At 54.2% G+C, this 56128-nt stretch carries 57 protein-coding genes and 1 pseudogene (2 of these 58 running past the window's edge); 28 read left to right on the top strand and 30 right to left on the bottom strand.

Going from position 1 to position 56128, the window contains the following annotated elements:
• On the bottom strand, positions 1–33 hold the 5' end (the start) of the coding sequence (pip, locus tag AC0L6A_RS01420) for a prolyl aminopeptidase (protein ID WP_473291713.1). It extends 957 nt beyond the left edge of the window; only the first 33 of its 990 coding nucleotides appear in the window; it begins with the start codon at positions 31–33; its stop codon lies beyond the left edge, outside the window.
• 53 nt (positions 34–86) lie between these two features.
• Here pip and ubiG point away from each other — a divergent pair, with 53 nt between their 5' ends.
• Complete coding sequence (gene ubiG, locus AC0L6A_RS01415; RefSeq protein ID WP_473291712.1) at positions 87–839, top strand: bifunctional 2-polyprenyl-6-hydroxyphenol methylase/3-demethylubiquinol 3-O-methyltransferase UbiG; 753 nt, start codon at positions 87–89, stop codon at positions 837–839.
• Between the two features lies 1 nt (position 840).
• On the opposite strand, the gene AC0L6A_RS01410 is transcribed toward ubiG, so the two are convergent.
• From AC0L6A_RS01410 to AC0L6A_RS01390, 5 genes are read right to left on the bottom strand one after another with little or no spacing between them, the layout of a single operon-like run.
• On the bottom strand, positions 841–1626 hold the full coding sequence (locus tag AC0L6A_RS01410; RefSeq protein ID WP_473291710.1) for a GNAT family N-acetyltransferase: 786 nt from the start codon (positions 1624–1626) through the stop codon (positions 841–843).
• Positions 1623–2069, bottom strand: a complete 447-nt coding sequence (locus AC0L6A_RS01405) for a MarR family winged helix-turn-helix transcriptional regulator (protein ID WP_473291708.1) — start codon at positions 2067–2069, stop codon at positions 1623–1625. Before AC0L6A_RS01405 ends, AC0L6A_RS01410 begins: the two co-directional genes overlap by 4 nt.
• Positions 2069–2887 (bottom strand): carbon-nitrogen hydrolase family protein, encoded by an 819-nt coding sequence (locus tag AC0L6A_RS01400; RefSeq protein WP_473291706.1) that lies wholly within the window; start codon positions 2885–2887, stop codon positions 2069–2071. Before AC0L6A_RS01400 ends, AC0L6A_RS01405 begins: the two co-directional genes overlap by 1 nt.
• 3 nt (positions 2888–2890) lie before the next feature.
• A complete protein-coding gene (grxC, locus tag AC0L6A_RS01395) occupies positions 2891–3148 on the bottom strand; it encodes a glutaredoxin 3 (protein WP_473291704.1) in 258 nt (85 codons plus the stop codon).
• A gap of 49 nt (positions 3149–3197) precedes the next feature.
• A complete protein-coding gene (locus AC0L6A_RS01390) occupies positions 3198–3914 on the bottom strand; it encodes a ComF family protein (RefSeq protein WP_473291703.1) in 717 nt (238 codons plus the stop codon).
• Between the two features lie 30 nt (positions 3915–3944).
• Between AC0L6A_RS01390 and AC0L6A_RS01385 the strand changes: the two are divergent.
• The 5 genes and pseudogenes from AC0L6A_RS01385 (at position 3945) to AC0L6A_RS01365 (ending at position 8974) form a co-directional block, all read left to right on the top strand.
• Positions 3945–4776: pseudogene (locus AC0L6A_RS01385) on the top strand (methyltransferase domain-containing protein).
• A 51-nt stretch (positions 4777–4827) separates the two neighbouring features.
• Entirely contained in the window at positions 4828–5862 is a 1035-nt protein-coding gene (gene hemH / locus AC0L6A_RS01380) for a ferrochelatase (protein WP_473291702.1), read from the top strand.
• 99 nt (positions 5863–5961) lie between these two features.
• Positions 5962–6519, top strand: a complete 558-nt coding sequence (gene hslV / locus AC0L6A_RS01375) for an ATP-dependent protease subunit HslV (RefSeq protein WP_473291701.1) — start codon at positions 5962–5964, stop codon at positions 6517–6519.
• Positions 6516–7823 (top strand): ATP-dependent protease ATPase subunit HslU, encoded by a 1308-nt coding sequence (hslU, locus tag AC0L6A_RS01370; protein WP_473291699.1) that lies wholly within the window; start codon positions 6516–6518, stop codon positions 7821–7823. The genes hslV and hslU overlap by 4 nt, the downstream gene beginning before the upstream one ends.
• A gap of 59 nt (positions 7824–7882) precedes the next feature.
• Positions 7883–8974 (top strand): alpha/beta hydrolase, encoded by a 1092-nt coding sequence (locus AC0L6A_RS01365; protein ID WP_473291698.1) that lies wholly within the window; start codon positions 7883–7885, stop codon positions 8972–8974.
• On the opposite strand, the gene AC0L6A_RS01360 is transcribed toward AC0L6A_RS01365, so the two are convergent.
• From AC0L6A_RS01360 to AC0L6A_RS01350, 3 genes are read right to left on the bottom strand one after another with little or no spacing between them, the layout of a single operon-like run.
• Positions 8971–9576, bottom strand: a complete 606-nt coding sequence (locus AC0L6A_RS01360; RefSeq protein WP_473291696.1) for a Smr/MutS family protein — start codon at positions 9574–9576, stop codon at positions 8971–8973. The genes AC0L6A_RS01365 and AC0L6A_RS01360 overlap by 4 nt on opposite strands.
• A gap of 1 nt (position 9577) precedes the next feature.
• A complete protein-coding gene (mltA, locus tag AC0L6A_RS01355) occupies positions 9578–10609 on the bottom strand; it encodes a murein transglycosylase A (protein ID WP_473291695.1) in 1032 nt (343 codons plus the stop codon).
• Positions 10609–11268: a Tim44/TimA family putative adaptor protein gene (locus AC0L6A_RS01350; RefSeq protein WP_473291694.1), complete on the bottom strand. Its 660-nt coding sequence runs from the start codon at positions 11266–11268 to the stop codon at positions 10609–10611. The genes mltA and AC0L6A_RS01350 overlap by 1 nt, the downstream gene beginning before the upstream one ends.
• Before the next feature lie 105 nt (positions 11269–11373).
• Here AC0L6A_RS01350 and AC0L6A_RS01345 point away from each other — a divergent pair, with 105 nt between their 5' ends.
• A complete protein-coding gene (locus AC0L6A_RS01345; RefSeq protein WP_473291693.1) occupies positions 11374–11868 on the top strand; it encodes an FxsA family protein in 495 nt (164 codons plus the stop codon).
• Here AC0L6A_RS01345 and idi read toward each other — a convergent pair.
• Entirely contained in the window at positions 11848–12369 is a 522-nt protein-coding gene (idi, locus tag AC0L6A_RS01340; RefSeq protein WP_473291692.1) for an isopentenyl-diphosphate delta-isomerase, read from the bottom strand. The genes AC0L6A_RS01345 and idi overlap by 21 nt on opposite strands.
• 103 nt (positions 12370–12472) lie before the next feature.
• On the opposite strand from idi, the gene secB reads away from it, so the two are divergent.
• The gene (gene secB, locus AC0L6A_RS01335; RefSeq protein ID WP_473291691.1) at positions 12473–12964 is read left to right on the top strand and encodes a protein-export chaperone SecB; all 492 of its coding nucleotides are present in this window, start codon (positions 12473–12475) and stop codon (positions 12962–12964) included.
• 12 nt (positions 12965–12976) lie between these two features.
• On the opposite strand, the gene dnaQ is transcribed toward secB, so the two are convergent.
• Genes dnaQ through AC0L6A_RS01315 form a run of 4 tightly spaced genes read right to left on the bottom strand, consistent with a single transcriptional unit; the run spans position 12977 to position 15741 of the window.
• Entirely contained in the window at positions 12977–13708 is a 732-nt protein-coding gene (gene dnaQ / locus AC0L6A_RS01330; RefSeq protein ID WP_473291690.1) for a DNA polymerase III subunit epsilon, read from the bottom strand.
• The gene (gene coaE / locus AC0L6A_RS01325; RefSeq protein ID WP_473291689.1) at positions 13701–14300 is read right to left on the bottom strand and encodes a dephospho-CoA kinase; all 600 of its coding nucleotides are present in this window, start codon (positions 14298–14300) and stop codon (positions 13701–13703) included. Before coaE ends, dnaQ begins: the two co-directional genes overlap by 8 nt.
• The gene (locus AC0L6A_RS01320) at positions 14297–15145 is read right to left on the bottom strand and encodes a shikimate dehydrogenase (RefSeq protein ID WP_473291688.1); all 849 of its coding nucleotides are present in this window, start codon (positions 15143–15145) and stop codon (positions 14297–14299) included. The genes coaE and AC0L6A_RS01320 overlap by 4 nt, the downstream gene beginning before the upstream one ends.
• Positions 15142–15741 (bottom strand): Maf family protein, encoded by a 600-nt coding sequence (locus AC0L6A_RS01315; RefSeq protein WP_473291687.1) that lies wholly within the window; start codon positions 15739–15741, stop codon positions 15142–15144. The genes AC0L6A_RS01320 and AC0L6A_RS01315 overlap by 4 nt, the downstream gene beginning before the upstream one ends.
• A 392-nt stretch (positions 15742–16133) precedes the next feature.
• Between AC0L6A_RS01315 and AC0L6A_RS01310 the strand changes: the two genes are divergently transcribed.
• The 7 genes from AC0L6A_RS01310 (at position 16134) to AC0L6A_RS01280 (ending at position 23496) form a co-directional block, all read left to right on the top strand.
• A complete protein-coding gene (locus tag AC0L6A_RS01310) occupies positions 16134–16583 on the top strand; it encodes a CopD family protein (protein WP_473291686.1) in 450 nt (149 codons plus the stop codon).
• Positions 16584–16708: 125 nt separating this feature from the next.
• The gene (gene rho / locus AC0L6A_RS01305; protein WP_473291685.1) at positions 16709–17980 is read left to right on the top strand and encodes a transcription termination factor Rho; all 1272 of its coding nucleotides are present in this window, start codon (positions 16709–16711) and stop codon (positions 17978–17980) included.
• A 28-nt stretch (positions 17981–18008) separates the two neighbouring features.
• Positions 18009–19298 (top strand): tRNA uridine-5-carboxymethylaminomethyl(34) synthesis GTPase MnmE, encoded by a 1290-nt coding sequence (gene mnmE / locus AC0L6A_RS01300; protein WP_473291684.1) that lies wholly within the window; start codon positions 18009–18011, stop codon positions 19296–19298.
• A gap of 18 nt (positions 19299–19316) precedes the next feature.
• The gene (gene mnmG / locus AC0L6A_RS01295; RefSeq protein ID WP_473293339.1) at positions 19317–21194 is read left to right on the top strand and encodes a tRNA uridine-5-carboxymethylaminomethyl(34) synthesis enzyme MnmG; all 1878 of its coding nucleotides are present in this window, start codon (positions 19317–19319) and stop codon (positions 21192–21194) included.
• A complete protein-coding gene (gene rsmG, locus AC0L6A_RS01290) occupies positions 21191–21811 on the top strand; it encodes a 16S rRNA (guanine(527)-N(7))-methyltransferase RsmG (RefSeq protein WP_473291683.1) in 621 nt (206 codons plus the stop codon). Before mnmG ends, rsmG begins: the two co-directional genes overlap by 4 nt.
• On the top strand, positions 21804–22595 hold the full coding sequence (locus AC0L6A_RS01285; protein WP_473291682.1) for a ParA family protein: 792 nt from the start codon (positions 21804–21806) through the stop codon (positions 22593–22595). Before rsmG ends, AC0L6A_RS01285 begins: the two co-directional genes overlap by 8 nt.
• Before the next feature lie 13 nt (positions 22596–22608).
• The gene (locus tag AC0L6A_RS01280; RefSeq protein ID WP_473291681.1) at positions 22609–23496 is read left to right on the top strand and encodes a ParB/RepB/Spo0J family partition protein; all 888 of its coding nucleotides are present in this window, start codon (positions 22609–22611) and stop codon (positions 23494–23496) included.
• A gap of 3 nt (positions 23497–23499) precedes the next feature.
• Here AC0L6A_RS01280 and hemW read toward each other — a convergent pair whose 3' ends face one another.
• The 3 genes from hemW to rph are packed head-to-tail and all read right to left on the bottom strand — an operon-like array spanning position 23500 to position 25968.
• Positions 23500–24657: a radical SAM family heme chaperone HemW gene (gene hemW, locus AC0L6A_RS01275; protein WP_473291680.1), complete on the bottom strand. Its 1158-nt coding sequence runs from the start codon at positions 24655–24657 to the stop codon at positions 23500–23502.
• Entirely contained in the window at positions 24650–25258 is a 609-nt protein-coding gene (gene rdgB / locus AC0L6A_RS01270) for an RdgB/HAM1 family non-canonical purine NTP pyrophosphatase (protein WP_473291678.1), read from the bottom strand. Before rdgB ends, hemW begins: the two co-directional genes overlap by 8 nt.
• Positions 25258–25968 (bottom strand): ribonuclease PH, encoded by a 711-nt coding sequence (gene rph, locus AC0L6A_RS01265; RefSeq protein WP_246934190.1) that lies wholly within the window; start codon positions 25966–25968, stop codon positions 25258–25260. Before rph ends, rdgB begins: the two co-directional genes overlap by 1 nt.
• A 71-nt stretch (positions 25969–26039) precedes the next feature.
• Between rph and hrcA the strand changes: the two genes are divergently transcribed.
• Complete coding sequence (hrcA, locus tag AC0L6A_RS01260) at positions 26040–27101, top strand: heat-inducible transcriptional repressor HrcA (RefSeq protein WP_473291677.1); 1062 nt, start codon at positions 26040–26042, stop codon at positions 27099–27101.
• Between the two features lie 23 nt (positions 27102–27124).
• Positions 27125–27685 carry a nucleotide exchange factor GrpE gene (locus AC0L6A_RS01255; RefSeq protein WP_473291676.1) on the top strand — a complete coding sequence of 187 codons (561 nt, stop codon included), beginning with the start codon at positions 27125–27127 and terminating at the stop codon, positions 27683–27685.
• A gap of 48 nt (positions 27686–27733) precedes the next feature.
• On the opposite strand, the gene mutS is transcribed toward AC0L6A_RS01255, so the two are convergent.
• Together mutS and galE are read right to left on the bottom strand one after the other, a co-directional pair.
• The gene (gene mutS / locus AC0L6A_RS01250) at positions 27734–30355 is read right to left on the bottom strand and encodes a DNA mismatch repair protein MutS (protein WP_473293337.1); all 2622 of its coding nucleotides are present in this window, start codon (positions 30353–30355) and stop codon (positions 27734–27736) included.
• Positions 30356–30450: 95 nt separating this feature from the next.
• Positions 30451–31461, bottom strand: a complete 1011-nt coding sequence (galE, locus tag AC0L6A_RS01245) for a UDP-glucose 4-epimerase GalE (RefSeq protein WP_473291675.1) — start codon at positions 31459–31461, stop codon at positions 30451–30453.
• A 230-nt stretch (positions 31462–31691) separates the two neighbouring features.
• On the opposite strand from galE, the gene AC0L6A_RS01240 reads away from it, so the two are divergent.
• Together AC0L6A_RS01240 and AC0L6A_RS01235 are read left to right on the top strand one after the other, a co-directional pair.
• The gene (locus AC0L6A_RS01240; protein WP_473293335.1) at positions 31692–33953 is read left to right on the top strand and encodes an NADP-dependent malic enzyme; all 2262 of its coding nucleotides are present in this window, start codon (positions 31692–31694) and stop codon (positions 33951–33953) included.
• A gap of 42 nt (positions 33954–33995) precedes the next feature.
• Entirely contained in the window at positions 33996–34856 is an 861-nt protein-coding gene (locus AC0L6A_RS01235; protein WP_473291674.1) for a COG3904 family protein, read from the top strand.
• A 53-nt stretch (positions 34857–34909) separates the two neighbouring features.
• On the opposite strand, the gene AC0L6A_RS01230 is transcribed toward AC0L6A_RS01235, so the two are convergent.
• From AC0L6A_RS01230 to AC0L6A_RS01220, 3 genes are all read right to left on the bottom strand, one after another.
• Entirely contained in the window at positions 34910–37126 is a 2217-nt protein-coding gene (locus tag AC0L6A_RS01230) for an NADP-dependent isocitrate dehydrogenase (RefSeq protein WP_473291673.1), read from the bottom strand.
• Between the two features lie 42 nt (positions 37127–37168).
• Positions 37169–38023, bottom strand: coding sequence for a GNAT family N-acetyltransferase (locus AC0L6A_RS01225; RefSeq protein WP_473291672.1), 855 nt, complete (start codon positions 38021–38023; stop codon positions 37169–37171).
• Between the two features lie 63 nt (positions 38024–38086).
• Positions 38087–39103 (bottom strand): isocitrate/isopropylmalate dehydrogenase family protein, encoded by a 1017-nt coding sequence (locus AC0L6A_RS01220; protein WP_473291671.1) that lies wholly within the window; start codon positions 39101–39103, stop codon positions 38087–38089.
• A gap of 174 nt (positions 39104–39277) precedes the next feature.
• On the opposite strand from AC0L6A_RS01220, the gene AC0L6A_RS01215 reads away from it, so the two are divergent.
• The gene (locus AC0L6A_RS01215) at positions 39278–40150 is read left to right on the top strand and encodes a ribokinase (protein WP_473291670.1); all 873 of its coding nucleotides are present in this window, start codon (positions 39278–39280) and stop codon (positions 40148–40150) included.
• 7 nt (positions 40151–40157) lie between these two features.
• On the opposite strand, the gene AC0L6A_RS01210 is transcribed toward AC0L6A_RS01215, so the two are convergent.
• Both AC0L6A_RS01210 and AC0L6A_RS01205 read right to left on the bottom strand, forming a co-directional pair.
• Complete coding sequence (locus tag AC0L6A_RS01210) at positions 40158–40445, bottom strand: SCP2 sterol-binding domain-containing protein (protein WP_473291668.1); 288 nt, start codon at positions 40443–40445, stop codon at positions 40158–40160.
• 75 nt (positions 40446–40520) lie between these two features.
• Positions 40521–41768, bottom strand: coding sequence for an argininosuccinate synthase (locus AC0L6A_RS01205; RefSeq protein WP_473291667.1), 1248 nt, complete (start codon positions 41766–41768; stop codon positions 40521–40523).
• A gap of 287 nt (positions 41769–42055) precedes the next feature.
• On the opposite strand from AC0L6A_RS01205, the gene ilvA reads away from it, so the two are divergent.
• Positions 42056–43303, top strand: coding sequence for a threonine ammonia-lyase IlvA (gene ilvA / locus AC0L6A_RS01200; RefSeq protein WP_473291666.1), 1248 nt, complete (start codon positions 42056–42058; stop codon positions 43301–43303).
• 4 nt (positions 43304–43307) lie between these two features.
• Here ilvA and AC0L6A_RS01195 read toward each other — a convergent pair whose 3' ends face one another.
• Positions 43308–43622 (bottom strand): Hpt domain-containing protein, encoded by a 315-nt coding sequence (locus AC0L6A_RS01195; RefSeq protein ID WP_473291665.1) that lies wholly within the window; start codon positions 43620–43622, stop codon positions 43308–43310.
• 247 nt (positions 43623–43869) lie between these two features.
• Between AC0L6A_RS01195 and AC0L6A_RS01190 the strand changes: the two genes are divergently transcribed.
• Positions 43870–45075 carry a PP2C family protein-serine/threonine phosphatase gene (locus AC0L6A_RS01190; protein ID WP_473293334.1) on the top strand — a complete coding sequence of 402 codons (1206 nt, stop codon included), beginning with the start codon at positions 43870–43872 and terminating at the stop codon, positions 45073–45075.
• Here AC0L6A_RS01190 and AC0L6A_RS01185 read toward each other — a convergent pair.
• Complete coding sequence (locus tag AC0L6A_RS01185) at positions 45057–45500, bottom strand: NUDIX hydrolase (RefSeq protein WP_473291664.1); 444 nt, start codon at positions 45498–45500, stop codon at positions 45057–45059. The genes AC0L6A_RS01190 and AC0L6A_RS01185 overlap by 19 nt on opposite strands.
• Before the next feature lie 111 nt (positions 45501–45611).
• Between AC0L6A_RS01185 and hslO the strand changes: the two genes are divergently transcribed.
• The 5 genes from hslO to AC0L6A_RS01160 all read left to right on the top strand — a co-directional run bounded on the left by hslO (position 45612) and on the right by AC0L6A_RS01160 (position 50118).
• A complete protein-coding gene (gene hslO / locus AC0L6A_RS01180; RefSeq protein WP_473291662.1) occupies positions 45612–46574 on the top strand; it encodes an Hsp33 family molecular chaperone HslO in 963 nt (320 codons plus the stop codon).
• Entirely contained in the window at positions 46558–47163 is a 606-nt protein-coding gene (locus AC0L6A_RS01175) for a CoA pyrophosphatase (protein ID WP_473291661.1), read from the top strand. The genes hslO and AC0L6A_RS01175 overlap by 17 nt, the downstream gene beginning before the upstream one ends.
• Entirely contained in the window at positions 47160–48305 is a 1146-nt protein-coding gene (locus AC0L6A_RS01170; RefSeq protein ID WP_473291660.1) for a CCA tRNA nucleotidyltransferase, read from the top strand. Before AC0L6A_RS01175 ends, AC0L6A_RS01170 begins: the two co-directional genes overlap by 4 nt.
• Entirely contained in the window at positions 48302–49525 is a 1224-nt protein-coding gene (locus AC0L6A_RS01165) for a class I SAM-dependent RNA methyltransferase (protein WP_473291658.1), read from the top strand. Before AC0L6A_RS01170 ends, AC0L6A_RS01165 begins: the two co-directional genes overlap by 4 nt.
• A 98-nt stretch (positions 49526–49623) precedes the next feature.
• Positions 49624–50118, top strand: a complete 495-nt coding sequence (locus AC0L6A_RS01160; RefSeq protein ID WP_473291657.1) for a L,D-transpeptidase family protein — start codon at positions 49624–49626, stop codon at positions 50116–50118.
• Between the two features lie 51 nt (positions 50119–50169).
• On the opposite strand, the gene dalA is transcribed toward AC0L6A_RS01160, so the two are convergent.
• The gene (gene dalA / locus AC0L6A_RS01155; RefSeq protein WP_473291656.1) at positions 50170–50664 is read right to left on the bottom strand and encodes a divisome-associated lipoprotein DalA; all 495 of its coding nucleotides are present in this window, start codon (positions 50662–50664) and stop codon (positions 50170–50172) included.
• A gap of 170 nt (positions 50665–50834) precedes the next feature.
• On the opposite strand from dalA, the gene AC0L6A_RS01150 reads away from it, so the two are divergent.
• Complete coding sequence (locus AC0L6A_RS01150; RefSeq protein WP_473291655.1) at positions 50835–51437, top strand: L,D-transpeptidase; 603 nt, start codon at positions 50835–50837, stop codon at positions 51435–51437.
• Between the two features lie 66 nt (positions 51438–51503).
• Here AC0L6A_RS01150 and trxA read toward each other — a convergent pair whose 3' ends face one another.
• From trxA to addB, 3 genes are all read right to left on the bottom strand, one after another.
• The gene (gene trxA, locus AC0L6A_RS01145; RefSeq protein WP_473291654.1) at positions 51504–51824 is read right to left on the bottom strand and encodes a thioredoxin; all 321 of its coding nucleotides are present in this window, start codon (positions 51822–51824) and stop codon (positions 51504–51506) included.
• Positions 51825–51970: 146 nt separating this feature from the next.
• A complete protein-coding gene (gene addA, locus AC0L6A_RS01140) occupies positions 51971–55339 on the bottom strand; it encodes a double-strand break repair helicase AddA (RefSeq protein ID WP_473291653.1) in 3369 nt (1122 codons plus the stop codon).
• On the bottom strand, positions 55336–56128 hold the 3' end of the coding sequence (addB, locus tag AC0L6A_RS01135; protein ID WP_473291652.1) for a double-strand break repair protein AddB. 2153 nt of this gene lie beyond the right edge of the window; the window shows 793 of its 2946 coding nt (coding positions 2154–2946); its start codon lies off the right edge, out of view — the gene reads right to left on this strand; it ends in the stop codon at positions 55336–55338. Before addB ends, addA begins: the two co-directional genes overlap by 4 nt.

Genomic DNA, 56128 nt, shown 5'->3' with positions numbered 1-56128 from the left:
GGCTGCGCTGTTTTTTCCTGCGGCCTTATCCATAATCTCTCTATATAGTGACCGTGACGCGCCTGCCATCAGAAAGAAGGTTCCCGATGACCGCCGAGACCCAGACCACCGTTGACCCAGCCGAGGTTGCCAAATTCGAAGCCATGGCGGCCGAATGGTGGGACCCTACAGGCAAGTTCAAACCACTTCATATGATGAACCCAGTTCGGCTGGATTATATCACAAATCAGATCGCCGCCGAGTTTGGGCGTGATCTAAACGATGTCGAGCCCTTTAAGGGGCTGCGCTTGCTGGACATCGGCTGTGGTGGTGGATTGTTGTCAGAACCGATGGCGCGGCTTGGGGCCACCGTTATCGGCGCGGATGCGGCGGCGGGAAACATTCCAGTTGCGCAAGTCCACGCGGAACAGATGGGGCTGAACATTGACTACCGCAATTGCACCGCTGAAAGTCTTGCGGGCGCTGGCGAACAATTTGACGTCGTACTGAATATGGAAGTTGTCGAACACGTGTCCGACCCTCTGGCCTATCTGACTGCATGCCAACAGCTTTTAAAGCCGGGCGGTTTGATGGTGGCGTCGACCATCAACAGAAACCCAAAAAGCTTCATGGTCGCCATTGTTGGTGCTGAACATGTAATGCGCTGGCTTCCCAAAGGCACACATGAGTGGGGGAAGTTCATTACCCCGGATGAGCTTGTCGATCTGATCGCAACTGCTGGCTTGAACGTGGTCGACCGCATGGGCATGGTCTTTAATCCCATCGCTTGGAGCTGGTCTTTGTCATCACAAGACTTGTCAGTGAATTACGCGATCACGTCGGTAAAGCCTCAGGCCTGACCTAATCCAGGGGCGGGCGATAAACGCTTACGATGGTTTCGGCCAACTCGAACCCAGCGCGCCGATATAACCGCCCCGCATCACTATCCGCCTGAGCAACAATCACCGGCTGAGCGTCCGGGGCACGCCCGCGTGCCCAATCAAGACTTGCGCAGAGAAGCGCCGAGCATATGCCGCGTCGGCGATATGACTCATGCGTTTGTACGGACTGATATCGGATCAAATCGTCGTCGTTAAAGATTCCCATGTCACCAGCAAGCGTGTCACCATCGAAAGCGCCAAACCACTGACCCAACCCTTTCACAATTTGCTCTTTCCGAGCAGTGGTTTTGTTCGTCAGATAGGTGTCTAACCCGGCCTCAGGCACATTATCTTTCAGCAAGTCGGCGCGTCCGATGGCTTCGCTCTGATGCCAATCAGATGCTGACACCAAAGGCCGGATGTTGATCCCTTCCGGAGCTTCAGCGCGCTTCAAATCCTGCCGCAATGCAAGCACATCGCCTTCTTCCATGCGCAACCCGGTTTGTTCAAACACGTCCTTCACGGACTGGATGCTTAGGTTCGGGATGTCCCAACCTATGCAGATGTGCTTGGCCTTTGGAATATCCGCGTGGAACTGTGCGATCAGATCGTCCGCTGATTTCGGAGGGTCGTAGAATACAACACGATTGCCAAACCAGTAATTGGGCTCTTCTGGCGTGCGTTGAACAAATCGGTCCTCATACCTCTGAATCTCGGTCTGACCGTCCTGAACCATAAGGTCGGTTGCAAATTCCAGCGACTTCATTCGACGTCGCTTAGGATTTTCCGCATCTCACGCAACACTGGCAGCACATTACGGACGTTATCAGCCCCGATCTGCTTCACCATGTTCGAGATGATCGGCGTGATCGCCGCCAGCGCTGCATCTCTCGCAGCCTTACCGGACGGTGAAATTGTTACGAATTTGCGCCGCGCGTCATCCCAGTCAGGACGAATATGCACGTGTCCCGCCCATTCCAGCTTGTTCAGCGTATTTGTCATCGCGCCGCGTGTGACATGGAAAGACTTTGCCAGTTGCGCAGGGCTTTTTTCCTCGCCCACACGGGCCAGATGGTTCAGCACCGAAAAATGGCTTAGCTCCATGCCTTTTGGCAGCGCCTTTGACAGGCGGTTTCGTGCCAGCTGATCAGCCATAAACATCTCGCTGAACAGGGCGACTGACAGGGTTTCGGCAGAGCTTTCGGACATCAGGGGCCTTTGAATTCTCGATCATGCGATAAGGATGGGACGCGTTGGCGCGACCTTCCCACGTCTGCAAGGTCAAGATCAACCATTGTGATGCCCGGTGCGACGCCCGCGTCGGCCAAAACTTCCCCCCACGGCGACACAACCAATGAGTGGCCATAAGTCGCGCGTCTCGGGCTGTGCTGTCCGCACATTGCAGGGGCCAGAATGAACACGCCGTTCTCAATCGCCCGCGCCCGCAGCAAGCTTTCCCAATGTGCAGCCCCCGTCACGGGTGAAAATGCGGCGGGCACTGTGATAATTTGCGCACCCGATTTGGCCAAGGTGCGATAAAGATGCGGAAAGCGCATGTCGTAGCAGATGGTCATGCCGATGGGACAGAACTCGGTCTCGGCAACGACAGCTCGATCACCGGGGCGATAGCCCGCGCTTTCACGATAGCTTTCAGTCGCATCGATCTGAACGTCAAACATGTGGATTTTATCATAGCGCGCGACGATATCGCCAAGCGGAGATATCATGAAGGACCGGTTCGCAAACCGCCCGTCGGGATCATCCGTCTTAAGGGCAAGCGAACCAATCAAAAGCCAAATGCCCAGCGCGTGCGCCTCAAACCGCAGGGCGGCAAGTGTCGGGTCATCTACTTCGTGATGAAGAACTTTGTCTTGGTGGCTGCGACTGGTGGAGATGATGTTCGACACTTCTGGTGTCAAAACAAACTCAGCCCCGTCCGTTGCAGCCTGCCGTACCAATTCGCGCAGAGGGCCAAGGTTTGCGGCCGGATCGTCCCCGGCCGTAAACTGGATCAGCGCGACGCGCATGGCCTAACCCGCCAGCAGCGGATCAAGTTTTCCGCCGCGTTCCAGATCAAACAGATCATCGCTCCCACCCACATGGATTTCGCCGATAAAAATCTGTGGCACAGTGTGGCGGCCATTGGCGCGCGACATCATCTCTTGCTTCTTGGCGGGCTTCATCATCACGTCGATTTCGTCAAACGCGATATCTTTGCTTTTCAGCAGGCGTTTGGCCGCGTGGCAATAACCGCAAAGCGGGGATGTATAAATCGTGACCGGTTGCATTGAACTTTCCCTTCCGTGCCGCTCTGCCTGTGTGCAGAACTATAGGCAACTAGGCGTCTCGTGCAACGCGCGCAAGGGATAGAACCCGAACCGAGGCCGCACCTGCAATCACAGCTGCGTGTGCGGCTGCGTGGAACGTTGCGCCTGATGTCATGACATCATCCAGCAGCAAAACATCTTTCCCCACTAGGTTTGCACCATGTTTGGGATGTGGCGTGATCGCCTGATCCATGTTCAGGAACCGATCATCCGCGCTCATCCCGTCATGCATGGCCGTACGGCGCGTTCGGATCAATGCTTGCGGTGCGTGGTTCAATCCTGACACCTGCGCTAGGGCGCGTCCAAGCTCGGCCGATTGGTTGTATCGCCGCTTTAGGCGGCGGGTCCAATGTATTGGGATTGGCACGATCACCATATCATCGCGCAGAATGTCCTTTGCTGCATTGGCAAGCCAGGGGGCGAAGCTGCGCGCAAGTTCGGGCCGGTCGCCATGCTTCAAGGCCAGAACCATGCGACGCGCATTCCCGCGATACAACAAAGCGGACCGCCCTTGCGCCCAAGGCCGATCCCGCGACATGCAAGCATCGCAGTGAACAAGCGTTCCATCGTCCTCACCGGGCAAGGGTTCCCCGCAAAGATCGCAAGAAAGACCGCCAATAAATGGCGTATCGGCCCAGCAACTTGCACAGAGACCAAAATCCAAATCCGTCGGCGCATCACAGCTGACGCATTGCGGTGGATAGATTAGATGCAGCGCTGATTGCATTTTCGCCCTTTCCAACTATGGTCCGCGCCCATGAGATTGCCTGACGACACGCCCCCGAAACTGACCGATCGCCGCCAGCTTGTGCAAAACCGCCGGCGCGCGCGCGCGGACGGTATGTTTCTGCAAGAACTAGCAGCGGATGAGGTGAAGGATCGACTGACAGAGGTTAACAGAACGTTTACCAAGCCAGCGATTGTCACAGGTTTTCCGCAAGTGTGGTCCGAAACCTTCCCAGATGCAGTGATCGTACCTGACGATGAGATTCTGTCGCTTGAGCCTGGTGCGCATGATCTTGTGATCCATGGCTTGTCACTGCATTGGGCAAATGACCCGGTCGGGCAGATCATCCAAAGCCGGCGCGCGTTGATCAACGACGGAATGTTCATGGGCGTGATGTTTGGTGGGCAGAACTCTGTCTGAACTTCGCGCCGTGATGACAGAGGTCGAAATCGCCCGCACAGGTGGCCTGTCCCCGCGCGTCCTACCGATGGGAGAGATCCGCGACCTTGGCGCACTTATGCAACGCGCTGGCCTTGCGTTGCCTGTGGCCGATAGCGCGCTTCGCCAAGTAACCTATGCCGATGCCTTCGGTTTGATGCGCGATCTGCGCTTGATGGGAGAGCGGAATGCACTGGATCAGAGACTTGTTTCACCACAATCTCGCGCCTTCTTCCGTGAGGTGTGTGATCGCTACGCAGAACACTTCCCGACCGAAGGTGGTCGCATCACCGCCAGCTTCGAAATGATCTTCCTGACCGGCTGGGCCCCTGACGAAAGCCAGCAAAAACCCCTCCGCCCCGGTTCAGCATCTGCCCGTCTGGCCGATGCGCTGGGCACGGATGAGACCAAATTGTCCAATTGACCTGAAAAATATTCCCTTTAAGTGATCTGAGACGCGAACAAGGACGTAGCCATGATTATGCAAAAGCCAACGGATCATCCAAAACTTCCCGCCCGTAAAGTCGGTGTACTGTTCGCCAACCTCGGCACGCCTGATGGTTACGACTATTGGTCCATGCGCCGTTACCTGAGCGAGTTTTTGTCGGACAAGCGCGTGATTGATTACCCGGCATGGAAATGGCAGCCGCTTTTGCAGACCATCATCCTGACCAAACGCCCCTTTTCTTCGGGTGAGGCGTACAAGTCGATCTGGAACGAAGATCAGGGCGAAAGCCCGTTGATGACAATCACAAAAGCGCAAATCACCAAACTTAAAGCCGCATTCGAAGCCCAATACGGGGCCGAAGTCATGGTTGATTTCTGTATGCGTTACGGCAACCCTTCAACCAAATTGAAAGTGGAGGAGATGGTGGCCGCAGGCTGTGATCGCATCCTGTTCTTCCCGCTTTATCCGCAATACGCAGGCGCCACGATGGGCACCGCAAACGACCAATTCTTCCGCGCCTTGATGGAAGAAACATGGCAACCCGCCGCACGCACAATAGAACCTTACTTCGACGATCCTGCCTATATAGACGCTTTGGCGCAGTCGGTCGAAAAGGGCTATTCGGCGCTGGAGACTCGCCCAGATCTTCTGGTCGTATCCTATCACGGCATGCCTGAACGGTATTTGAAACAGGGCGATCCCTATCACTGCCAATGCCAAAAAGGCACGCGTCTGCTGAAAGAGCGTTTGGGGTGGGATGAAAGCGATATCACCACAACTTTCCAGTCGGTCTTTGGGCCCGAGGAGTGGTTAAAACCCTACACTGTGAAAGAAGTCGCGCGCCTTGCTGAAACCGGCAAAAAGAATATCGCTGTAATCGCACCTGCATTCTCGGCCGACTGCATCGAAACTCTGGAAGAAATCCAAGAGGAAATACAGGAAGCCTTTGTCGAGGCGGGTGGTGAAAGCTTCACCTATATTCCATGCCTGAATGACGATGATGCCCATATCGAAGCATTGATGGGCGTTGCCAAGCGCAATTTAGGTGGCTGGCTGGACTAAACCGCCTCAGTTTTAATAAGAACCAACACTTCGCACGGGCCCAAGCTTGTGCGCCGTCGCGCTCGTGTCCATATATGATGAAACGATTTTGGAGGCGATATGGCGGATACGGAATTTCCCGGCTGGCATGGCACGACGATTATTGGCGTGCGTAAAGGTGGTAAGGTTGTGATTGCAGGGGACGGCCAAGTCAGCCTTGGCCAAACCGTAATCAAAGGCACTGCACGCAAAGTGCGTAGATTGTCACCAGGTGGGTTTGACGTCGTGGCGGGGTTCGCAGGATCAACTGCAGATGCCTTTACCCTGCTTGAACGATTGGAAACCAAGCTTGAGGCCACACCTGGTCAATTGGCGCGTGCTTCGGTCGAGCTGGCCAAAGACTGGCGCACCGACAAATATCTGCAAAAGCTGGAAGCAATGTTGATCGTCACCGACGGCAAGGATTTGTTCGTGATCACTGGTGCGGGCGACGTGCTGGAGCCTGAACATGATGTGGCGGCTATTGGATCTGGTGGCAATTTCGCATTGGCCGCCGCGCGTGGCTTGATGGACAACGATCTGGATGCCGAAGGCGTAGCGCGCAAAGCCATGGCGATTGCCGCTGACATTTGTGTCTATACCAATGGAAACCTGACGGTTGAGGAGATCAGCCAATGACCGACCTGACCCCCCGCGAAATTGTCAGCGAGCTGGATCGCTTCATCATTGGGCAAAGCGACGCGAAACGCGCTGTGGCTGTGGCACTACGTAATCGCTGGCGCCGTAAACAGCTGGCGGATGATTTGCGTGATGAGGTGTATCCGAAGAACATCTTGATGATCGGACCCACCGGCGTTGGAAAAACTGAAATCAGCCGCCGTTTGGCCAAACTGGCCCGCGCACCGTTTCTGAAAGTCGAAGCCACCAAATTCACCGAAGTCGGCTATGTCGGTCGTGACGTGGAACAGATCGTGCGTGATCTGGTCGACGCCGCCATCAACCAAACCCGCGAACATATGCGCGAAGACGTGAAGGCCCGCGCCGAACAAGCCGCCGAAGATCGCGTGATTGAAGCCATAGCAGGTGAAGATGCCCGCGACGCAACGCGAGAAATGTTCCGCAAAAAGCTGCGTACCGGAGAGCTGGACGATCACGAGATCGAGTTAGAGATCGCGGACAGTTCGAACCCGATGCAGATGCTCGATGTGCCGGGACAACCGGGGCAGGGCATGGGAATGCTGAACCTTGGCGACATGTTCGGCAAAGCCTTCGGCGGTCGTACGGTGAAAAAGAAGATGACTGTGCGCGACAGCTATGGGGTTCTGATCTCGGACGAGGCGGACAAGCTATTGGATGACGAAACAGTCACCAAATCTGCGCTGGAAGCTGTTGAACAGAATGGCATCGTCTTTTTGGATGAGATCGACAAAGTCTGCGCCCGCACCGAAAATCGCGGCGGTGATGTCAGCCGCGAAGGTGTGCAGCGTGATCTGCTGCCGCTCATCGAAGGCACCACCGTTTCCACCAAACATGGCGCAGTAAAAACAGACCACATCCTGTTCATCGCCTCGGGCGCGTTTCATGTCTCGAAGCCCTCGGATTTGCTGCCTGAACTTCAGGGTCGTCTTCCGATCCGCGTCGAGTTACGCGCGCTGACCGAAGAAGATTTCGTGCGCATCCTGACCGAGACCGACAACGCCCTGACCCGCCAATACACGGCATTGATGGGCACCGAAGATGTAACGGTTGAGTTCACCGAAAATGGCATTGCGGCCCTTGCCAAGATCGCGGCCGAGGTCAATCAGAGCGTCGAAAACATCGGGGCGCGGCGGCTTTACACAGTTCTTGAACGTGTGTTCGAAGAGCTTAGCTTTACCGCCCCAGACCGCGGTGGCGAATCTGTAGTTGTGGACAAGGCGTTTGTGGATACCCACCTTGGCGCGCTTCTGACATCGACCGATGTAAGCCGCTACGTGCTTTGATGGACTAGGCATAGGCGGTTTCCTCGGCTATCCAGTGGATTAGTCCGAGGAGGCTGCCTTTGCGATTTCTAGCGTTTTTCTTTGTTTTCTTTATTGCAGCTTGTGCACCGCGCGGCACAATCGTCTTCCATCCTGGCGCCAGCGAAGTGGGCGAGCTGCAAAATATCTTTGTCGCCTCGACCCGCGAGCAAGATGAAAACGGTGCGCCAACCAGAAACCGTGGTGGTGAGCTTCTTTTCGGGCAAGTTGGCGTATCCATTCCAAAGACCCGCGAGCCCGGAGAAATCAACTGGCCGGGTCGCGAAACACCTGATCCAGCTAAACACTTCCTTGTCGACAACTACGAACAGTTTGCAGACCAACGATCATTCCAAAATGCTATGTCGCACGATGTCCGTTCTCGGCGTGGCGAGGGGCGTACGGCTGCCGTATTTGTGCACGGTTTCAACAACCGCTTTTCGGAAGGCCTGTACCGTTTTGCGCAGTTGAACGAAGACTTAGACCTTCCATTCCTGCCCGTTCATTACTCGTGGCCCAGCGCCGGACACCCCTTGGGATATGGCTATGATCGCGATTCCATGCTTTTCGCGCGCGATGGGCTTGAGACGACACTGCGTTCCGTTTCGAATTCTGGTGTAGACGAAGTTTTGCTGGTCGGTCATTCGATGGGTGCCCTTTTGGCAATGGAATCATTGCGGCAGATGGCCATTGCCGATGGCCAGAAAGGGCTGAACAAGATCGGTGGCGTTGTTTTGATTTCCCCCGATATCGATCTAGATTTGTTCCGGCAGCAGGCCAAGCGGATCGGAGAACTTCCCCAGCCTTTCGTTATATTCACGTCGTCTCGTGACCGGGCTTTGCAACTATCTGCACACCTCATGGGTCAGAACACGCGCCTTGGCAACAACACAGATGTTGCGGAACTGGCAAATCTGAATGTGACGCTTGTAGACCTTTCCGCGTTCAGCGATGGGCTGGCCGATCACAGCGTTGCCTTTGCTTCGCCCGCGTTTCTGAGGTTGATCAACAGCATTCCAAACCTGTCTACCGCAATTAGCAACAGTCCGACGGTTCGCCCGGGGTTGCTGCCGGGGACCGTGTTGGTTGTTCAGAATGCAACGCGATTGGTGATCCCGAACACGTCTCCTTAACGACGCCGGCGCAAATAGACATAGTAGGCACCTTGCCCGCCATGCTTCAGATGCGCTTCAGTGATTTGAAGCACGTGTTGGCGAAGGGGGGCGGTGTGCAGCCAATGCGGAACTTGGTGGCGCAGAACTCCGTGACGCACGGGGATGGGACCGCCTTCATCTTTGTGTTTTCCCTTTCCGGTAATCACCAAGACCAGCCTGCGATCTGCATCAGCTGCGCTTAGAATAAACCGGGTTAAGATCGGATGCGCCTGCGCGATTGTCATACCGTGAAGGTCAATACGCCCTTCTGGTGAAATACGCCCTTTTTTCATCTTACCGAAAGTTTTGCGATCCATTGCAACGGGGTTTGCTGCAATGCGGTCGCTCATACTTGGGGCAAGATCATGCGGGTTGGGCCGCGCCGACGCGCGCTCACCCAATCGGAATTTGGGGTGTTCGACTTTGATGGGTTTGGGGCGAATTTGCCGCGGGTTTGACACCTCGGAAGGTTCTTCCATCGGTGCGTTGGGTTTTTCCGGGCGAAGTCTTGTGGTGCTTTCGGCCACCTTTTTCCACAGCGATTTATCATCATCGCTGAGCGTCTTGGGCCGTTTCACCATATTACTGGTCCTCGGGCAAAAGCGCGTAGGCACGCTGGATTGGCAAAAGCAAAAACATACGTCCCTGATCCTTGATTTGACCGGCCAACTTACCTGCCAAATCACCTGTCCCCCAGAATATGTCAGCCCGCTGTGCACCCTTCACGCGCGACCCGGTATCTTGCGCAACCATCAAGCGCCGGAAGGGCTCAGCCCCGTCCTTTTCCAGCCAAACCGGAGAACCAAGCGGCGTGTATTTTGGATCAACCGCCACTGATCGGTGTGCGGTGATCGAGCGGTTCATCGCCCCAAGCGGACCTTTGTTTGCAGATACCGCCCCAATTTTCCGAAAGAAAACATAGGAGGGATTCGACATCAAAAGATCATGCCCAGCTTCCGGATTGCGCTTTACCCAGCTTCGGATCACCGCCTGCGAGACCTGATGTTCATTGTAGACACCGCGCCGCACAAGTTCCTTGCCCAATGACCGAAAACTATGGCCATTCGATCCGCCATATCCCAGACGAATACTGCCCCCATCTGGCAGCCGGATCCGCCCGGACCCTTGAATTTGAAGGAATTGAAGGTCAACCGGATCTGCCACCCACGCGATCTCAAGTCCGCGACCCTTAAGGGCGCCACCTTCTTCAATGCTACGTCGGGGCATCCATCTTTGTCCGCTCGTTACCTCGGACGGTTTTGCATAGACCGGGTATCGATAAGTCGCGGTCTCATACCGCGAGCCTCTAAGCTCTGGTTCGTAATACGCAGTGAAAAGCGGGGTTGCGCCGTCTTCGATCAACAAAGGGCGGAAGAAGATTTCAAAAAACGCTTTTCCGTCGCTTTGAGTCTGCGCCAGCGCGCATATCGATTTCCATTGAGGGTCATCCAGATCCCGGCAGGTGTCCAGAAATACGCGCAGCGCGTCTTGGTGGTTGTCATCATGCCAACCATCCAGCTCATCAAACGGCACAAGAGTAATGCGCGCCTCATCCAGGCCCGCATGGGCAGGCATGGCCAAAAGGGCCAGCGCTACTGCTAGCCCCCGAAACATCAGCCACCCGTGGCGACGAGATGCCAATTGGGGTTGTCCGACCCCATGACACGCGCGAAGGTCCAGATATCCTTCTGGCGCTTAATTTCATTGGGGTTGCCTTCGATGATGTCACCGCCTTTGTCGCGTACAACCGAAGTTAGCTCTCCGACAAACTTGACTGCGATCTCTCCCTCACGCGTTGTGGTGTCAAAATTCGCTCCGTCCAGCTTTAGCTCGCGAACGCCAATGAATTTTGCATCAACAGACAGACCTTGAGCATCCCGGCTTTCAACAACGCTGGCGAAGGTTTCGTAAACATCATCCGATAGGAAGGGTTTGATGCTGGCCATGTCGCCCGCTTCGAATCCCATCAAGATCATTTCATATGCACCGCGCGCACCGCCAAGGAATTCAGTGACATTAAACTCTGGCTCGGCAGCCTTCATCGCAGCAAGCGCTAGCGCGGTTGGGCTGTTTTCTTCGGCATGGTCCAAGATATCGCTGTCCAGCCCACCCTCGATCACCTCAAGGTTTCTGGGGCCAAGGCGCCGATCATCTTGGCGCGGCACAGCTGGCTTCTCAAACCCCTCGCGCGTACCCAGCACATCACGCAGACGCAAAATCAAAAACAGGGCAATGCCACCAAGGACAAGAAGCTGGATCAGGGAATTGCTCATGGATACCTCATTTTAAGCGCTAACTAGAAACGCGTTCATCGGTGACATATGTAGGTGCAGTGCCGGGCCAAGTCCACCGGTGTCACGAAAAGGAGATCATTTGCCATGTGGCTTTTTGCATTGTTCATCGCCGTTCCTCTGATCGAGATCGCCTTGTTCATCCAAATTGGTGGTGCAATCGGGTTGTGGCCAACCCTTGCTATCGTAGTCGTAACTGCTGTTGTGGGTACTCAATTGATGCGCGCGCAGGGGGCTTTGGCCATGTCTCAACTGCGTGACAGCTTTGGCCAACTAAACGACCCGACCGAACCGTTGGCACATGGTGCCATGATCCTGTTTTCAGGTGCACTTTTGCTTACACCCGGTTTCTTCACCGATTTCGTGGGGTTTGCGTTGCTTATCCCCGCTGTTCGCCGCGCGGTCTTCAAATGGGCGCGTTCGCGCGTTCAGGTTCAAAGCTTCACCATGGGTGAACAACAAGCGCGCCAAAAGCCGCGGCAGGATGAAGATGTGATCGACGGGGATTTCACGGATGTGACACCTGAAAAGCGTCCAACCCATACCGGGGTTGAGGGGCCATCAGGCTGGACCAAACACTGATTCAGAATGCTTCGTCATGTAGATCTGAAGCCATGGTGTGAAAAGCTCGGGTTGTGCTGCGATCTTAGCCTCTAACGCAGCGCGATCCAGCCAATCAACGGCCTGAACCTCTTCTGGGTTCAAATCCAGATCAGGCGTTGCTTCGCAGTGGATGACAAACAGGTCGACGACTTCGTGCTCAATCAATCCACCACCTACATCGGCACTGTATTCAAGGTTCTCGACCCAGATCGGATCAACGCCCTGGATCCCCAATTCTTCATCAAGTCGACGAATGGCGCAGTCGCGTGGGTCCTCTTCCCAATGTGGATGGGTGCAGCACGTGTTCGCCCACAGATTTGGCGTATGATATTTATCCGCCGCCCGCTGCTGGATCAGTACCTTTCCATCGCAGATCAGAAACACCGACACAGCCTTATGTCGCAAGCCCTTCACGTGGGCTTCCAGTTTTTCAACAGGTGTAAGGGTGCCGTCCACCCATGTCGGAATCATCGTCTTCATAGGGCGCTGATAGCGATTATTTTCCATAGGTAAAACCCTTTGTTGAGGGTCCCTGCCCAACCTGATAAGGACGTTCCGACAGATTTTCCCGAAGGAGAAGACCATGGCCGACGAAGCCGTAGAACAAAAGATTCCCGTCCCGCCCAAGATGCAGGTGTTGGGGCAGTTCATCCGTGACATGTCGTTTGAAAACATTTTGGCGCAAAAGGGCGTTCAAGGTGAAGTTCAGCCCGACATCAGCGTTGAAGTTGCATTGGACGCCAAGACACGTCCCGTTGACCACCAATACGAGGTGATCACGAAATACACGATCGGGTCGAAGAACAAAGCGACCGGTGATCAACTGTTCCTGATGGAACTGGAGTATTCGGGCATTTTCCACGTGGAGAACGTTCCAGAAGAGCAAATTCACCCGTTCCTGATGATCGAATGCCCGCGCATGTTGTTCCCATTCGTGCGTCGCATCGTGTCTGATATCACCCGTGACGGTGGCTTCCCGCCGCTGAATCTGGACACAGTAGATTTCCTTGCCTTGTATCGTCAGGAAATCGAACGCCGTACTGCGGCTGAAAAGGCAGACGCCCCAATCAGCTAAAGAACCTAGAAGTTACTGAAACTTCTTCCAAATTGCGCCGTCGCCCAGCTTTTCCACAAAAGCATCATGGGCGGCGGTTTCTTTTTCAGAAAGGCGCATAGGCAAAGGTTCCGGACGAGGGCGCGGGCGCCAATCTTCATTTGAACCACCTGTACCGGAAGAGGCCTGATTCCCTGCCAGAACAAGGTCAGGCTGCCGCCCGCCGATAAGTTCAAGATAGACTTCGGCCAGGATTTCACTGTCCAAAAGCGCGCCGTGCAACGTCCGCGATGAGTTATCGATCGAATACCGGCGGCAAAGTGCATCCAGCGAAGCGGGCGCGCCGGGAAACTTACTGCGCGCCATGGCCAACGTATCCACTGCACGTTCCCAAGGGATCTGCGGCAAACCCATCCATTTCAGCTCTGCGTTCAGAAACTTCATATCAAAGCTGGCATTGTGAATGACCAGTTTGGCATCGCCAATGAAATCCAGAAATGCCTGTCCCACATGTTTGAAAATTGGCTTGTCTCTAAGAACAATTTCGCCTTTTTCAGCGGGGCGGGGGCTGTTCAGCAGGTCCGGTCCAATTCCGTGCACACCAAAGGCTTCGTCTGGCATGCCGCGTTCCGGGTTTATGTACTGATGATAGGTTTCACCTGTCGGCATGTGGTTGAACAGCTCAAGACACCCGATTTCCACGATCCGATCGCCACTTTGCGGATCAAATCCTGTGGTTTCCGTATCAAGTACAATTTCACGCATCGGCCAGACGTTCCTTTACATGGTCAATCACTTCTTGCACCGCGATCTGTGCGCCGTCCATCGTGACCGTTGGAATAATCACATCCGCACGGGCGCGTTTGTCAGCATCTGGCACCTGTTTTGCCAAAATGGTGTCGAATTGCGCTTCGGTCATTGTCCCGCGTGCAAGAACGCGTTCGCGCTGAATCTTAGCCGACGCAGAAACGACCGCGACCAAATCTACATGCTCATGCGCGCCGATCTCAAACAATAGCGGCATATCCAAAAGTACAATTGGCGCTGAGGTATTTGCCAAGAATGCAGCGCGATCTTCGGCCACCAACGGATGTACGACTAGTTCCAGTTTTTTTAGGGCGTCAGCGTCTTCTGACATCCAAACTTTCAGAACGTCTCGGTTCACTGCATTATCGACGATTGCACTTGGGCAGAGCGCGCGAATTGGTTCAACTGCGGCCCCTCCGACATCATAAATGCGATGAACCGCAGCGTCTGCGTCCCAAACGGGAACACCTGCTTCGGCAAACATTTTGGCCGTCGTGGATTTGCCCATCCCGATCGAGCCGGTCAATCCGATAATAAAAGGCCCGCTCATACCCTTAAAACCGCGTGGCGCAGAGCATCATCCACCTGTGGACGCATGCCAAACCAGCGCTCAAAGCCCGGAACGGCCTGGTGTAGCAACATCCCAAACCCATCAACCACGTGACAACCTGCGGCCTCGGCCTGTTTAAGAAAATCAGTTTTCAGCGGCGCATAGACCAGATCATTTACGACCGCCCCGCGTTTCAACCCATCCAAGGGCACCCGGAATTCTGGCTTGCCGGTCATGCCCAGCGACGACGTGTTCACCACCGTCACCGCATCATCAAGCATGTTTCCAGCTTTTACCCAGTCATACACCACGATCCGAGCCCCAAATTCAGCCCGAAGAGCATCAGCGCGGGCGCGGGTTCGGTTGGACAGGCGGATTTCGGGAACACCAAGTTCGATCAGCGACGCCAGAATGGCGCGTGCCGCACCTCCCGCGCCAAAAACAGCAGCTGGTCCAGTTTCTGGCGCCCAGTCCGGCGCAGATTGGCGCAGGTTTTGTGTAAATCCGTAGCCATCCGTATTATCAGCATGGATTTTGCCATCTTCGCGGAAAATCAGTGTGTTTGCGGCCCCAATCAGCGCCGCGCGATCAGTAACGATGTCGGCCAACTTCAACACGGCTTCTTTGTGAGGAATGGTGACATTCAGTCCAACAAACCCAGCCTTTGGCAGAGTACGAATGATCGTTTCCAGATCATCCAGTTCTACCCGCATTGGAATATAATGACCTGGAATACCCATCGTGCGCAGCCAATGGCCATGCAACCTTGGGGACAAAGAGTGCTCGATCGGGTTACCAATGACGCCCGCTAGCGGAATTCTTGTAGGTTTTTGTGTGTCGCTCATATCTCAAGATCTCCTCGCACTATCAGGTATGACAAAAGCTCGGTCAGGGGCAAACCCAAGACGTTAAAATAATCGCCATCTACTTTGGCAAAAAGGCGAACACCTTCTTCTTCCAGCTTATAGGCGCCAACAGAATGACGAATGCTTTCCCAGTTCCGGTCTACATAGTCTTCGATGTAATCTGTTGATAAATCTCGCATTTTAAGGCGCACAAGGCCGACATGACGCCAAATAGGTTTGCCATCTTCATAAAGGACAGCAGCGGATAACAGCCGATGAACTTTACCAGACATCGCTGCAAGCTGAGCGCGCGCGTCATCAGGGTCTTTTGGCTTGGACAACACCTTCTGATCCAGCTCGGCCACCTGATCACAGCCGAGTACCAGTTGCCCTGGATATTTCTCGCTGATTTTGCGGGCTTTAAACTCTGCCAGCGCATCAGCAAGATCACGAGGGCTCGTCCCCTCAGCTTCAAGCGAGGCGCGGATCATCTCTTCATCAATGCGGGCAGGGATCACGTCAAAGTCGATCGCTGCATTGCGAAGAAGATCGGCGCGGATTTGCGAGGCAGACGCCAAGATCAGGGAAGCGGTCATATGATAACCCTGTGGAAAAACTCTGTGTAAACCTGTTCTGGAATCAGCAGATAACTCGGCCTTGCCGGAACAGTGGGATAAGTCAGACCTTTACTAAGATGAAATTCACATTTCTTCCACTGTTGGTTTTTTTGAAAAGTGCCGGTGTACAAATCCCTTTGTCGGAGTTTCATCCCTTGAGTTATCCCCAACCTGAAATTCGCCGATCATCTAAGAAATATGAACATTCAGAATCCATCCAGATTCCTGAACTTCACTTATCCACCTGTGAACAATTTGCGGGATAGATCAATAATCCCCATTATCCACAGGTCCATACAACAACATCATCTTTCTTTCTTCTTTATTTATTTTATGAAGGTCGAAACGGATCACCGTAAAAAGGGCTAAGAATGAGTGAATTTCTATCTGACGCGTATTTCTGGACGAAATCCCTTCATATCGTATCTGTGATCGCTTGGATGGCGGGTTTGTTCTATTTGCCACGCCTGTTTGTTTATCACGTTGAAGTCGTGGGATCAGGCAATGAAACGGATGAATTGTTTCAAACAATGGAACGTCGGCTTTTGAAAGCCATCATGAACCCGGCAATGATCAGCAGCTGGATTTTCGGCCTATGCCTTGTTTTTACACCTGGTGTGGTCGATTGGGCATTGATCTGGCCTTGGGCCAAAGGAATATCAATTCTTGCCATGACATGGTTTCACATGTGGCTTGGGGCGCGGCGTAAGGATTTCATGTCGGGCGCGAATACGCTGACCGGGCGTCGATATCGCATGATGAACGAAGTGCCGACGCTTTTGATGATCGTCATCGTCTTCTCGGTTGTATTCAAATACTGAGTTTGTTGACTCAAAGATCACCAGCGCCTATGTCTCCTGCCAAGCAGGCCGTCCGGCCATGTGTTTTTCCCAACCTGACATAGACCGCGTGCAAACGCCGTCATGATCTATTTCCGAGCATTTCCATGTCTGAAAACCGTCTGAACCTATCTGATCTGAAAGCCAAAAGCCCGAAAGAGCTGGTGAGCATCGCCGAAGAGCTTGAGATCGAAAACGCCTCGACCATGCGTAAAGGCGAGATGATGTTCTCGATCCTGCGTGAACGTGCTGATGATGAATGGATCATTGGTGGGGATGGAGTCCTGGAAGTATTGCAAGATGGCTTTGGCTTTTTGCGCTCGCCCGAGGCGAACTATCTAGCCGGTCCTGATGACATCTATGTCTCGCCCGACATGATCCGCCAGTATTCGCTACGCACAGGGGACACAGTGGAAGCTGTCATTCAGGCACCCGGCGAAAACGAAAACTATTTTGCCATCACCAAAGTCGAGCGGATTAACTTCGCGGATCCTGAAGATGCCAAGCACAAGGTTGCGTTCGATAACCTGACCCCACTTTATCCTGATGAACGTCTGAAGATGGAGATCGAAGATCCTACCGTCAAAGACCGTTCAGCCCGCGTGATCGATCTTGTGGCCCCAATCGGGAAAGGCCAGCGTTCGCTAATCGTGGCACCCCCGCGCACGGGTAAGACGGTAATCCTGCAAAACATCGCCCACTCGATCGCAGAGAACCACCCAGAGTGCTATCTGATCGTTCTGCTGATCGATGAACGCCCGGAAGAAGTTACGGACATGCAGCGGTCCGTAAAAGGCGAGGTTGTATCCTCGACCTTCGATGAACCGGCCACCCGCCACGTTGCTGTATCCGAGATGGTGATTGAAAAGGCCAAGCGCCTTGTTGAACACAAGCGTGATGTTGTGATCTTGCTGGATTCGATCACGCGTCTGGGCCGTGCGTTCAACACGACTGTGCCGTCCTCGGGTAAGGTTCTGACCGGTGGTGTGGATGCAAACGCCCTGCAACGCCCCAAGCGCTTCTTTGGTGCTGCACGGAACATCGAAGAGGGTGGATCGTTGACCATCATCGCAACTGCGCTGATTGAAACCGGTTCGCGTATGGACGAAGTGATCTTCGAAGAATTCAAAGGCACGGGTAACAGCGAGATCGTTCTGGATCGAAAGATTGCTGACAAACGCGTGTTCCCGGCCATCGACATTATGAAATCCGGTACACGGAAAGAGGATCTGTTGGTCGATGCAAAAGACCTTCAGAAAACCTATGTTCTGCGTCGAATTCTGAACCCAATGGGCACGACAGATGCAATTGAGTTCTTGCTTTCGAAGTTGAAACAGACCAAGTCGAATACCGAATTCTTCGACTCCATGAACACATAAAATGTAACTATAACAATAGGTTAGTCCTATGGACACGATCTATGCTCTTGCCAGTGCCCGCGGTAAAGCGGGCGTCGCGGTGGTCCGGATTTCCGGGCCACATGCGTTTTCGGCTGCTCGCGTCTTGACGGGTGATTTGCCTGCGCCACGTCGTGCCGGTCTGCGACGGCTGGTAAACTCAGATGACATGTTGTTGGACGAAGCCTTGGTACTTTTGTTCGAGGCCGGATCAAGCTTCACAGGCGAAGATGTGGTCGAACTTCAGCTTCATGGGTCCACCGCTGTGGTACGTGCCGTCCTTGCTGTGCTGTCGAAGCAAGAAGGTCTACGCCCAGCGGAACCTGGGGAATTTACGCGACGGGCTTTGGAAAACGAATGTCTCGATCTGGCACAGGTTGAGGGGCTAGCGGACCTTCTGGATGCTGAGACTGAGGCGCAGCGCAAACAAGCCGTAGGGGTTCTATCCGGCGCGTTGGGGGATCTGGCAGGATCGTGGCGTACGGACCTAATCCGTGCAGCGGCGCTTTTGGAAGCGACGATTGATTTTGCCGATGAAGACGTGCCCGTAGATGTCTCGCCCGAGGTGAACAGCCTGATTGATACAACGTTGACCAGTCTGGAGCGCGAGACCGCAGGCACGCGTATCGCTGAACGCATTCGCGACGGATTTGAGGTTGCTATCGTCGGCCGACCTAACGCGGGAAAATCAACGCTTCTGAACGCTCTGGCTGGGCGTGAGGCGGCGATAACGTCAGACGTGGCCGGGACGACCCGCGATGTCATTGAAGTCCATATGGAGCTTGCCGGGTTGCCTGTGACCGTTCTGGATACCGCTGGCGTTCGTGACACCGAAGATCGGGTTGAAGCCATCGGTGTGGCCCGTGCGCGTGAACGGGCGCAAGCCGCGGATTTGCGTGTTTTCTTGCTTGATGGGATGGATGATCAACCAGCTTTGACACCAATGAACGACGATGTCGTTGTGTATGGCAAAGCCGATTTGGGTGCCTCAGGGGACCTTGTGGTATCGGGGAGAACCGGCCAGGGGATCGATCTTTTGGTTAAGAAGATCTCGACCATACTGGAAACTCGCGTTCAGGGCGCTGGTATCGCCACGCGTGAACGTCATCGCATTGCGATGGAAACGGCGCTCTTTTCTTTGGAGGATGCGCGAATCGAGGTACAACACGGCCCCGAGCGCGCTGAATTTGCCGCAGAAGAGATTAGAACGGCCATTCGAGCCCTTGATAGTCTTGTCGGCCATGTCGATGTAGAGCATCTGCTTGACGAAATATTCTCAAGCTTCTGCTTAGGTAAATAGCGTGTGCGTAGTGATGGAGTGTTTCACGTGAAACATCTGGATTTCGATGTGATTGTAGTAGGTGGCGGGCACGCAGGTGCGGACGCTGCCCACGCCGCTGCGCGTATGGGCGCAAAAACGGCTTTAATCACGTTGCGCAAGGAAGATTTGGGCGTCATGTCCTGTAATCCTGCCATTGGCGGCCTTGGGAAAGGTCATTTGGTTCGCGAAATTGATGCGCTGGATGGCTTGATGGGGCGCGTCGCAGATCAGGCCGGAATTCAGTTTCGCCTGCTGAATCGGCGTAAAGGCCCTGCTGTACAAGGGCCACGCGCACAAGCCGATCGCGCGATTTATCGTAAAGCCATGTCTTACGAGATCTTATCGACCGAAGGTTTGACCTTAGTTGAAGGCGAAACCACCGACCTTCTGATGGAAGGAAACAGGGCAAGCGGAGTGGTTTTGGAAGACGGATCGCAGCTGTATTCCAGCGCTGTTGTGTTGACCACGGGCACTTTTCTTCGCGGCATTATCCATATTGGGGATCAACAAAAACAGGGCGGTCGCATGGGTGATCGGCCATCTGTTCGCCTGGCCGAGCGCATTGATTCCTTTGGGCTTCCCTTGGGAAGGCTGAAAACAGGGACACCTCCGCGCCTAAACGGAAAGACTATCAACTGGGACATTCTAGGATCTCAGCCCGGCGATGATGATCCCACGATGTTTTCGTTCATGAACAAAGCGCCCACCGCGCGTCAGATTTCGTGCGGGATCACACATACGAATTCGAAGACTCATGACATCATTCGCGCAAATCTTGATCGTTCCGCCATGTATGGTGGGCAAATTGACGGGGTAGGCCCGCGATATTGTCCCTCGATTGAAGACAAGATTGTGCGGTTTGCAGACAAGGAAAGCCACCAGATATTCCTTGAACCCGAAAGCCTGAGTGATGACACGGTGTATCCGAACGGGATCAGTACGTCATTACCTATCGATGTTCAGGAAGATTATGTAAAGTCAATCGAAGGCCTTGAAAACGTTGAGATTCTACAACCCGGTTATGCGATTGAATATGACTATGTAGATCCGCGCGCCTTGACCGAGACGCTCACCCTGCGGGATGTGCCCGGCCTTTATCTGGCAGGACAGATTAACGGGACAACGGGATACGAAGAAGCCGCTGCTCAAGGGCTGGTCGCTGGGACTAACGCGGCGCTTGCGGCAAAGGGCAGGGAGCCCGTGATCTTTTCACGCTCTAATTCCTATATCGGCGTTATGATTGACGACTTGATCACCCGCGGAGTTACTGAGCCATACCGCATGTTTACGTCGCGTGCTGAGTATCGACTTTCTTTGCGTGCAGACAATGCGGATCAGCGGTTAACGCCGACTGGAATCGATCTGGGCTTGGTTAAGGAAACGCGGAAAACAGCCTTTGAAGCCAAACAAGAAGCGTTGGCGAACGTGAAAGAGCGGTTAACGCAGGCAACGTACACCCCACAAGATCTTGTGGGTATTGAAGTTAAAGTACGTATGGATGGTGTCCGACGCTCAGCATATGAGCTTCTTGCCTTTCCAGATATGAGTTTTGACAAGTTAACGAAGCTTGATCCAAGCCTTTCCGAAATAGATAAAGAGGTTCAGCTTCAAGTCGCCCGGGACGCACTTTATGCAAACTACATTGATCGCCAGCAGAAAGACGTTGATGCCCTGAAACGGGATGAAGCACAGATTATTCCCGAAGGCTTTGAATACAAAGGGCTTAGCGGGCTTTCGAACGAGCTTGCATCCAAGCTTCAGGCGGCGCGACCTCGTACACTGGCTCATGCAGGGCGGGTTGAAGGGATGACCCCCGCGGCTTTGACACTGCTTTTGTCGAAGATTCGCCAGTATGAACGGAAGCGCAGTGCATGAATCATGCTGAATTTTTGCGTCACGTCGATGTTTCACGTGAAACATTCGACCGTTTCGAGGCCTATGTCGCCCTTCTTAAGAAATGGAACCCTGCGATCAATTTGGTCGCACCAAGCACGCTTTCTGAGATTTGGACACGCCATATCCTGGATTCTGCCCAAATATTCGAAATTCGCCCTGAAGGCAGCAAAAACTGGTGTGATTTAGGGTCAGGTGGTGGCCTTCCGGCCGTTGTCATCGCGATCATGGCCAGAGAAAGCGCGCCCGAACTTAAAGTTACCTGTATTGAAAGCGACACGCGAAAAGCGACTTTCCTGCGTACAGCCGCACGCGAGCTTGAGCTACCCCTTACTGTGGTGGCTGAGCGGGTCGAAAAAGCGAACCCGCAGAAAGCAGATGTACTGTCCGCGCGAGCTTTGGCATCCTTGGGCAGCTTGTGCGGTTTTGCCAAGATGCACCTGAAAACGGGCGGCGTTGCTATTTTTCCCAAAGGCGAAAACTATCGCCGGGAAATACAGGAAGCTCTTGAAAACTGGACGTTTCAGCTTGATACATATCCAAGCAAGACTCATCCAAGCGCCTTTATTCTGAAGATCGGAGAAATCTCACGTGTCTGACTCATTCCAAGAACGCGGGCCGAAGATTATCGCCATCACCAATCAAAAAGGTGGTGTTGGAAAGACAACTTCAACGATCAATCTTGGGGCAGCACTGGCTGAGGCCGGAAAAAGTGTTTTGCTAATCGATCTTGATCCGCAGGGGAATGCCTCGACTGGATTGGGGGTTTCGCCGGATGATCGCGACATAAGCACCTATGACCTTCTGTTAGAAGAAGCGTCGATTCTAGAGGTGGTTCAGGAAACGCAGATCAAGAATCTGCTTATCTCACCCGCTACAACGGACCTTTCATCGGCCGATATTGAGCTGGTTTCGAACGAAAGGCGCAGCCACCTTCTGCGCGATTCATTACGAGATGTTGCGTTAGCAAAGCTGAATCTAGACTATATCTTGATTGATTGCCCACCATCTTTGAATCTTTTGACAGTGAATGCCCTGGTTGCGGCGGACAGTGTTTTGATCCCGTTGCAAAGTGAATTCTTTGCGCTTGAAGGTTTGTCGCAACTTTTGCTGACCGTCCGTGAAATTCGGCAGGCGGCTAACCCCAACCTCAGAATCGAGGGTATTGTGCTGACCATGTATGACAAGCGTAACAACTTGTCCCGACAGGTCGAGGCGGATGCACGCGAAAACCTTGGTGAACTGGTGTTCAAAACCGTAATTCCGCGCAATGTGCGGGTCAGCGAGGCGCCCTCTTTCGCGCTTCCTGTGTTGATGTATGATCCGACGTCCAAGGGCAGCCAGGCCTATCGTGATCTGGCAAAAGAGCTAATTAGAAGATAGTCGGAGGCGCATTATGAGCAAATCACAGAAGAATCGCGGTTTGGGTCGCGGATTGTCAGCGCTGATGGCTGATGTTGTCGTTGAAGAACCGACAAAAGAAGCATCCTCAGAATCGCGGCGCGCGGACATGATGGTGCCGATCGAAAAGATTTCGCCCAACCCGGAACAGCCACGGCGCACCTTCACGCAAGAACAGCTGGATGATCTTGCTGCGTCTATCAAAGAGAAAGGCGTCATTCAGCCGCTCATTGTACGCCCAAAGCCCCAAGCTGACGGCGAGTTTGAGATCGTCGCCGGCGAACGTCGCTGGCGCGCGTCGCAAATGGCAAAATTACACCAAGTCCCTGTAGTCATTAGAGAATATAGTGATACTGAGGCACTGGAAGTTGCCATTATTGAGAACATTCAGCGCGCGGATCTGAATGCGATTGAAGAAGCAGCAGGTTATCGTGACCTGATGGATCGCTTCGGTCATACACAGGAAAAAGTGTCCGAGGCTTTGGGCAAAAGCCGCAGTCATATCGCGAACCTTCTTCGCCTTTTGAACCTTCCAGAGGATGTTCAAGGCTTTGTTCGTGATGGCAAGCTATCGGCTGGGCACGCACGGACGTTGGTCACAGCGGAAAACCCATCCGCTTTGGCGCGTGAGATCATCAGCAAAGGCCTATCTGTTCGCGCCGCCGAGAAGCTGGCGAAGGGGCCGGGACCGTCTAAGCCGCGTCAGATAAGCACGAAGTCTGAAAAAGATGCTGATACCAAGGCTCTTGAATCGGATTTGTCCGCTGCCACTGGCATGAAGGTTCAGATCGATCATAAGGCCGGGGGTGAAGCGGGCACGGTTACCGTTCGCTACCAAAATTTGGATCAGCTGGATGATATCTGCGGAAAACTGTCCAGCTAAGTGTTAGTCAGCCAGCAATTCACGCAAAATCCCATTTAACACAGGGCGGCCATCTTCGGTCGCCCGAAGTGTATTCCCATCAAGGTCAATCAAAGCCATCTCTAGTAAGTCTTTGATTTTGCTTTGATTTAGAGCTGATTCATGGATTGAACTAAGGCGATCAAGATCGATCCCCTCAGCCGTGCGCAGTCCCATCAAAAGAAACTCTGTTGCCCATTCATCGGCTGGAATTTTGTCACGCAAGCTTTCCCCGCCGCCAATCGACGCTGCGTTCAGCCATTCATTGGGGGAAAGGGCGGTTTCTGTGGCGTATCGCGTCCCATTTAGGGTGATGCGACCGTGCGCGCCGGGACCGATGCCCAGCCAGTCGCCAGAGCGCCAGTAAATAAGGTTATGGCGGCTTTCATCGCCGATTTGGGCATGATTAGAGACTTCGTAGGCCGGAATCCCAGCCTCGCGCGTGATGCGTTGAGTCAGGAAATACATGTCCGTTGCCTGCTCGTCTAAAGGCAACCCCTTTAACTTGCCGGCCTCATGACGTGCTCCGAAAGCCGTTCCGGGTTCAATCGTGAGCTGGTAAAGCGACATGTGCGCTGGGTTATAACTGATTGCCTCGCGCAGTTCAGCCTCCCACGCATCCAAACTTTGGTCTTGCCGTGCGTAGATCAGATCGAAATTAACACGATCAAACACTGATTTGGCCAGTGTTAGAGCCTGTTTTGCCTCTTCCACGCTGTGAAGACGGCCAAGTTTGCGAAGATCATCTTCGTTCAACGCCTGGATACCCATCGAGACGCGATTTACACCACCATCTTTGTAGCCACGGAAGTTCTGCATTTCGATCGAACTTGGGTTAGCTTCAAGCGTGATCTCAATGTCATTGGAAAATGTCCAATGCTGGCGCGCTTCTTCGATGATTGCGGCCACGGTTTCCGGGTCCATCAGGCTGGGAGTGCCGCCGCCGAAATAGATGCTGTCCAGCACGCGGCCCTGAGTTTCAGCGCCACAGCGTCGAAGTTCGGCTAAATAGGCATCTTTCCATGCGGTTTGGTCAATCGACGCCGACACATGACTGTTGAAGTCGCAATAAGGGCATTTTGATGCGCAGAAGGGCCAGTGCACATAAAGGCCGAAGCCCCCGATTTGCCAATTCTCAGGCAAAGGCGCCCTTCACCAGCTTGGCAAACGCATCGGCGCGGTGGCTCATCTGGTGCTTCTTGTCTGGGTCCATTTCGCCGAATGTGATGTCAAATCCTTCGGGCACAAAAATCGGGTCATAACCAAAACCCAGATCCCCACGCATAGGCCAAGTCAAAGACCCATCAACTTTGCCCTCGAAAAGCTCGTCGTGACCGTCGGGCCATGCAAGGCAAAGCGTGCAGCAAAAGCGGGCGGTACGGGGGTAAGGGGCGTTCTTTTCTTCCAAAAGCGACCAGGTTTTTCCCATCGCCATTGGAAAATCACGGCCATTGGGGGTCTCAGCCCAATCGGCCGTATAAACGCCGGGCGCTCCGCCCAAAGCGTCGACCATAATGCCACTGTCATCGGACAGGGCGGGCAGGCCGCTTTCTTTTGCAGCAAAATGCGCCTTGATTCGGGCGTTTCCAGCAAAGTTATCTTCTGTTTCTTCTGGTTCCGGGAGGCCAAGTTCGCCTGCCGAGGTGACCTGAATGCCAAACGGGGCAAGAAGCGCAGAGATTTCGCGCAGCTTGCCCGCGTTATGCGTGGCGATCACCAGATTCTTACCGTCGAAACGACGCATTACGACGTTGCCTCGATCTGTGCGGCGACCAATTCGTTAACACCTTTATCTGCAAGGTCCATCAGCTGGTTCATTTGATCACGGGTAAAGGTAGATCCTTCAGCCGACATTTGAACTTCGATCAGTTTCGGACCGCACAGAACAAAGTTGCCATCAACGCCTGCTTCGCTGTCCTCTGGGTAATCCAGATCTAGCACTGGCTGACCCGCGTAAACTCCGCATGAAACAGCTGCGACGGGATCCATCAGTGGATCCGTGGTAACATCGCCAGCTTTCAGCAGTTTGTTCACAGCAAGGCGCAGCGCAACCCAACCGCCGGTGATTGCAGCACAGCGTGTGCCGCCATCGGCTTGAATGACATCACAATCAACTGTGATCTGGCGCTCGCCCAGTCCAACTAGATCAACACCGGCGCGCAAGCTGCGCCCGATCAGGCGTTGAATCTCGACAGTGCGGCCGCCTTGTTTGCCGGCAGCCGCTTCGCGACGCATGCGTGATCCGGTGGACCGCGGCAGCATTCCGTATTCTGCAGTTACCCAACCCTTGCCAGAGTTGCGCAGAAATGGGGGTACGCGTTCTTCCAAAGACGCGGTACACAGAACGTGTGTATCACCGACGCGGATCATGCAGGATCCTTCTGCGTGTTTTGTTACCCCGGTCTCGATTGAAATCGGGCGCATTTGATCTAAATTCCGACCAGAGGGACGCATGGCTTCTTCCTTTGTTTCCGCTTTTAAAGCGTGATAGCCATGGGTCTGGCAAAAAGGCAAGGCGTAAGCTGATGGCAGATGGCCCTGAATTGATGGAAGATATGAACGATCGCTCGCGCGAGGTGTTCCGCTGTATCGTTGAAAGCTATCTTGAAACGGGCGTGCCGGTTGGGTCGCGCAGCCTTACCCGCAGCTTGACTGAAAGCGTCAGCGCGGCAACCATTCGTAATGTTATGCAGGACTTAGAGTTCATGGGGCTGTTGAACAGCCCGCATGTGTCTGCAGGTCGTATCCCCACCGAACTTGGCTTGCGAATGTTTGTTGATGGGCTGTTAGAGGTTTCGGATCTGACGAAAGACGACCGTCAGAAAATCGACGCCACAGTGGGTGGCGAAAGCAATATCAGTTCGATGATGGACCGTGTGGGCGCTGCACTGTCGGGGATAACTGCCGGGGCAAGTCTTGTTCTAACCCCCAAGCACGAAGCCCCGATTAAACATATCGAATTCGTATCACTTGGCCCGGACCGCGCCCTTGCAGTGCTGGTTTTCGCTGATGGCCATGTCGAGAACCGTGTTTTTGAACCGCCCGTAGGACAAACGCCAAGCTCTATGCGAGAGGCCGCGAATTTTCTGAATTCATTGGCAGAAGGGCGCACGATATCAGAGCTTCAGGGGATCGTTTCAAAGGAAATCACCCATCGCCGGCAAGAACTGGACACACTTGCGCAAGTGTTGATCGAAAGTGGCGCCGCGATTTGGGAGAATGAAGGCCAGCCGTATGAGCGTTTGATCGTGCGTGGCCGCTCGAATCTTTTGACCGAGGACGCTGAAGAAGTCGATTTGGACAAAATCCGCACGCTGTTTGATGACCTTGAACGCAAGCGAGATATCGCAGATTTCCTTGATCTGGCCGATCAGGGCGAGGGTGTGCGCATTTTTATTGGCTCAGAGAACAAACTTTTCTCACTTTCGGGTTCCTCTTTGGTGGTTTCACCTTATATGAACGCTGATCGAAAGATTATTGGTGCTGTCGGGGTGATTGGTCCGACACGGCTGAACTATGGGCGGATTGTTCCAATTGTGGACTATACAGCCCAGCTGATTGGCAAGATGATCTCGGATCGTGGATAAACGCCGAGGATAGAGGCAAAGATATGACGGACGCGAAGACCGAACACGCAGAGGAACTGGAACCGGGCATCGACAAACTGATGACCGAGGAAGTGACCGTGGACGACGAAGTAAGTCTTGAGGATCAGCTGGTCGCGTTGCGCGCCGAGCGTGACGAGATGAAAGATCGTTTCATGCGTGCGCTGGCAGATGCGGAAAACACCCGCAAACGTGGCGAACGTGATCGCCGTGAGGCCGAGAACTACGGCGGCTCAAAGTTGGCGCGCGATATGCTTCCGGTTTACGACAATATGAAACGCGCGCTTGAGGCTTCAAGCGAAGCCGGCGAAGCGGACAAAGCGCTGCTGGAAGGCGTTCAGCTTACGATGCGCGCGCTTCTTGGCATTTTCGACAAGCACGGCATTCATCTTATGGCCCCTGAAGTGGGTGATGAATTTGACCCTGAAGTGCATGAGGCCATGTTCGAGGCCCCTGTGCCCGGCACCAAGGCTGGCGATATCATTCAGGTAATGGCCGAAGGCTTCATGTTGCACGATCGCCTTCTGCGCCCAGCACAAGTTGGCGTGTCTTCGTCACCAAAGTAAGCTGCTTACAGGCAAAAGATTAAAGCGCCCTCGGATTTCCGGGGGCGTTTACTTTTCTGCTGCCAAATCTTTCAGCTCGTAAAGCAAGTTAAGCGCTTCGATTGGCTTAAGGTCGTCAGGGTGAATATCTTTTAGCGCACGCTCAAGATCACTGTTGCCCGAAGCTTTGGCTGGTGCCGGTTCTGCAATGGCAGAGAAAAGCGGAAGATCATCAATCACGGCCTTTTGGCCGGAATCCTCACGCTCTCCTTTTTCCAATGCTTCAAGAACAATATTTGCACGGGCAACGACGCTATCAGGAAGCCCCGCAAGTTTCGCGACTTGAACACCATAAGACCGATCCGCGGCGCCCTTACGAACTTCGTGCAAGAAGATCACCTCGCCTTCCCATTCTTTTACGGCGATGGTCGCGTTTTCGACCCCATCCAGCTTGTCGGATAGCTGGGTCATCTCGTGATAATGGGTGGCAAACAAAGCGCGGGATTTGTTGACGTCGTGAAGGTGTTCCAGAGTGGCCCAGGCAATCGAAAGCCCGTCATAAGTCGCAGTGCCGCGCCCGATCTCATCCAAAATGACAAGCGCGCGGTCATCTGCTTGGTTCAGAATGGCAGCAGTTTCGACCATTTCGACCATAAAGGTCGACCGCCCACGCGCCAGATCGTCCGAAGCACCCACGCGGCTGAACAACTGCGATACCAATCCTATATGGGCGGATTTTGCGGGAACAAAGCTGCCGGCTTGGGCCAATAGCGCTATCAATGCGTTCTGGCGCAAGAAGGTCGACTTACCGGCCATGTTCGGACCGGTTAAAAGCCAGACATCGGCAGGTTTTTCTCCGTCCGCAAGGTCGCAGTCGTTGGCAACGAAGGCCTCGCCAGACTTGCGCAGGGCTGCTTCGACCACGGGATGGCGCCCGGCTTCCACGTGGAACAATCGGCTGTCATCGACCTTGGGTGCGGACCAGTTTTCGGATCGGGCGAAGTCAGCAAAGCCAGTCGCTACATCAATCTCTGACAAGGCGCGCGCGGTGTCTGAGATTTGGGCTACCTTGTCCAAAATTGCGCCTGTTAAGGTGGAATAGAGACGCTTTTCAATCTCAAGTGCTCTGTTTCCTGCATTCAGGATCTTGGTTTCCATATCGCTAAGCGCGACGGTGGTGAAGCGAACCGCATTGGCTGTGGTTTGCCTGTGAATATAGGTTTCCGACAGTGGCGCGTTCAGCATCTTTTCGGCATGTGTCGCCGTAGTTTCAATAAAATAACCCAGCACGTTGTTGTGCTTGATCTTAAGCGTGCTTATTCCGGTGTGTTCCGCATATTGCGCTTGCATTGTTGCAATGACACTGCGCCCCTCGTCACGAAGCTGCCGGGCTTCGTCCAGTTCTTCATCATAACCCGGCGCGATATAACCCCCGTCGCGGGCCAAAAGTGGGGGTTCTGCCACAAGCGCCTGATCAAGAAGCTCGATCAGATCATCATGGCCGCGCAGATTGGCCGAGGCTTCAGCCAATTTTGACGGAAGATCTGACTGTGAAAGGCTATCTGCAAGATCGCTGGCGGCGGCAAGCCCGTTACGGATAGCCCCAAGATCCCGCGGACCACCGCGTTCCAAGCCAAGGCGCGATAGCGCACGGTCGATGTCTGGAACGCTGCGCATAAACTCGCGCGTATTCTCGCATATTAGTCTCTGTTCAACCAGAAAACGGACCGCATCCAGCCGCGCATTGATCTCGGGCAGGGTCCGCGACGGGCTTGAAACCCGCCGTTCCAGCAATCGCCCACCACCCGAAGTTATGGTGCGGTCTATAACTGACAAAAGCGATCCATCGCGTCCGCCTGACAAGCTGTGGGTCAGTTCAAGATTTCGGCGCGTGGCGGCGTCAATCTGCATCGTGCCATGCGCCTGCTCCTTCACAGGTGCGCGCAGCAGGGGCAGTTTGCCTTTCTGTGTGATGTCCAAGTATTCGACAATCGCGCCCATCGCGCCCAGTTCGGCCCGCGAAAAATTGCCAAAAGCGTCTAGGGAACCAACCTTATACAGGTCAAGCAGCCGTTTTTCAGCCCCCGTGCTGTCAAAGGCAGCTCGCCCAACCTCTGTCGGGGAAGCGCCGGATTCAGTCACTATTTCGGCGTAATCCGGATACCCGGCCTCGGACATAACAACTTCGCGGGGGGCAAGTCGGGCAAGCTCTGGACCCAGCCGAACAGGCGGACATGGCATCACGCGAAATGCTCCGGTCGAGATATCAACCCACGCCAGGGCACCTTCGCCGCGAACTTCGTTGAAGGCTGCAAGAAAATTGTGACGGCGGGCGTCTAGCAGGCTTTCTTCTGTCAAAGTCCCAGGGGTGACCAATCGTACAACATTGCGTTTTACGACGGACTTCGCGCCACGCTTTTTGGCTTCGGCCGGACTTTCCATCTGTTCACATACCGCAACACGGAAACCTTTGCGGATAAGCGTCAAAAGATATCCTTCGGCAGCATGGAACGGCACGCCACACATGGGGATGTCTTCGCCAAGATGCTTGCCGCGTTTGGTTAGCGCAATATCCAGCGCTTCGGCCGCTGCAACGGCATCATCGAAGAAAAGCTCGTAAAAATCGCCCATGCGATAGAACAGAAGGGCGTCTTGATAGCCCTCTTTGATCTCAAGAAACTGCGCCATCATTGGCGTGATCTTGGCTGGTTTATCGCTCACCTGCTGCCCCCCGGCGAATTGCTTTGCGACAGACTAGGACGTCATGCGCCGGGGTGAAAGAGGGGTCAGGTGTTTTTGCGGCGCGAGACCCAATTCCAGCTGGATTGGCACATCTCATCCAGACCACGTTCGGCTTCGAAGCCCAGAATTTCCCGGGCCTTTGATGGATCACCATAGACGCTGGCAACATCACCCGTGCGCCGCGGGGACATTTGGTAAGGAAGCTCTTTGCCCGAGGCTTTTTCGTAGGCGCGCAACATGTCCATCACCGAATACCCAGTACCGGTACCCAGATTTACGGTGTGACTTTCGTTGGTTTCTAGCAAAGCACCAACTGATTGAACGTGCCCGCGGGCCAAATCCATTACGTGGATATAGTCGCGAACACCGGTTCCATCGGGTGTGTCGTAGTCATCGCCGAAAACCGAAAGCTTCTCAAGCTCGCCAGTTGCGACCTTTGCAATATACGGCATCAGATTGTTCGGAATGTCGTTGGGATCTTCCCCGATCAGTCCTGTTTCATGCGCGCCGGCGGGATTGAAGTACCGAAGAATGCCGAACGCCCAGCGATCATCGGCGGCGGCGATCTGCTCCAGTGACTCTTCGCAGACAAGTTTCGTGTAACCGTATGGATTGTTAAAGCTGCGCTTTGCCGTTTCAGGAACGGGCAACTGGTCGGGCTGGCCGTAAACCGTGGCTGAAGATGAAAAGACCAGACGGAATACGCCGGCGGCCTTCATCACATTCAGAAGTGTGTACAGGCCCGAGATGTTGGTGGTTAGATAATCCAGCGGTTTCTCGGTGCTTTCACCAACGGCTTTCAACGCGGCAAAGTGGATCACGGCGTCGAATTTGTGCTCTGCAAAGACACGCGTCATAAACGCTTCGTCCAGCACATCGCCGTCTACGAGGACCACATTTTCGTTGCTGATCACCTCGAGCCGGTCAGGCACATCCCGCTGCGCGTTCGAGAAGTTGTCCAAAATGACAACCTCGTACCCAGCTTTGGTAAGCTCAACGAATGTATGCGACCCAATGAAGCCCGCACCGCCGGTAAGAAGGATTTTTTGTGCCACGTGACGCCTCCAAATCTAATGGCTCACATATAGGCTGGATCGCCCCGAAAGGCACGAGGGAATGATTTACAGCCACTGAATTTCGAATGTTACCGCACACAGACTTCGGATTTCCAAGAATTACCGAAAAACACGGCTTTAGGACATAATAATATCCGAATAGCGGTTGAGGACCGGTTTTTACCCCTGTAAGGGTTGGACTTCGAATGAAGACGACAAAGGCCCGAAAAATGCCCAAAGCTAAGATCACAGACGAAGAGGCGCTTGCCTATCATATTGACCCGACACCGGGCAAATTCGAGGTCACGCCATCCGTCCCGATGACCACGCAGCGCGATCTGTCTTTGGCTTATTCGCCGGGCGTTGCTGTTCCTTGTGAGGCGATCGCCGAGAACCCGCAAACGGCTTATGACTATACCAACAAGGGCAATCTTGTGGCGGTGATCTCTAACGGGACTGCGGTTTTGGGATTGGGTAACCTAGGCGCGCTCGCTTCAAAGCCAGTGATGGAAGGTAAGGCCGTTCTGTTCAAGCGGTTCGCAGATGTGAACTCGATCGATATCGAGCTGGACACCGAAGACCCCGAGGCTTTCATTAACGCGGTCAAGCTGATGGGCCCGACATTTGGCGGCATCAATCTTGAAGACATCAAAGCGCCCGAGTGTTTCATCATCGAGCAACGTCTTAAGGAAGAGATGAACATTCCTGTTTTCCATGACGACCAGCATGGGACAGCGGTGATTTGTGCAGCGGGCTTGATGAATGCGTTGCGCTTGTCGGGCAAGAAAATCGAAGAATGCCGGATCGTTTTGAATGGCGCCGGTGCTGCGGGCATCGCCTGCATCGAGCTGATCAAGGCCATGGGTGCACAGCATGACAACTGCATCGTTTGTGACACCAAGGGCGTGATTTATCAGGGTCGTACCGAAGGCATGAACCAGTGGAAATCTGCCCACGCTGCCAACACTGAGCTGCGCACGCTGGAAGAGGCGATGGATGGTGCAGATGTATTCCTTGGCGTTTCGGTCAAAGGCGCCGTGACGCAAGACATGGTTGCTTCGATGGCGGACAATCCTGTGATCTTCGCGATGGCGAACCCAGATCCAGAAATCACTCCGGAAGAAGCCCACGAAGTGCGCAATGACGCGATTGTTGCGACGGGTCGCTCGGACTACCCGAACCAAGTGAACAACGTGTTGGGCTTCCCGTATCTGTTCCGTGGCGCCTTGGACATCAACGCGCGTGCCATCAATGACGAAATGAAGATCGCCTGCGCACGCGCTTTGGCTGAACTGGCGCGTGAAGATGTCCCCGATGAAGTGGCGATGGCTTACGGCAAGAAGCTGACTTTTGGTCGTGATTACATCATCCCGACACCATTCGACCCGCGCCTGATCCATGTGATCCCGCCAGCGGTTGCGAAAGCGGGAATGGACACCGGTGTTGCGCGCCGTCCGATCATCGACATTGATGGGTATGAGCAAAGCCTGAAAGCGCGGATGGATCCGACAGCTTCGATCCTGCGCGGGATCACTGCGCGGGCACGTAAAAACCAGGCGTCTATGGTGTTTGCCGAAGGCGACAACCCGCAGGTTCTGCGCGCCGCCGTTCAGTATCAACGAAACGGCTATGGTCGTGCGCTGATTATTGGCCGTGAAGAAGATGTGAAACAAAAGCTCGAGGCGGAAGGACTGGCCGATGCTGTGCGCGAACTGCGCGTGGTGAATGCCGCCAACACCGAGCATTTGGAGACCTACAAAGACTTCCTATACGAGCGCCTTCAGCGTCAGGGTTTTGACCGTCACGACATTCACCGTCTAGCGGCACGTGATCGTCACGTTTTTGCATCGCTGATGCTGGCACACGGTCATTGCGATGGTTTGATCACTGGGGCCACACGCAAATCGGCCTATGTTTTGGACCGTATCAATCATGTGTTTGATGCGCGCGCCAGCGACGGCGCCGTGGGCGTCACGGCTGTTTTGCACAAGGGTCGCATCGTTCTGGTGGCCGATACCTTGGTGCATGAATGGCCTGAAACCGAAGATCTGGCCAATATCGCTGAACGTGCCGCTGCCGTTGCGCGCGGTTTGGGACTTGAGCCGCGTGTGGCATTTGTCAGCTTCTCGACCTTCGGATATCCGGTGTCGGAACGCGCCTCGAAACTGCATGAAGCGCCGGCCATTCTGGAAGCACGCGGTGTGGATTTCGAATTCGAAGGCGAAATGACCGCAGATGTGGCATTGAACCCAGACGTTATGGCGCAGTATCCATTCTGTCGCCTGTCTGGCCCGGCCAACATTCTTGTGGTTCCAGCGCGTCACTCGGCGTCGATCTCGGTTAAGATGATGCAGGAACTTGCGGGTGCTACTGTGATTGGTCCGATCTTGTCGGGCATTGATCAGCCAATCCAGATTTGCTCGACCAACTCGACCTCGAACGACATTCTAAACATGGCGATGTTGGCAGCGACCCGTTTGGGCAAAAAGTAAGCGTGAATTGACCTGATTGCATGGCGGGGTCTAGGCTTTGCCATGCGATATATTCAGACCCATTGGCGTGGTGAGCAGCCACCAATTCAAAGCTTCTGGGTCAATGCCGTTGGACTACGGCTTTTCATCATTGCGACGTTTCTTGGCCTGACCAAGTTCGCCCCACTTCCCATTGCACCGGTTGTTGCCTTGTTTGCAGCCGATTTGCTTTTGCTGATCTGGCAGGCCACCGGGTTTTTTAGATCAGTAGAGAAACAAGGCACCGCGCTGGGCGCTCAACTTCCGATATGGGGGGGATTGCTGGGATTGGTGGTTGCCGTGTTCATGATGCTTTCGCTGTGGTGGGGCCTGTGGCTTGCGACCGATGTGATCATCGAACAGGAAAGCTATTCTGAAAGACGCGCCCGTGAACATGCGCAACAATACGCGTTGTATGTAACCTCTTCTGGAACCGACATTCATTTGGAAGGCACGATCACGGGCGGAGTGACCAAGGCATTCCGGGCGATGCTTGAAACCCACCCGGATATTCAAACGCTTCACTTGAACAGCGCAGGCGGCAATATTTTCGAGGCCCGTGGATTAGTGAAATTGGTTGAGACCCGCGCGCTGGATACCAATGCTATCGATGAATGCAGCTCGGCCTGTACCTTAGTGTTCATGGCGGGGGCCGCCAGAACCGCGACGCTGGATACAGTAATCGGGTTTCACGGCTACACATTGGAAAGCACGATCAATCTTGCGCTGTTCGATGTGGAAGCGGAAGAAAAGCGGGATCGGACCTTTTTGTCAGATCGTGGCCTTCCTTCGTGGTTTTTGGATCAGGCATTTGCGACGCGACCGCCCGAGCTTTGGACCCCAAGCCGAGAAGAGCTTTTACGCGCAGGCGTTCTGACCAAATAGAAAATGCCCCGCGGCTTTGACCACGGGGCATCTATTCTTTTAGAAGTCAGCGTTTAGCCGATGATTGCGTTCAGTGTGGCTGAGGGGCGCATCACTTTTGCTTTCATTTCGACCGACGGGCGGAAGTATCCGCCGATGTCAGCGGCCGGTCCTTGGGCAGCGGCCAGTTCAGACAGGATCGTAGCTTCGCCATCGGCCAGAGCTTTTGCGACGGGCGCAAACTCAGCCGCCAGACCGGCGTCATCCGACTGAGCAGCCAGAGCATCAGCCCAATACCGTGCGAACCAGTAGTGGCTGTCACGGTTGTCAGGCTGACCAACTTTGCGCGAAGGAGAGTTGTTGTTGTCCAAAATGCCTTGTGTAGCGGCTTCTGCAGCAGCGCCCAGAACGCCAGCTTTGGCGTTGCCTTTGACGTCAGCCAAGAAGTTCAAGCTTTCACCCAGCGCGCAGAACTCACCCATCGAATCCCAACGCAGGTGGTTTTCTTCAACCAGCTGCTGAACGTGCTTCGGAGCGGACCCACCAGCGCCAGTTTCAAACAGACCGCCGCCCTTCATCAGCTTCACGATCGACAGCATCTTGGCCGAGGTTCCCAGCTCCAAGATCGGGAACAGGTCGGTCAGATAGTCACGCAGCACGTTGCCGGTGATGGCGATGCTATCGTTGCCAGCGGTGATGGTCTTCAGCGACTGAGCCGTTGCTTCACGCGGGGCCATGATCTGGAACAGGTCGGCTTTGCCGGCCGCCTCCAATGCGGGCGTCACGTATTTGATCAGCTCGGCATCGTGGCCGCGGTTTGCGTCCAGCCAGAAGATGGATTCCGAACCCGTCAGGCGCTGACGGTCCAAGGCGAGCTCGATCCAGTTTTCGATCGGGGCTTTCTTCACGGTGCAGGACCGCCAGATATCTCCGGCCTCAACTTCGTGGCTGTGCAGCGTGTCGCCATTGGCGGTTACGATGCGGATCGAGCCATCTGCAGGTGCTTCGAATGTGGTCGGGTGCGAGCCGTATTCTTCAGCCTTCTGCGCCATCAAACCAACATTGGCCACCGAACCCGCGGTGGTTACGTCCAAAGCACCATTGGCTTTGAAGAAGTTGATGCTTTCGTCATAGATCGTGGCATAGCAACGATCTGGGATCACGCAGTTGGTGTCGCCTTTGTTGCCGTCAGCGTCCCAGCCTTTACCGCCTGCGCGGATCACGGCGGGCATCGACGCGTCGATGATCACATCGGATGGTACGTGCAGGTTGGTGATGCCTTTATCGCTGTCGACCATATACATGCCGGGGCGGTCCAGCGCGGCGATCTCTGCTTTGATCTCGGCAGCATTATCCATACCGTCGATTGCGGCCAGAACGTCACCCAGACCGGAATTCGGAGAGCCACCAGCGGCGGCGATGGCTTCACCGTGCTTATCCCAAACCGGGCCAAGCCATGCTTTTACAGCGTGGCCGAAAATGATCGGGTCCGACACTTTCATCATGGTCGCTTTCATATGAAGCGAAAACATGGTGCCGTCTTTTTTGGTGTCTTCGATGGCGTCAGCAAGGAACGCGCTCAGCGCTTTGGCCGACATAAACGTCGCATCCGCGATGGTGCCTTCTTCCAACGGCCAGCCGTCTTTCAGAACAGTGGTCGATCCATCTTTGCCGACGAACTCAATTGTTGCGTCACCAGCCTGAGCGGCGGTGATGGTGGCCGAAACTTCGTTGGCATAGAAGTCGTTGCCAGGCATCGAGGACACTTTGGTCTTCGAGGACGATTCCCAAGCACCCATCGAATGAGGGTTGTTCTGGGCGAAGTTTTTAACGGCACGGGCCGAACGGCGATCCGAGTTACCTTCACGCAGAACCGGATTTACAGCCGAGCCTTTGATCGCGTCGTAACGCGCGCGGATGGCTTTATCTTCGTCGGACTGGGGGTCTTCAGGGTAGCTGGGCAAGTTGTAGCCCTGCGCCTGAAGCTCTTCGATGGCAGCCACCAGCTGCGGCACCGAGGCCGAGATGTTCGGAAGTTTGATGACGTTTGCATCCGGCGTTTTCACCAACTCACCCAGTGCGGCCAGATCGTCCGACTGACGTTGTTCGTCGGTCAGGTTGTCCGGGAAGGTCGCGATGATGCGGCCTGCCAGCGAAATGTCAGGCGTTCCAACGGTAATACCTGCGGCGGAAACGAACTTGCGAACGATAGGAAGAAACGAGGCCGAGGCCAGCTCGGGCGCTTCGTCTACAATGGTATACAGTATGTCTGCTTGCGATTTATCGGTCATTTTAGAACACCTCATTTTTTCGCGGAGAACTTCGCCAAAGGGTCAATGCCCTGAACGGCGAAAGGTGGGATTTCCCCTTTTCCATACACAAGATCGGCACGAAAAAAAAGGGACTTGGGGTGAAGACTTGCCAAAATCGCCTATGATTGCGCAAGCAGAGGCATGATCTGCTTCTTCAACAGATAGTGCGATGCAATTTGCCGCCCATTCAGGACCATTGAAAAGACACCGTAAGGATTTGGAGCGCGGTCCCGCAGAATCCTGCGCGCTGGTGATTTCAGAAACGTTGAAAGGGATAACAGCCTCTGTTGCGGCCTCTTTTGCGTGTTGGACCGCGTCCTCAAGATAAGGACATTGAGCAGAATGCAGTACGGTTAGGCCGTTACCCAAAGCCTTGGCTTTCTCGTCCCAACGACCAGCAAGACGGGGCATTGAGGCGCCTTTGTCAAATGGCAAGGCCATAAGCGAATACCCGGGCGGGGTGGCTTCAACCTCATGGTATCCGCGTGCTTCAAGAATGGGTCGATCAACGATCCAGTTTCCCGTGCTCGTTAATGCAGCGATGCCATGAAACCCGTTTTCGCGGGCATAGGTTTCGGCGTCGTCCAGTAAGGCTTTGGCGTGACCTTTGCCTTTGCTTTTGCCGACGACCCACAGGCAGTGAATAACCATGAAGTCGCTTGCGTTTTCGACACCGCGCCATGCGAAATCACCGGGTGAGAATTCGATAAACCCGCGTTCGCCATTATCCAGAAGCCGCATTTGCAGCCCCTCATCAAAACGGTCTGACAGCCACGCGCGCTTTCGCTTCCAAGCCGAGCTTTTGCGAGCGGACATTTTGCAAAAGAAGCCGTGCTTCTCGACGGTGTCATTGGTGATGGTGATCAGGTTTGTCATGCGAGCCTCCAATTCCGAAGGCTCGCACATCTAATGTGACACGTCTTTGCGACGCATCAAACCTTACAGGCGATCCATAATCGCTTCGGCGATCGACATAGTGTTGCCAGTGCCGCCAAGATCCGGGGTTACACGGTCTTTGGCCTGAACGGTCTCGATCACAGCTTTCTTTAGGCGCTGGGCGTCGTCGGTTTTGCCAACATGTTCCAGCATCAGACCCGCAGCCATCAAAAAGGCGCAGGGGTTGGCCTTCTGTTGTCCGGCGATGTCCGGGGCCGAGCCATGCACAGCTTCAAAAATCGCAGCGTCTTCGCCGATGTTGGCGCCCGGTGCCAAGCCCAAACCGCCGACCAGACCAGCAGCGAGGTCAGACAGGATGTCGCCAAACAGGTTGGTTGTGACGATGACGTCGAATGAATCGGGATACATAACCATCTGCATGGCGCAGGCATCAACGATGCGCTCATCGCATTCGACGCGGCCTTCATATTCTTTGGCCACATCGCGGGCTTCTTCCAAAAACATGCCTGACAGCAGCTTCAGGATGTTGGCCTTGTGAACGATGGTGACTTTCTTGCGACCATTTGCCAGCGCATATTCGAACGCCGCCCGTGTGATCCGGCGTGCACCTTCTTTGGTGTTATACCCGGTCGAGAAGACTTTGCCCTCGGGGTCGCCGTTATGCTCCATATAGCCTTCGTCCGAGATGTAGTACCCTTCCAGGTTCTCGCGGAAGATCACCATATCGATGTTGTCGTAACGTCCGTCGGCTTTGATCGTTTTGGTCGGGCGCACGTTTGCGTACAGGTTGAACGCCTGACGCAGTTGCAAGTTGATCGACTTGAAGCCACCACCCACGGGCGTGGTCAACGGACCTTTAAGTGCCAGCTTGGTTTTGCCAATGCTTTCCAGCGTGGCTTCTGGCAGCGGTGTTCCGGTTGCATCAAATGCAGACATACCGGCCTGCTGAACATCCCATTCAAATGGGCTGCCCATGTGATCAAGGATTGCAGTGACGGCTTCGGTGATTTCGGGGCCAATCCCGTCGCCGGGAATAAGAGTGGCTTGGATCTTTGTCATGGTCGTCTCCATGCTAATGAGCGTATTGATGGCTCGTATAAACTGTATACAATGGAATACAATAGCAAAGTTCCATTCAAAAAGGTGAATAAAACAAGGCTCTTCCCCGTTACTTTAGGCTGCCCTTGCACCACGCCGCAAGCGCGTTAACTTGAGCTGGCAAGGAGACGCCCTGTGACCATCTTTAACTTCGGTTCGATCAACATCGACAATTTCTATCGTGTGCCGCATATGCCGGCCCCGGGCGAAACGCTTTCAGCGGATGAGCATTCAGTCGGTCTTGGTGGCAAAGGGGCAAACCAGTCGGTGGCCGTTGCCCGCGCTGGCTCAAATATCCGCCACATCGGCGCCGTTGGACCAGAGGGAGCTTGGTGCGTCGAGGCGTTGGATAAAGCCGAGGTGGACGTTCGCCATGTCGCCACGCTGGATGTCCCGACCGGGCATGCCAATATTTTGGTTGATGCTGAGGGCGAGAACCAAATCATTCTCTATTCCGGCGCAAATACAGCTTTTTCAAGCGCATTGATCGAAGGCGCACTGAAGAACGCTGGGTCAAGTGACACACTGATATTGCAGAACGAAACGAACCTGACGGCCGAAGCTGCAAAGATGGCGCAGGCCCGTAAGATGCGGGTGATTTACTCTGCTGCGCCGTTCACGGCAGAGGCCGCGAAGAAAATGCTTCCCGTAACGGACATGCTGGTTCTGAACGAGATCGAAGCTCAACAGCTTACCGAAGCGCTGGGCGTCGCGCTGGCTGACCTTGAGGTGCCTGTCGTACTCATCACAAAGGGCGCAGATGGTGCTGTTTGGATGGAAAACGGTGTGGAAACTGCACAGATGCCCGCTTTTCCAGTTACGCCGGTGGACACAACCGGCGCAGGCGACTGCTTTATTGGTTACGTTGCAGCTGGGTTGGATCAGGGGATGATGCCAGAAGATGCCATGCGATTGGGCGCTGCAGCATCAGCGATAAAAGTCAACCGCTTCGGGACTGCGGATGCAATCCCAACACGGGATGAAGTTGATCGTTTTCTGCAAGGTTAGTGTCTGACTAGCCCTTAAGAAGCTGTCCAAGGCGCATGGCGATTGAAACCTCGCCCGACACTTTGATTTTTCCCATCATGAATGCTGTCATCGGGTTCAAATCACCCTTCATGAGCTTCTCAAGATTCTCGCGTGACATCGAGATTGTGCAGTCTGTTTCTGCATCATCGCGTGACAAAGCACCGTCCTGCAGAACAATCACACCATCTTCGCCGCAATCAAGTTTCAGGCTTTCGCCGAACGGCACTTTCGTCAGGCCGCGTTCGATCTTTTCGGCGATGGGGGTCAGGGGCATGTCGGTCCTCATGTAAAAACGCCCCCGCGTGATACGGGGGCGTTTGTGTTCGGTCTATAATGACGTGGCGCGAACTTACTTGAAGCGCTTGTTGCGCATCGCGATCAGCTTCAGACGCAGCGCGTTCAGCTGGATAAAGCCGGCCGCGTCAGTCTGGTCATAAGCGCCCATGTCTTCTTCAAAGGTCACATGCTCTTCCGAGTACAGCGAATGATCTGACCAACGGCCAACCACACGGCCCAGACCTTTGTAAAGTTTCATACGCACGGTGCCCGTCACATGATCTTGGCTGGCGTCGATGGCAGCTTGCAGCATCTCACGCTCTGGCGAGAACCAGTAACCGTTATAGATCAGTTCTGCGTATTTCGGCATCAGCTCGTCTTTCAGATGCATCGCGCCTCGGTCCATGGTGATGGATTCGATGCCACGACGGGCGTCCAACAGGATGGTACCACCCGGAGTTTCATAGATGCCGCGCGATTTCATGCCAACGTAACGACCCTCGACCAGATCAAGACGGCCAATGCCGTGCTTGCGGCCATATTCGTTCAGTTCGGTCAGGATGGTTGCGGGCGACATCTTTTCGCCGTTGATCGCAACGGGATCACCTTTTTCAAACTCGATCTCGATGAATTCGGGCGTGTTCGGTGCGTCTTCGGGGTGAACAGTACGCTGATAAACGTAATCCGGCGCGTCTTCCGCGGGGTCTTCCAGAACCTTACCTTCTGACGACGTGTGCAGAAGGTTCGCATCGACCGAGAACGGAGCCTCGCCGCGTTTGTCCTTGGCAATCGGGATTTGGTTCTGCTCAGCAAACTCCAGCAGTTTGGTGCGCGAGCCAAGATCCCATTCGCGCCAGGGGGCAATCACAACGATTTCCGGGTTCAGTGCGTAAGCGGCCAGTTCGAACCGAACCTGATCGTTACCTTTGCCGGTCGCGCCATGGGACACGGCATCGGCGCCGTGTTCGGCAGCAATCTCAACCAGACGCTTCGAGATCAGTGGGCGCGCGATCGAGGTGCCCAGAAGATACAAGCCTTCGTACTGTGCATTCGCGCGGAACATCGGGAAGACATAGTCACGCACGAATTCTTCGCGCAGATCTTCGATGTGGATGTTTTCGGGTTTGATGCCCAGCATCTCGGCCTTCTTGCGCGCGGGATCCAGCTCTTCCCCCTGACCAAGGTCAGCGGTGAAGGTGATCACCTCACAGCCATATTCGGTCTGCAACCATTTCAGAATGATCGAGGTATCAAGACCACCCGAATAAGCCAGAACAACTTTCTTTGGCGCAGTCTGTGGCGCAGTGTTGGACGTAATCATCAAAATCCCTTTCACAGAGTATCGCACGATGAAGACCGGCGAGCTTACGGGGCGATTATCCTTTATTTAAAGGCGGGGCAAGCTTTGCTTGGCAGGATTTTACATGTCACAAGCGGCATTGTTGTCGCATGTCTGATCAAAGGTCAGTTCCAGGGCTGTTGTTCCGCTTTACTGTGTAGATGAAGTTTTGTGCCCCGACGTCATTGTCATTTTGCCAAATGTCGGGAATGGTCTGCCAAACGCAAGCAACCTTGCCAACCAAGCCAACCTAAGCGCAGGTTCATACCATGAGCGATTTTCTGAAACGGGCCCGCGTGGCCGAGCAACAGATGCGGGCGCTGTTCCCCGCGACGCCGCTGCAACGCAATGATCATCTTTCGGCGCAGTATGAGGCCGATATTTGGCTGAAGCGCGAAGACCTAAGCCCCGTGCGCAGTTACAAGATCAGGGGTGCGCTGAATGCGATGGGCAAGGCGCTGGCTGCGGATTCGTCGCGCGATCTATTCGTTTGCGCCTCGGCAGGCAATCACGCGCAGGGCGTCGCATTTACCAGCCGCCATTTTGGTGTGCGTGGAGTGATTTTCATGCCTGTCACGACACCGCAACAGAAGATCGAGAAAACACGCATTTTCGGCGGCGACAACATCGAAATCAGGTTGGTTGGGGACTATTTCGATGACACGTTGAAAGCCGCGCAGAAGTATTGCGCGGCCGAAGGCGGGCACTTTCTGTCCCCTTTCGATGATCTGGATGTGATCGAAGGTCAGGCCAGTGTCGCAGCCGAGATTGTTTCGCAGCTTGGGCGCGCGCCCGATATGGTAATCTTGCCCGTCGGTGGCGGTGGGCTGTCTGCCGGGATCACGACCTACCTGAGCGAGACTGCTCCGGCGACTGAGATTCGGTATGTTGAGCCAGCAGGTGGCGCAAGCCTTAAGGCAGCTTTGAATAAAGGTGCGCCAGTTGCATTGGACGTGGTTGATAATTTTGTGGATGGCGCAGCTGTCGCGCGGATCGGCGCGTTGACCTTCGACGTTTTGAAAACTGTTGATCCAGAACATGTGCTTGCCGTGCCCGAAGATCGCATTTGCCTGACCATTTTGGACATGTTGAATGTGGAAGGCGTTGTGTTAGAGCCCGCCGGGGCCCTGTCCATAGATGCGCTGAAAGATCTTCAGGATCAGATCAAAGGCAAGACAGTCATTTGCGTTACTTCGGGCGGAAACTTTGATTTCGAACGCCTGCCTGATGTAAAGGAACGCGCGCAGCGTTTTGCCGGGTTGAAAAAGTATTTCCTGCTCAGGCTTCCACAGCGTCCTGGTGCGCTGAAAGACTTTCTTCAGATTCTTGGTCCAGACGACAACATCGCGCGCTTCGAATACATGAAGAAAAGCGCGCGGAACTTTGGCTCGGTCCTTCTTGGAATAGAAACCAACCACCCAGAGAATTTTGATCTTTTGGAACAGCGCTTGGAAGAGCGTGGGTTTGCGTTCTCGGATATTACCGATGACGAAACAATTGCAGAATTCGTGGTTTAAAGCCTTAGCACTTAGCCAGAAATTCGGTTTTTGATTGGGAATAGCTATCAAAAACCGGCTTCAGCATCACTGCGCTGCTCTGGCCTTGCGCTGCGGCCTGTTCATTTTGTCCGCAGATGTCGGATAGGTCGCGAAAGCCCAAGTTTAATGCAGAGCCTTTCAGGAAATGCATGTCCTGTTCGTAAAGCGACGGATCGGGGCTGGATTTAAGGCGTTCAATGACCTCTTCGACCTCTTCAAGAAAGATCTCGGCGATTTCACCGAAGTCTTCTTCACCGATCTCGTCTTTCAATTCGTTCACGCGGCTCCAGTTGATCATGGCCCTCTCCTACTTGGATTTCCATATCGTGTCTTGGATCAGTTAACATATTGTTATGAAAACATATCTACGAGAATTTTAGCTTTAAAGAGCTGTTAAAACGGATGCTCTAGGACTGGCTCAGGATGTCATTTGCTTACAGTATTTTGGAGCAGTTTTGAGTATAGCAAAATCATACAACACTGGGTCAATCGACACAGGTCCCACGCAGGACACGCCCGTTAGGGCCGACTCGGTACAGCGCATATTGGTTGTTGATGACAGCCGCGCCCAGCGAAGCCTGATGTCAAAGTCCTTATCCCGGCAAGGCTATCAAGTCGAAGAAGCCGCTTCGGGGATCGATGCACTGAAGCTATTCGCATCTCAAGAGTTTGACTTGATCCTAAGTGATTGGATGATGCCGGGCATGGATGGGCTGGAGCTGTGCAAAGCCATTCGCGCGCAGAAGGGTTCGCGATATGTCTATTTTATTTTGCTAACGTCGAAGACCGATAAAGGGGCGGTGGCGCGAGGATTGGATGTCGGCGCTGATGATTTTCTTGCCAAGCCCTTTAACCCGGATGAGCTAAGGGCGCGGATCACCGCTGGCGGGCGACTTCTGTCGATGGAGCGCGAGCTGCAGGAAACGAACCGGTTTGTTTCATCAGCGCTGACAGAGCTGAAGACGCTTTATGATTCGATTGATCGTGATTTGGTTGAAGCCCGGAAGATGCAACAGTCTTTGGTGCGTGAATCCTTCCGTGATTGGGGAAGGGCTGAGGTTTCATTGATGCTTAAACCCTGCGGGCATGTGGGTGGCGATCTGGTCGGTTTCTTTGATGCGGGGAAAGACCATATCGCATTCTATTCGATTGATGTCTCTGGGCATGGGATTGCGTCCGCCCTTTTGACAGCTCGTTTGGCGTCGTACCTTTCCGAAGGCTCGCCCACTCACAACATTGCTTTGATCGAACATGAGAATGGCAATCACAAACGCCAACCACCCGAGGTCGTGGCGGCACAGCTGAACACACTTCTGACCAAGGACATGTTGTCAGAGCATTATTTTACTATGCTGTTTGGATATCTGGATATGGCCAGGGGCAAGGTGGAGTTTTCACAATGCGGCCACCCCAGCGCGGTGGTACTAAACAGATCTGGCCAGGCGGAGTTTATCGGGGATGGCGGGATGCCAATTGGACTGATCTCGGTGGCTGAATTTGAACGCCAGACCATGACGCTCCAACCGGGAGAGCGGCTGATCTTCTATTCGGATGGATTTACCGAATGCGAGAGTACAGATGGAAATCAGATTGAAGAACAAGGGTTTGGTGAAATCCTTGAAAAGAACAGCGGGCTGACGAATGACATGATGTTCGATGCCATGGTCTGGGATCTGGATTGTTTTGCAGGAGGGCAAGAGTTCGGTGATGATCTTTCCTGCGTGATGCTGACCTACAAATCGCGGACGTAGCTGCGAAGGAAGTGACGATCGCCTTCGCTGTGCAGAATTTTGGTGGCGGTCATGGCACTGCTCCAAACCGCGGTGTGATCCGGTTCAAGCGGATCGCTGATCCGCCTGACAGGTACAGCCAAAAAGATGTGGCAAATCTTCTCGGCCCATAAATCGTATTCAGGCATATAGGTGAAGCGACGATAAGCCCCCAACCGTCGCGGGCTTTGGATTGACCAGCCGGTTTCCTCCATCACTTCGCGATGCAGCGCCGCAATCGGGCTTTCACCGGCATCAATGCCGCCACCGGGTAATTGGTATTCGTCAAACGGGCCACCTTGATGGGTGATCAGCACATCACGACCCAAGGCAAGGATCGCATACGCACCTGGACGCGGTTTGTATTGCCGATTTCTTTGCTTTGGGGCTCCAAATCTTCGGATCATCTCTTTTCCATTCGGTTGCTGCCACCATATAGACGCGGTATGCCAAGCTGAACGCCGATAGGAAACCCCAATGACTTTTCTGACTCTAAAATCGCATGGGATGACACCATTTTGCCATTCCAACTGGACAACAGCGACATTCGCGGTCGCATGCTGCGCCTTGATGGGGCGCTGGATACCATTTTGTCCCAGCATAATTATCCCCCCGCAATCGAAGCCCTTGTTGCCGAGGCCGCGATGCTGACCGCGATGATTGGGCAGACGATCAAGCAACAGTGGAAGCTATCGCTGCAAATCCGCGGTGATGGTCCGGCGCGACTGATCGCAACCGATTACTACGCACCTAAGTCCGAAGGTGAGCCCGCAACGATCCGAGCTTATGCAAGCTTTGATGAAGAGCGTTTGGACCCGACGGGCCCTAGTTTTCCACAGGTCGGCAAAGGGTTCTTAGCAATCCTGATCCAGCAAACTGAAAGCCAGCAACCCTATACCGGGATGACACCGCTTGCGGGCCAGTCTTTGTCAGATTGCGCACAAGCTTATTTTGCCCAGTCCGAACAGTTGCCGACGCGTTTCCATCTGACCTTTGGGAAATCCATGTGGGCTGGTGGGGAAGAAGGCTGGCGTGCCGGGGGTGTGATGCTTCAGCATATGCCGAAAGCGTCGCCGCACGTAACGGGTGAAGGCGGGTCCGGCGAAGATGGTTTGCTGGCTGCGGGTGATCTTTTGACGGATGAGGATAGCGAAAACTGGAGCCGCGCCAACATCCTGTTGGATTCTGTGGAAGAGTTGGAGCTTGTCGGTCCCTCCGTACAGCCAACCGAGCTTTTGGTGCGCCTGTTTCATGAAGAGGCACCGCGCGCCTACGATCCACAACCGGTTAGCTTCGGCTGCCCTTGTTCGGAAGAACGCGTTCGCGAAAGCCTGTCAATCTACTCGGATCGTGACATTGGCCATATGACCAATGACGATGGCCGCGTGACAGCAGATTGTCAGTTCTGCGGGGCGCATTACGATCTAGATCCAGAAACAGTTGGCAAAGATGCGAAGGGTGCGGATGGCGACAGCGCCTGATCAGATTGCGCGTCTTCGCGCGGCCCTTTCCTTGCCTGGGAAGGAAAGTTCGGATTTCGACTTGTCGCCCGGGGTGACACTGCCTGCTGGGCGCAAATTGCGTCAGGCCGGTGTCTTGATGCCCTTTGTGGAAGCTTCGCATGGGTTGGAGCTGGTGCTGACCAAACGCTCTTCCGCGCTGAAGCATCATCCGGGTCAGATTGCCTTTCCGGGCGGAAAACGTGATGAAATAGACACTGATATCGCCGCAACTGCCCTGCGCGAAGCGCATGAAGAAATCGGATTGCCCCCCACCAATGTCGAGGTACTTGGACAGCTGCCAGCGCATGAGACCGTGACTGGATTTACCGTCACGCCTGTTCTGGGATTGGTGACAGAAAGCTTTACGCCCATCGTTGAGCCCGGCGAAGTGGACGAAGCCTTTCGCGTGCCTTTCGATCACGTGACCAAGCTGACCAATTTCAGTCAACAGGGACGTTATTGGCAGGGACAAATGCGATGGTACGAAACCGTCCCGCATGGCCCTTATTATATTTGGGGTGCAACGGCGCGAATGCTGCGCGGTTTGGCTGAAAGGCTTGTGACATGACACGCATTCAAGGCGAATGGATCAAAGATGTCGGTGCACAACAGGTGTGTGGCTTGCTGACTGATGCAGGGTATCAGGTCTATTTCGTGGGCGGCTGTGTGCGGAATGATCTTTTAGGGGTCGAAATCACAGATTTGGACATGTGCACAAATGCGCTTCCTGCGCGTGTGATGGAACTGGCCGAAGATGCGGGTTTACGCGCCCTGCCCACAGGTATTGACCATGGCACCGTGACGATCGTCATCAATCACGTTCCGTACGAGATCACGACCTATCGAAAAGATGTGCAGACAGATGGTCGTCGGGCGGTCGTCGCATTCTCGGATAAGATCGAGGATGACGCGCGGCGCCGAGATTTTACGATGAATGCGCTTTATGCTGACGCATCGGGTCAGGTTCTCGATCCATTGGATGGACTTCCCGATCTTCAGGCTCGACGCGTTCGATTTATCGACAATGCAGGCGAACGGATCCGCGAAGATTATCTGCGCACGCTGCGTTTCTTCCGGTTTCATGCTTGGTATGGCGATGAAGCGGCGGGGATCGATGCGGACGGTTTGGCCGCAATTGCAGCGAATTTGGATGGATTAGAGTCTCTTTCCAAGGAACGTGTCGGCTCTGAGATGTTGAAGATACTGTCAGCCCCGGATCCTGCCCCCTCAATGGCGTCGATGGCGCAATCAGGAGTATTGGCCAGGGTTCTTCCCGGCGCTGATGTGTCAAAACTCGCGGTTCTTGTGCATCTCGAACAAGGTTTTCCGACCGACCCAATCAGGCGATTGGGATTGCTGGGCGGACAGGATGTGGCCAAGGCATTGCGACTGTCTAAAAAGGACGCAAAGCGTCTTGAAGACTTGCGTGATGGCATGGGGTCAACCGCGAGCATTGGCGAGCTTGCGTACAGGCTAAGCGATGCTTCTGCCCTTAGTATCGCGCTTTTGCGTGCTGCGATGTTTGAAACACCCCTGCCCGATGGGCTTGAACAGGATATCGAAGCGGGGGCTTCGGCGTCTTTCCCAATCAAGCCTGCTGACTTGATGCCCGAATTTGCCGGACCGGAGTTGGGTTCTCGACTGCGCAAGCTTGAAGCACGTTGGATCGCTTCGGATTTTACTCTGACCCGTAAGGATCTTCTGCAATGACCGACGTAACCCACACGATCACGCGGTTGGGCCATCTGGGTGACGGCATTGCCGACGGGCCAATATATGCCGCCCGTACACTACCGGGCGAGGTTGTGCGCGGTGAGGTATCTGGCGACCGGATTGAAGCGCCTAAAATCGTCACGCCGTCGGAGGACCGCGTTAAGCCTGACTGCCCCCACTACAACGCCTGTGGCGGCTGTTCTTTGATGCATGCCTCAGAAGAGTTTGTCGCGAATTGGAAAACGGATATCGTTCGAAATGCGCTGCTTTCCCATGGAATAGAGACTGACTTTCGACCCATTCAGACCTCTCCTGCGCAATCTAGGCGGAGGGCGGTTTTGTCAGCGCGACGTGGTAAGAAAACCCCTATCGTTGGGTTTCATGGTCGTCGGTCTGGCGCGATTACGGAAATTTCTGGCTGTCGGCTGGTCCACCCAGAAATCCTTGAAGCTCTGCCTGCCTTGGGCGATCTGACCGGCTTGGGCGGGTCGCGCAAGGCCGAGCTGTCGATCAACGCAACGGTATCAAGCGCAGGGTTGGATGTTTCGGTTACCGGCGGCAAACCGCTGGATCGGTCATTGGAATCGGAACTGGGTCAGGCTGTTCACCGTTTTGGTTTTGCCCGGCTGTCTTGGGATGGCGAGGTTATCGCGATGGAAACCCCGCCCGCCCAGTCATTTGGTACGGCAAGCGTAACCCCTCCCCCCGGCGCGTTCTTGCAAGCAACGCGCGAGGGTGAGGCTGCGTTGTTGTCCGCCGTGCGTGAAGCTGTGGGGGATGATGACCAGATTGTCGATCTGTTTGCAGGGTGCGGCACATTTTCCCTGCCGCTTGCCGAAAAGGCTCATGTACATGCGGTCGAAGGTGTGGACAGCATGTTGAAGGCTTTGGATACGGGCTGGCGCTTTGCAAAAGGTCTTCGCGACGTAACGACTGAAACCCGTGATTTGTTTCGAAACCCGCTTTATGCCGAAGACTTGGACCGTTTCGACGCCGCCGTCATTGATCCACCGCGCGCAGGTGCGGAAGCGCAGATTGCACAAATTGCAGCATCAAGCGTGTCCGTTGTGGCCATGGTGTCCTGCAATGCGGTCAGTTTTGCACGTGATGCGAAAATACTGCTGGATGCAGGGTTTGAAATGGACTGGATACAGGTTGTGGATCAGTTTCGCTGGTCAACTCATACGGAACAAGTGGCGTGTTTTCGTCGCAGATAGGCCAGAACTTGCAGCAATTGAGTGACCAAATGCGAATAGGTTTGAGTTGTCATTAAGACGCGTTACCATGTGATCAAACAAAAAAGTACGGATGAAAAATGAGAACCGTCGTCGCAATCGCAGCAGTGCTTGCCCTTTTATTTGCCGCCTCATGTGGGCCAAAGCGTCATCAATATGATGGCCCCGAGGTCACGCGTATCGTCGTGAACAAGGGCGCCCGGAAGATGTATCTTCTTCACGGGACCGAAATTCTGAAGAGCTACAACATCGAACTGGGCTTTACCCCCGCTGGGCATAAACAGTTCGAAGGTGACGGTAAGACGCCCGAAGGGCGCTATGTCATTGATCGCCGCAATCCAAAAAGCTCGTTCTATTTGTCTATTGGGGTGTCTTATCCCAACCGGGCAGATGTGGAATATGCCCAGGCCAATGGCAAAAAGCCGGGGGGCGAGATCTTTATTCATGGCCAGCGCCGCCCGCAGGACCGGAAAGGACCTGACTGGACGGCTGGCTGTATCTCGGTCGACAACGACGAAATGATCGAGATCTTTACGATGGTGCGACTTGGCACTGTTATCGACATCAACCCATAAGAAAAGGCCCGCCTGATTCAGGCGGGCCTTTGATTTTTCCAGAGGGCTTGCTTAGGAGCCGACTTCGAGCACCCACCAGATTTTCCCATTTCGTTCTTGGTGCCACGAGAAGCCCATATTGCGGCCGCGCGGGTCCATGATAATCCGGCGTGTATTCGAATCTGCCATCCAAGCGGACAGGGTTTGAAGCTCGCTTTCGAAGGTTTCCGAAATCGTCTCACCTAGATAAGTGCCAGTGAATCCCACGCGTCGTGCGCGATCTAGGGGCGATGATCCATCTGACCCGAAGTGCCATGGGCGGTTCTGAACCGCCATATCTTTAGCGTGGGTTGCCGCTGCTGCATTCAGCTTGCTGTTCAGTTGCATCGGACCCGCGCCCGATGCAGCGCGCAGTTCGTTTACGGAATCCAGCATCCGATATTGGATGGTTGATGTCTTTGCCGCCGAAATCCGATAGACCCTTACACCGTTTCCAGTTGTGGTTGTGCCGGATTCACAGGCGGCCAATGTGGTTGCTGCGGCCAAAGCCAACAAAATCGCGCGCATTTGTATCTCACCAATAAAAACTTGTTTACATGCTTCTCTATAGACAGAATGACATGAATTCAAACAACGGGTGTGTGATCATTGCGAAATCACGCTGGTTTGAATTGCGACTGATGCGAACGCGCAATATAGAAGCGTTGAATAGATGTTATTTTGTTTGGAGTTCCGAAATGAGTGACAAGACAGGATTGAAGATCGGTCGCCGCGCGTTTCTAAGCGGCGCTGCAGCCGTAGCTGGCGGAGTTGCAACTCCTGCCATTGCGCAGTTCAGCGGTTCAACTGAGGTCGAGCGCGACCTGACCGAAGTGGTTAAACGTAATATTTCTAGCTTCCGGACATTGAACTGGCAGCCGTATTTCAGCAACACCCGCGGTGGCGTTATCCTGGTCGATATCAGCTCGCGCTGTTTGCACTTCTGGTCAGAGGATCAGGCGACATATCGCCTGTACCCGACCTCGGTACCGCTAAGTGAAGATCTGACGCGTCGCGGACGGACAAGTGTGATCCGCAAAGTGGAAGGTCCGTCATGGGCCCCTACCCCGGCGATGCGCAAGCGTAACCCGGAATGGCCCGCTTTTGTTGGCCCCGGCCCCGATAATCCGCTGGGCACCCACGCGCTATATCTGGGCTGGAAATACTACCGGATCCACGGAACGCATGACACACGCAAAATCGGTCGCCAATCGTCGAACGGTTGTATCGGCCTGTATAACCAACATATTGCAGAGCTTTACAGCTTGGTTGGGAATGGCGCGCAAGTTCTGCTGATCTAAGTTCGATCAAATGAGAAACAAAAAAGCCCCGCATCAAGCGGGGCTTTTCTTTTGTCTTGTAAGGGATCAGACGCTTTCGTCGATCCAAGACTGAAGCGCGGCTTTCGGTGCAGCGCCAACTTTATTCGAGATCACCTGACCGTCTTTGAACATGAACAGTGCCGGAATTCCGCGGACACCCATTTGCGCTGGGGAATTCGGGTTTTCGTCTACGTTCACCTTAACGATCTTCACCTTGCCTTCATACTCGGCCGACAGCTCTTCCAAAGCTGGACCGATTTGTTTGCAAGGACCACACCATTCGGCCCAAAAATCGACGATAACGGGCACATCCGCATTGCGGACTTCTTCTTCAAAGGTGGCATCTGTGACAGCAACGGTTGCCATGGTAACTCTCCTGAAATTTGTGGTTGGTCAGAACCTAAAGCGTTTCGGGATAAACTTGAAGTGCAAGTTTGTCGCGAAACGCCCGCAAGGAAGATATCTTGTACAGCGTTTCGGTTTCCACCGTGTCAGGTTAAAACCGAAACGCTTTATGTAGCCAGACCCCCAGCGTCAAGGCGGCCAAGGGCCCCATCGACAAGTTGATCGTCCAGCACCATCAGCTCACGGCTTTGTGTCCAAAGGATTGCGGTGTGGACAGGTCGATCTTGGTAGATTGCGCGCAACATTGTTCGGTAAGCCCCCATTTGCCGCAGTAATCCTTCTGGGGTGTGTTCGGGCGCGTCGGGAACAAGGCGATTGGATTTGAAATCAATGGCCAGAACTTGATCATCTGTCACGATCAGACGGTCAATATACCCGTGCAGAAGCTGATTTGGTGAATCAGGCAAATGCCCAGTGATGGGCGCTTCGGCAATACTGTTTGCATCAAACAAATGCGTCAGAGCGGGATCGGTTAACAGTGCCGCAACTTCGTGCGTCAACGTGCGCGTGGTTTCAGGCGTTGCTGCATCAGGGCCAGTCGACAGCAGATATTCACCAACTGCTGTCCATCTGTCTTGGGCGATGCCCGGAAGGTGTTCCAGCAAAAGGTGGATTTGACGCCCGCGGATCAGCGGGTCCTGACCGTCTGCAAGTTCAAGCTCACCGGGCAGTGCCTTAGCGCCCCCAAGATCGGACGGGGACAACGGCTTGGGAGTATTGATCGGTGGGTGCGCATCTGATGTCAGCCAATCCGGCAAATCGGATGTTTGCATATCGCTATCAAGTGCGTGGTTCACCCCCGGCTCTGGCCATTCGCCTGTGTGGTAGCGTTTTCCAGTCCCAGTTGGAAAAGCGCAATCCGCGCCGCCGGCATTCTCCATCGCGGTTTCGCAGACTCGATACCATCCGGTGTCAGCTTTCCCAAGATCGCCAGCAGCAGCAAGGATCAACCATTGCTCGGCACGGGTCATGGCGACGTAAAGCAGCCGCGTACGTTCTTCGATCTCAGCTTCTTTCAGGTTTTCGGAGACGCCCTCGATGGCGTCTGTCCGATCTGCTTTCGATGGGAACCAGAATGGCTGATCTGACGGCAGTTTCCCAATCTGCGGCATGTCCGAGGCATTTCGCCTTGCCAGATCCGGCAGCATAACAATCGGCGCCTCAAGCCCTTTCGAACCATGGATTGTCATCACCCGTACAAGGTGACCTTTGCTGTCCACCTGTCGCTTGATCGTGATATCGCCGGTTTCCAGCCATGAAATGAAACCGGTCAGGCTGGGGATCTCTAACCGTTCGTAATTCATCGCCTGATGCAAAAGGGCGTCGATACCGTCTTCGGCCTCTTGCCCCAATCGGGCCAGCAGCTTTTTGCGGCCATCATGACGTGTCAGGATACGTTCTAAAAGCTCGTAGGGGCGCAAGAAATCTGCGCGGTTTCGCAGATCGTGAAGCGTCTCTAACGTAGCCGAATACTGTTCAGATTGATCTGATAAGGCCCGCCAAAGGAAGGTCTTCTTACCTCGGTAATGGGCCAGCCGGAACAGGTCGTCTTCGCTCCAACCAAACAAGGGAGACCTGAGTACCGTGGCAAGCGACAGATCATCTTCGGGTGTGGCCAAGAATGAAAGAAGGGCTGTTAGATCTTTAACCGCAAGCTCAGCACCGATGCGCAGTTGATCGGCCCCCGCGATGGGAATATCACGTGATTTGCAAGCGCGGATCAGTTCGTGAAATAGCTCGCTGCGAGACCGCACCAGAACAAGAATATCGCCCGGATCAACCGGTCGCGACCCGCCATTATCATCCGGCAATTGTTCTTCCCGGATCATGCGCTGGATTTCATCTGCCATATGGTCTGCCAGCTGCACTCGGTGATCACGCGGGGAGGGCCGGTCTACCGGATCGTTCCAATCACGATCTTCTTCCTGCTTCACAGGCTCGATCGATGGCCACAGGTCTACACGGCCGGGTTTGTCCCCGAAGAATGCGCGATGCTTAAAGCCGCCCCCAAGACCGGACCGGCCCTCCAGTGCCATATCTACAAAACCCAGAACTGCGGGCGAGGATCGGAACGAGTATTCCAGCGGTTGAACGGCCAATGCGCGTCCGACTTGGTGTAACCGATCGGCAAAACTGTGCTGCATGCGCTGGAACTCGGCAGGTTCCGCACCTTGGAACGAATAGATGGACTGCTTTGGATCCCCAACCACGAAAATCGTGCGCTCAACATCGTCTCGCGCGCCCGACCCAGTGGTGAATTCGCGCGCCAGACTGTCGATCACGCGCCATTGGACAGGGCTGGTGTCTTGTGCCTCGTCTACCAGAATGTGGTCGATGCCACCGTCCAGTTTGAACAAAACCCAAGCTGCGACCGAAGGGTCTGTCAGCAGCGCGCCTGCTTTCAAAATAAGGTCGTCGAAATCCAACCAGCCACGCGCCAGTTTTGCGGCCCCGTATTCTTGCACATATTCATGGGCAAATCGGTACAGAGCCAGAGTGCGCTGGGCGTTGTATAGGGCCAGACGTTTGGCTTTCGCTTCTTGGATTCGTGCCATCAGACCATCAAGTTTATCCATAATCGGCGCGCAGGCACCAGTCTGCAGGGATTTGGTCGGGACAGAGCCTATCTTTGCGGAATAAGGTGATTTCTGCAGTAGGAAGATATTTTCCAACCGCTTCAGTAGATCCAAATTCGGTTGGCCTAAATCAGCGCCTTGAAGGGCTTCTGCCCGCTTTTGATCCTGTGCACTGCCGGTGGCCGAGCCCGCGTGGAACTTGGTCAGAACTTCCAGATCTTCCGGCTCAAAGCAATCCTCAAGGACAGCTTGTAAATCGTCTTCAGTCGACAAACCGAACCAACCCTTGATCAGCGCCTCTTCTTTCGCATCAGTGAACAACATCCGGGCCGAAGTTATACCTGCTGTTAGGCGGGACAGATCTTCACCCGTAAAGATGGTAGCCAGATCCTGAACAAGGTCTCTATGTGGCCCGTCGCTCATCTGTTCTAGAATAATCGCACGCAAATCAGTAGCCGCGCGGTCATCCATCTCGGTAAACTGCGGGGATACGCCCGCTTCGGTCGGAAAGCGGCGTAGAAGCGATGCGCAATACGCATGAATCGTCTGAATCTTCAGCCCGCCGGGGGTTTCGATGGCTCGGGCGAACAATTGACGCGCCAATGAAAGGTCGCGGGCGCCTTCGACCCCAAGCTCGGCCAGCGCAAGGGTAAGGCTTGCGTCATCTTTCATGGCCCATTCACCAAGACGCTTGAACAGGCGGTTCTGCATCTCGCTTGCCGCGGCTTTGGTATAAGTCAGACACAGGATGTTTTGCGGTGATACCCCATCCAACAAAAGCCTCGCAACACGGTCGGTTAGAACACGCGTCTTTCCTGAACCTGCATTGGCCGATAACCAGGTCGAAGCTGTCGGGTCCGCTGCCCGGATTTGGGCAAGTGTGGCGTCGTTAAACTTCATCGTCCGACCTCCGTCACCACAGGGGTGTCACTGTCATCCCATTCACCAAACCGGGCCAGATGATCATAGTCGCCCGCGAAGCGATGCATGTGCATTGCGCGTCGTGATGTGTAGCCCTGCTCTTCCACATAATAGGCACTAATAAGGCCCAATAGCTCTTCTCTTACACGAACGACATCTGAACTCGTCAGGTCAGTTGATACCTCTTTCTGCGGGGTTAGCCCAATGTAGCTTACCGTTGAAACAGGTGATGGCTCGACGTTCTCAAATCCACTTGTTTGGGCAATGACAGCTTCAAGAAGCAGCTGCTTGTCAAAGTGCTTCTGCTGCTTTTCGTTTGGGGGCGAGCCCGTCTTGTAGTCGTAAATCAGAAGCGACCCATCTTGGTGGCGGTCAATCCGGTCGGCTTTGGCGACAAGCGTGAAATCTGGATCATCAAACTGTACGCGACCCCACGCTTCGTTCGCCAGGTTTCGGGACCAGCCATTCCGTAGAAGCTCCTGTTCAATGAACCATGGCGCAATCCGATCAATGCGGGCTTTCCAAAGAATCCGCGTCGCCAGATTAGGAACTTGTTCTTCCAGAACGTCATTAGCAACCTGATGAAGGCGTTCAATCTCGTTGTTGGGATCTGGTTTTTCAGGCAGAGCTTCAACGAAACGTTCGAACACATCGTGAAGAACGGTTCCGCGCATCAGCGCATCAGATCCGCGCATCAAAGGATCCAGCGCGCGTAGATGAAGAACCTTGTCCGCGTATATCGCAAACGGATCCCGGATCAGTTTTGTG

It is taken from the genome of Aliiroseovarius sp. D2-2 (assembly GCF_055809455.1).
Note: the sequence above shows the minus strand (reverse complement) of the source record. Positions and strands in the feature narration are given on the sequence as shown.

Excerpts from the sequence above, each read along its gene's own strand:
- ubiG (WP_473291712.1), top strand. The coding sequence starts at position 87 with ATGACCGCCGAGACCCAGACCACCGTTGACCCAGCCGAGGTTGCCAAA.
- AC0L6A_RS01410 (WP_473291710.1), bottom strand. The coding sequence starts at position 1,626 with ATGAAGTCGCTGGAATTTGCAACCGACCTTATGGTTCAGGACGGTCAG.
- AC0L6A_RS01405 (WP_473291708.1), bottom strand. The coding sequence starts at position 2,069 with ATGTCCGAAAGCTCTGCCGAAACCCTGTCAGTCGCCCTGTTCAGCGAG.
- AC0L6A_RS01400 (WP_473291706.1), bottom strand. The coding sequence starts at position 2,887 with ATGCGCGTCGCGCTGATCCAGTTTACGGCCGGGGACGATCCGGCCGCA.
- grxC (WP_473291704.1), bottom strand. The coding sequence starts at position 3,148 with ATGCAACCGGTCACGATTTATACATCCCCGCTTTGCGGTTATTGCCAC.
- AC0L6A_RS01390 (WP_473291703.1), bottom strand. The coding sequence starts at position 3,914 with ATGCAATCAGCGCTGCATCTAATCTATCCACCGCAATGCGTCAGCTGT.
- hemH (WP_473291702.1), top strand. The coding sequence starts at position 4,828 with ATGATTATGCAAAAGCCAACGGATCATCCAAAACTTCCCGCCCGTAAA.
- hslV (WP_473291701.1), top strand. The coding sequence starts at position 5,962 with ATGGCGGATACGGAATTTCCCGGCTGGCATGGCACGACGATTATTGGC.
- hslU (WP_473291699.1), top strand. The coding sequence starts at position 6,516 with ATGACCGACCTGACCCCCCGCGAAATTGTCAGCGAGCTGGATCGCTTC.
- AC0L6A_RS01360 (WP_473291696.1), bottom strand. The coding sequence starts at position 9,576 with ATGGTGAAACGGCCCAAGACGCTCAGCGATGATGATAAATCGCTGTGG.
- mltA (WP_473291695.1), bottom strand. The coding sequence starts at position 10,609 with ATGTTTCGGGGGCTAGCAGTAGCGCTGGCCCTTTTGGCCATGCCTGCC.
- AC0L6A_RS01350 (WP_473291694.1), bottom strand. The coding sequence starts at position 11,268 with ATGAGCAATTCCCTGATCCAGCTTCTTGTCCTTGGTGGCATTGCCCTG.
- AC0L6A_RS01345 (WP_473291693.1), top strand. The coding sequence starts at position 11,374 with ATGTGGCTTTTTGCATTGTTCATCGCCGTTCCTCTGATCGAGATCGCC.
- idi (WP_473291692.1), bottom strand. The coding sequence starts at position 12,369 with ATGAAGACGATGATTCCGACATGGGTGGACGGCACCCTTACACCTGTT.
- secB (WP_473291691.1), top strand. The coding sequence starts at position 12,473 with ATGGCCGACGAAGCCGTAGAACAAAAGATTCCCGTCCCGCCCAAGATG.
- dnaQ (WP_473291690.1), bottom strand. The coding sequence starts at position 13,708 with ATGCGTGAAATTGTACTTGATACGGAAACCACAGGATTTGATCCGCAA.
- coaE (WP_473291689.1), bottom strand. The coding sequence starts at position 14,300 with ATGAGCGGGCCTTTTATTATCGGATTGACCGGCTCGATCGGGATGGGC.
- AC0L6A_RS01320 (WP_473291688.1), bottom strand. The coding sequence starts at position 15,145 with ATGAGCGACACACAAAAACCTACAAGAATTCCGCTAGCGGGCGTCATT.
- AC0L6A_RS01315 (WP_473291687.1), bottom strand. The coding sequence starts at position 15,741 with ATGACCGCTTCCCTGATCTTGGCGTCTGCCTCGCAAATCCGCGCCGAT.
- AC0L6A_RS01310 (WP_473291686.1), top strand. The coding sequence starts at position 16,134 with ATGAGTGAATTTCTATCTGACGCGTATTTCTGGACGAAATCCCTTCAT.
- rho (WP_473291685.1), top strand. The coding sequence starts at position 16,709 with ATGTCTGAAAACCGTCTGAACCTATCTGATCTGAAAGCCAAAAGCCCG.
- mnmE (WP_473291684.1), top strand. The coding sequence starts at position 18,009 with ATGGACACGATCTATGCTCTTGCCAGTGCCCGCGGTAAAGCGGGCGTC.
- rsmG (WP_473291683.1), top strand. The coding sequence starts at position 21,191 with ATGAATCATGCTGAATTTTTGCGTCACGTCGATGTTTCACGTGAAACA.
- AC0L6A_RS01280 (WP_473291681.1), top strand. The coding sequence starts at position 22,609 with ATGAGCAAATCACAGAAGAATCGCGGTTTGGGTCGCGGATTGTCAGCG.
- rdgB (WP_473291678.1), bottom strand. The coding sequence starts at position 25,258 with ATGCGTCGTTTCGACGGTAAGAATCTGGTGATCGCCACGCATAACGCG.
- rph (WP_246934190.1), bottom strand. The coding sequence starts at position 25,968 with ATGCGTCCCTCTGGTCGGAATTTAGATCAAATGCGCCCGATTTCAATC.
- hrcA (WP_473291677.1), top strand. The coding sequence starts at position 26,040 with ATGGCAGATGGCCCTGAATTGATGGAAGATATGAACGATCGCTCGCGC.
- AC0L6A_RS01255 (WP_473291676.1), top strand. The coding sequence starts at position 27,125 with ATGACGGACGCGAAGACCGAACACGCAGAGGAACTGGAACCGGGCATC.
- mutS (WP_473293337.1), bottom strand. The coding sequence starts at position 30,355 with ATGATGGCGCAGTTTCTTGAGATCAAAGAGGGCTATCAAGACGCCCTT.
- AC0L6A_RS01240 (WP_473293335.1), top strand. The coding sequence starts at position 31,692 with ATGCCCAAAGCTAAGATCACAGACGAAGAGGCGCTTGCCTATCATATT.
- AC0L6A_RS01235 (WP_473291674.1), top strand. The coding sequence starts at position 33,996 with ATGCGATATATTCAGACCCATTGGCGTGGTGAGCAGCCACCAATTCAA.
- AC0L6A_RS01230 (WP_473291673.1), bottom strand. The coding sequence starts at position 37,126 with ATGACCGATAAATCGCAAGCAGACATACTGTATACCATTGTAGACGAA.
- AC0L6A_RS01225 (WP_473291672.1), bottom strand. The coding sequence starts at position 38,023 with ATGACAAACCTGATCACCATCACCAATGACACCGTCGAGAAGCACGGC.
- AC0L6A_RS01220 (WP_473291671.1), bottom strand. The coding sequence starts at position 39,103 with ATGACAAAGATCCAAGCCACTCTTATTCCCGGCGACGGGATTGGCCCC.
- AC0L6A_RS01210 (WP_473291668.1), bottom strand. The coding sequence starts at position 40,445 with ATGCCCCTGACCCCCATCGCCGAAAAGATCGAACGCGGCCTGACGAAA.
- AC0L6A_RS01205 (WP_473291667.1), bottom strand. The coding sequence starts at position 41,768 with ATGATTACGTCCAACACTGCGCCACAGACTGCGCCAAAGAAAGTTGTT.
- ilvA (WP_473291666.1), top strand. The coding sequence starts at position 42,056 with ATGAGCGATTTTCTGAAACGGGCCCGCGTGGCCGAGCAACAGATGCGG.
- AC0L6A_RS01195 (WP_473291665.1), bottom strand. The coding sequence starts at position 43,622 with ATGATCAACTGGAGCCGCGTGAACGAATTGAAAGACGAGATCGGTGAA.
- AC0L6A_RS01185 (WP_473291664.1), bottom strand. The coding sequence starts at position 45,500 with ATGATCCGAAGATTTGGAGCCCCAAAGCAAAGAAATCGGCAATACAAA.
- AC0L6A_RS01175 (WP_473291661.1), top strand. The coding sequence starts at position 46,558 with ATGGCGACAGCGCCTGATCAGATTGCGCGTCTTCGCGCGGCCCTTTCC.
- AC0L6A_RS01170 (WP_473291660.1), top strand. The coding sequence starts at position 47,160 with ATGACACGCATTCAAGGCGAATGGATCAAAGATGTCGGTGCACAACAG.
- AC0L6A_RS01165 (WP_473291658.1), top strand. The coding sequence starts at position 48,302 with ATGACCGACGTAACCCACACGATCACGCGGTTGGGCCATCTGGGTGAC.
- AC0L6A_RS01160 (WP_473291657.1), top strand. The coding sequence starts at position 49,624 with ATGAGAACCGTCGTCGCAATCGCAGCAGTGCTTGCCCTTTTATTTGCC.
- dalA (WP_473291656.1), bottom strand. The coding sequence starts at position 50,664 with ATGCGCGCGATTTTGTTGGCTTTGGCCGCAGCAACCACATTGGCCGCC.
- AC0L6A_RS01150 (WP_473291655.1), top strand. The coding sequence starts at position 50,835 with ATGAGTGACAAGACAGGATTGAAGATCGGTCGCCGCGCGTTTCTAAGC.
- trxA (WP_473291654.1), bottom strand. The coding sequence starts at position 51,824 with ATGGCAACCGTTGCTGTCACAGATGCCACCTTTGAAGAAGAAGTCCGC.
- addA (WP_473291653.1), bottom strand. The coding sequence starts at position 55,339 with ATGAAGTTTAACGACGCCACACTTGCCCAAATCCGGGCAGCGGACCCG.